Origin of the sequence: Brachybacterium nesterenkovii (assembly GCF_900163655.1) — a bacterium.
Classification (GTDB): domain Bacteria; phylum Actinomycetota; class Actinomycetes; order Actinomycetales; family Dermabacteraceae; genus Brachybacterium; species Brachybacterium nesterenkovii.
Genome location: NZ_FWFG01000061.1, coordinates 1 through 50,997, shown reverse-complemented (window position 1 = coordinate 50,997; position 50,997 = coordinate 1). Strand labels below are relative to the sequence as shown.

Annotated in this window: 45 protein-coding genes; 9 read left to right on the top strand and 36 right to left on the bottom strand. The window is 73.0% G+C overall.

What is annotated here, in order from left to right:
• Positions 1–1,139: histidinol-phosphate transaminase (locus tag FM110_RS07010; RefSeq protein WP_200810189.1), on the bottom strand; the 1,139-nt coding region annotated here is incomplete at its 3' end.
• Between the two features lie 92 nt (positions 1,140–1,231).
• Here FM110_RS07010 and FM110_RS07005 point away from each other — a divergent pair.
• Complete coding sequence (locus tag FM110_RS07005) at positions 1,232–1,732, top strand: DUF3054 domain-containing protein (protein WP_087103945.1); 501 nt, start codon at positions 1,232–1,234, stop codon at positions 1,730–1,732.
• Positions 1,729–2,283 carry a GrpB family protein gene (locus FM110_RS07000; RefSeq protein WP_087103943.1) on the top strand — a complete coding sequence of 185 codons (555 nt, stop codon included), beginning with the start codon at positions 1,729–1,731 and terminating at the stop codon, positions 2,281–2,283. Before FM110_RS07005 ends, FM110_RS07000 begins: the two co-directional genes overlap by 4 nt.
• Positions 2,284–2,443: 160 nt before the next feature.
• Here FM110_RS07000 and FM110_RS06995 read toward each other — a convergent pair whose 3' ends face one another.
• The 3 genes from FM110_RS06995 to dnaE form a co-directional block, all read right to left on the bottom strand.
• Complete coding sequence (locus tag FM110_RS06995) at positions 2,444–2,980, bottom strand: GNAT family N-acetyltransferase (protein ID WP_234992004.1); 537 nt, start codon at positions 2,978–2,980, stop codon at positions 2,444–2,446.
• Positions 2,981–3,027: 47 nt separating this feature from the next.
• Complete coding sequence (hisD, locus tag FM110_RS06990; protein WP_087103941.1) at positions 3,028–4,353, bottom strand: histidinol dehydrogenase; 1,326 nt, start codon at positions 4,351–4,353, stop codon at positions 3,028–3,030.
• A gap of 129 nt (positions 4,354–4,482) precedes the next feature.
• Positions 4,483–8,043, bottom strand: coding sequence for a DNA polymerase III subunit alpha (gene dnaE / locus FM110_RS06985; protein ID WP_087103939.1), 3,561 nt, complete (start codon positions 8,041–8,043; stop codon positions 4,483–4,485).
• Between the two features lie 529 nt (positions 8,044–8,572).
• Here dnaE and FM110_RS06980 point away from each other — a divergent pair.
• Together FM110_RS06980 and FM110_RS06975 are read left to right on the top strand one after the other, a co-directional pair.
• Positions 8,573–8,920, top strand: coding sequence for a hypothetical protein (locus tag FM110_RS06980; protein ID WP_087103937.1), 348 nt, complete (start codon positions 8,573–8,575; stop codon positions 8,918–8,920).
• A gap of 14 nt (positions 8,921–8,934) precedes the next feature.
• On the top strand, positions 8,935–9,678 hold the full coding sequence (locus FM110_RS06975) for a DUF6308 family protein (protein ID WP_143276301.1): 744 nt from the start codon (positions 8,935–8,937) through the stop codon (positions 9,676–9,678).
• Positions 9,679–9,796: 118 nt separating this feature from the next.
• Here FM110_RS06975 and FM110_RS06970 read toward each other — a convergent pair whose 3' ends face one another.
• On the bottom strand, positions 9,797–11,212 hold the full coding sequence (locus FM110_RS06970) for an HNH endonuclease (RefSeq protein WP_159458001.1): 1,416 nt from the start codon (positions 11,210–11,212) through the stop codon (positions 9,797–9,799).
• A 390-nt stretch (positions 11,213–11,602) separates the two neighbouring features.
• Here FM110_RS06970 and FM110_RS06965 point away from each other — a divergent pair, with 390 nt between their 5' ends.
• Entirely contained in the window at positions 11,603–12,262 is a 660-nt protein-coding gene (locus FM110_RS06965; RefSeq protein WP_234992002.1) for a class I SAM-dependent methyltransferase, read from the top strand.
• Here FM110_RS06965 and FM110_RS06960 read toward each other — a convergent pair.
• The 24 genes from FM110_RS06960 to FM110_RS06845 all read right to left on the bottom strand — a co-directional run bounded on the left by FM110_RS06960 (position 12,240) and on the right by FM110_RS06845 (position 37,661).
• Positions 12,240–12,776 carry a GNAT family N-acetyltransferase gene (locus FM110_RS06960; protein ID WP_087103956.1) on the bottom strand — a complete coding sequence of 179 codons (537 nt, stop codon included), beginning with the start codon at positions 12,774–12,776 and terminating at the stop codon, positions 12,240–12,242. The genes FM110_RS06965 and FM110_RS06960 overlap by 23 nt on opposite strands.
• A 169-nt stretch (positions 12,777–12,945) precedes the next feature.
• Positions 12,946–13,629, bottom strand: coding sequence for a hypothetical protein (locus FM110_RS06955; protein ID WP_234992000.1), 684 nt, complete (start codon positions 13,627–13,629; stop codon positions 12,946–12,948).
• 142 nt (positions 13,630–13,771) lie between these two features.
• On the bottom strand, positions 13,772–14,698 hold the full coding sequence (locus FM110_RS06950) for an RluA family pseudouridine synthase (RefSeq protein ID WP_087103928.1): 927 nt from the start codon (positions 14,696–14,698) through the stop codon (positions 13,772–13,774).
• A complete protein-coding gene (gene lspA, locus FM110_RS06945; protein ID WP_087103926.1) occupies positions 14,695–15,204 on the bottom strand; it encodes a signal peptidase II in 510 nt (169 codons plus the stop codon). The genes FM110_RS06950 and lspA overlap by 4 nt, the downstream gene beginning before the upstream one ends.
• A gap of 98 nt (positions 15,205–15,302) precedes the next feature.
• Positions 15,303–15,914, bottom strand: a complete 612-nt coding sequence (locus FM110_RS06940) for a DivIVA domain-containing protein (protein WP_087103925.1) — start codon at positions 15,912–15,914, stop codon at positions 15,303–15,305.
• A gap of 157 nt (positions 15,915–16,071) precedes the next feature.
• Entirely contained in the window at positions 16,072–16,365 is a 294-nt protein-coding gene (locus FM110_RS06935; protein ID WP_087103923.1) for a YggT family protein, read from the bottom strand.
• A gap of 11 nt (positions 16,366–16,376) precedes the next feature.
• The gene (locus FM110_RS06930; RefSeq protein WP_087103955.1) at positions 16,377–16,865 is read right to left on the bottom strand and encodes a cell division protein SepF; all 489 of its coding nucleotides are present in this window, start codon (positions 16,863–16,865) and stop codon (positions 16,377–16,379) included.
• 301 nt (positions 16,866–17,166) lie between these two features.
• Entirely contained in the window at positions 17,167–17,919 is a 753-nt protein-coding gene (pgeF, locus tag FM110_RS06925; RefSeq protein WP_087103921.1) for a peptidoglycan editing factor PgeF, read from the bottom strand.
• A gap of 10 nt (positions 17,920–17,929) precedes the next feature.
• Complete coding sequence (gene ftsZ, locus FM110_RS06920) at positions 17,930–19,336, bottom strand: cell division protein FtsZ (RefSeq protein ID WP_087103919.1); 1,407 nt, start codon at positions 19,334–19,336, stop codon at positions 17,930–17,932.
• 246 nt (positions 19,337–19,582) lie between these two features.
• Positions 19,583–20,740 (bottom strand): cell division protein FtsQ/DivIB, encoded by a 1,158-nt coding sequence (locus FM110_RS06915; protein ID WP_087103917.1) that lies wholly within the window; start codon positions 20,738–20,740, stop codon positions 19,583–19,585.
• Positions 20,740–22,254 (bottom strand): UDP-N-acetylmuramate--L-alanine ligase, encoded by a 1,515-nt coding sequence (gene murC / locus FM110_RS06910; RefSeq protein WP_087103916.1) that lies wholly within the window; start codon positions 22,252–22,254, stop codon positions 20,740–20,742. Before murC ends, FM110_RS06915 begins: the two co-directional genes overlap by 1 nt.
• Positions 22,255–22,289: 35 nt before the next feature.
• On the bottom strand, positions 22,290–23,378 hold the full coding sequence (gene murG, locus FM110_RS06905) for an undecaprenyldiphospho-muramoylpentapeptide beta-N-acetylglucosaminyltransferase (protein ID WP_087103914.1): 1,089 nt from the start codon (positions 23,376–23,378) through the stop codon (positions 22,290–22,292).
• Positions 23,375–24,991 (bottom strand): putative lipid II flippase FtsW, encoded by a 1,617-nt coding sequence (gene ftsW, locus FM110_RS06900; RefSeq protein ID WP_087103912.1) that lies wholly within the window; start codon positions 24,989–24,991, stop codon positions 23,375–23,377. The genes murG and ftsW overlap by 4 nt, the downstream gene beginning before the upstream one ends.
• Positions 24,988–26,508: a UDP-N-acetylmuramoyl-L-alanine--D-glutamate ligase gene (murD, locus tag FM110_RS06895; protein WP_087103910.1), complete on the bottom strand. Its 1,521-nt coding sequence runs from the start codon at positions 26,506–26,508 to the stop codon at positions 24,988–24,990. Before murD ends, ftsW begins: the two co-directional genes overlap by 4 nt.
• Positions 26,505–27,596, bottom strand: a complete 1,092-nt coding sequence (gene mraY, locus FM110_RS06890; protein ID WP_087103908.1) for a phospho-N-acetylmuramoyl-pentapeptide-transferase — start codon at positions 27,594–27,596, stop codon at positions 26,505–26,507. Before mraY ends, murD begins: the two co-directional genes overlap by 4 nt.
• On the bottom strand, positions 27,593–29,038 hold the full coding sequence (locus FM110_RS06885; RefSeq protein WP_087103906.1) for a UDP-N-acetylmuramoyl-tripeptide--D-alanyl-D-alanine ligase: 1,446 nt from the start codon (positions 29,036–29,038) through the stop codon (positions 27,593–27,595). The genes mraY and FM110_RS06885 overlap by 4 nt, the downstream gene beginning before the upstream one ends.
• Positions 29,032–30,621: a UDP-N-acetylmuramoyl-L-alanyl-D-glutamate--2,6-diaminopimelate ligase gene (locus tag FM110_RS06880; protein ID WP_087103953.1), complete on the bottom strand. Its 1,590-nt coding sequence runs from the start codon at positions 30,619–30,621 to the stop codon at positions 29,032–29,034. Before FM110_RS06880 ends, FM110_RS06885 begins: the two co-directional genes overlap by 7 nt.
• A gap of 5 nt (positions 30,622–30,626) precedes the next feature.
• The gene (locus tag FM110_RS06875; RefSeq protein ID WP_234991998.1) at positions 30,627–32,378 is read right to left on the bottom strand and encodes a peptidoglycan D,D-transpeptidase FtsI family protein; all 1,752 of its coding nucleotides are present in this window, start codon (positions 32,376–32,378) and stop codon (positions 30,627–30,629) included.
• 5 nt (positions 32,379–32,383) lie between these two features.
• The gene (locus FM110_RS06870; protein ID WP_087103904.1) at positions 32,384–32,902 is read right to left on the bottom strand and encodes a hypothetical protein; all 519 of its coding nucleotides are present in this window, start codon (positions 32,900–32,902) and stop codon (positions 32,384–32,386) included.
• Positions 32,903–32,916: 14 nt separating this feature from the next.
• Positions 32,917–33,912, bottom strand: a complete 996-nt coding sequence (gene rsmH / locus FM110_RS06865) for a 16S rRNA (cytosine(1402)-N(4))-methyltransferase RsmH (RefSeq protein ID WP_087103902.1) — start codon at positions 33,910–33,912, stop codon at positions 32,917–32,919.
• A gap of 258 nt (positions 33,913–34,170) precedes the next feature.
• Positions 34,171–34,602, bottom strand: a complete 432-nt coding sequence (gene mraZ, locus FM110_RS06860; RefSeq protein WP_087103900.1) for a division/cell wall cluster transcriptional repressor MraZ — start codon at positions 34,600–34,602, stop codon at positions 34,171–34,173.
• A 736-nt stretch (positions 34,603–35,338) separates the two neighbouring features.
• Entirely contained in the window at positions 35,339–35,728 is a 390-nt protein-coding gene (locus FM110_RS06855; protein WP_087103898.1) for a DUF3040 domain-containing protein, read from the bottom strand.
• 98 nt (positions 35,729–35,826) lie between these two features.
• Entirely contained in the window at positions 35,827–37,119 is a 1,293-nt protein-coding gene (dinB, locus tag FM110_RS06850; protein WP_087103896.1) for a DNA polymerase IV, read from the bottom strand.
• A 35-nt stretch (positions 37,120–37,154) separates the two neighbouring features.
• Positions 37,155–37,661 (bottom strand): hypothetical protein, encoded by a 507-nt coding sequence (locus FM110_RS06845; protein ID WP_143276299.1) that lies wholly within the window; start codon positions 37,659–37,661, stop codon positions 37,155–37,157.
• 270 nt (positions 37,662–37,931) lie between these two features.
• Between FM110_RS06845 and FM110_RS06840 the strand changes: the two genes are divergently transcribed.
• Positions 37,932–38,777 carry a spermidine synthase gene (locus FM110_RS06840; protein WP_087103892.1) on the top strand — a complete coding sequence of 282 codons (846 nt, stop codon included), beginning with the start codon at positions 37,932–37,934 and terminating at the stop codon, positions 38,775–38,777.
• Positions 38,778–39,071: 294 nt separating this feature from the next.
• Here the strand turns inward: FM110_RS06840 and FM110_RS06835 are convergent, their stop codons facing one another.
• Positions 39,072–39,275: a cold-shock protein gene (locus FM110_RS06835; protein ID WP_087103891.1), complete on the bottom strand. Its 204-nt coding sequence runs from the start codon at positions 39,273–39,275 to the stop codon at positions 39,072–39,074.
• Positions 39,276–39,670: 395 nt separating this feature from the next.
• Entirely contained in the window at positions 39,671–40,618 is a 948-nt protein-coding gene (locus FM110_RS06830; RefSeq protein ID WP_087103889.1) for a proteasome assembly chaperone family protein, read from the bottom strand.
• Positions 40,619–40,792: 174 nt separating this feature from the next.
• Between FM110_RS06830 and FM110_RS06825 the strand changes: the two genes are divergently transcribed.
• Positions 40,793–43,060: a HelD family protein gene (locus tag FM110_RS06825; protein WP_234991996.1), complete on the top strand. Its 2,268-nt coding sequence runs from the start codon at positions 40,793–40,795 to the stop codon at positions 43,058–43,060.
• A 343-nt stretch (positions 43,061–43,403) separates the two neighbouring features.
• Here the strand turns inward: FM110_RS06825 and nrdR are convergent, their stop codons facing one another.
• Together nrdR and FM110_RS06815 are read right to left on the bottom strand one after the other, a co-directional pair.
• Positions 43,404–43,904, bottom strand: coding sequence for a transcriptional regulator NrdR (gene nrdR, locus FM110_RS06820; protein ID WP_087103887.1), 501 nt, complete (start codon positions 43,902–43,904; stop codon positions 43,404–43,406).
• Between the two features lie 80 nt (positions 43,905–43,984).
• On the bottom strand, positions 43,985–44,368 hold the full coding sequence (locus FM110_RS06815) for a hypothetical protein (RefSeq protein ID WP_087103885.1): 384 nt from the start codon (positions 44,366–44,368) through the stop codon (positions 43,985–43,987).
• Between the two features lie 204 nt (positions 44,369–44,572).
• On the opposite strand from FM110_RS06815, the gene lexA reads away from it, so the two are divergent.
• On the top strand, positions 44,573–45,316 hold the full coding sequence (gene lexA / locus FM110_RS06810; RefSeq protein ID WP_087103883.1) for a transcriptional repressor LexA: 744 nt from the start codon (positions 44,573–44,575) through the stop codon (positions 45,314–45,316).
• Positions 45,317–45,409: 93 nt separating this feature from the next.
• On the opposite strand, the gene FM110_RS06805 is transcribed toward lexA, so the two are convergent.
• Together FM110_RS06805 and hflX are read right to left on the bottom strand one after the other, a co-directional pair.
• Positions 45,410–47,425, bottom strand: a complete 2,016-nt coding sequence (locus FM110_RS06805; protein WP_327230520.1) for an ATP-dependent DNA helicase — start codon at positions 47,423–47,425, stop codon at positions 45,410–45,412.
• A gap of 166 nt (positions 47,426–47,591) precedes the next feature.
• The gene (gene hflX, locus FM110_RS06800) at positions 47,592–49,160 is read right to left on the bottom strand and encodes a GTPase HflX (protein WP_087103881.1); all 1,569 of its coding nucleotides are present in this window, start codon (positions 49,158–49,160) and stop codon (positions 47,592–47,594) included.
• Positions 49,161–49,334: 174 nt separating this feature from the next.
• Between hflX and FM110_RS06795 the strand changes: the two genes are divergently transcribed.
• Complete coding sequence (locus FM110_RS06795) at positions 49,335–49,949, top strand: class I SAM-dependent methyltransferase (protein ID WP_087103879.1); 615 nt, start codon at positions 49,335–49,337, stop codon at positions 49,947–49,949.
• Positions 49,950–49,958: 9 nt separating this feature from the next.
• Here FM110_RS06795 and dapF read toward each other — a convergent pair whose 3' ends face one another.
• Complete coding sequence (gene dapF / locus FM110_RS06790) at positions 49,959–50,849, bottom strand: diaminopimelate epimerase (RefSeq protein WP_087103876.1); 891 nt, start codon at positions 50,847–50,849, stop codon at positions 49,959–49,961.
• Between the last annotated feature and the right edge of the window lie 148 nt (positions 50,850–50,997).

Here is a 50,997-nt window from a genome sequence, read left to right as displayed (position 1 = left end):
GGGTCTGAGGGGGCCGCGGTCGCTGCGGGAACAGGGTCGGCGGTCTCGAGCGCACGGCGGAAGGCGGCATTGTCCTCGGGCGTGCCGACGGAGACGCGCAGCCAGCCGGCGGGGCCGACCTCGCGGATCAGCACCCCCTGGTCCAGCAGGCGCTGCCAGACGTCGTGGCGGTCGGCGAAGGCGCGGTACAGGATGAAGTTCGAGTCCGAGGGGGCGACGTCGTGACCGCGGTCGCGCAGGTGCTCAGCGAGGGCGTCCCGCTCCGTCCGCAGCAGCGCGACCTGCCCGAGCAGCTCGGTGCGATGCGCCAGCGCCGTGCGGGCGACCGCCTGGGTCGCGGCGGACAGGTGGTACGGGAGGCGGACGACGCGGACGGCGTCGACCACGGCCGGATCGGCCGCGAGATAGCCCAGACGGGCGCCGGCGAGCGCGAAGGCCTTGGACATGGTGCGGGTGACGACCAGGTTGGGATGCTCGGCGAGGATCGTGAGGGCGCTCGGGACGCCGTCGCGGCGGAACTCCCCGTAGGCCTCGTCGACGATCAGCAGGCCACGGTGCTCGCCCTGGGCCCGGGCGGCGGCGCGGACGACGTCGAGGTCCAGCGCCGTGCCGGTGGGGTTGTTGGGGCTGGTGAGCAGCACGATCGCGGGCCGGTGCTCGGCGATCGCCGCGGTCGCGGTCGCCGCGTCGAGGGCGAAGTCCGGGGCGGGGCCGCGGTCGGCGGCGATCCACCCGGTGAAGGTGTCGCGCGCGTACTCGGGGTACATGGAGTAGTGGGGCGCGAAGGACAGGGCGCTGCGTCCGGGCCCGCCGTAGGCCTGGAACAGCTGCTGCATGATCTCGTTGGAGCCGTTGGCCGCCCACAGCTGCTCGGGCAGGAGGCCGCGGGCGTCGGACTCCTCGGCGAGGAAGTCCGCGAGGTCACGGCGCAGGTCGAGGAACTCGCGGTCCGGGTAGCGGTTGAGGGCGCCCGCCGCGGCCGAGACCGCGGCGCCGAGGTCCGCGACGAGCGCGGGCGAGGGCGGGAACGGGTTCTCGTTGACGTTCAGCAGATGGGGCACCTCGATCTGCGGCGCCCCGTAGGGCTCGACGCCGACGAGGTCGTCGCGCACGGCGGGCAGGGGCAGGGCTGAGGGCATGGCCCCCATGGTAGTCAGGACGGCAGCGCGAGCGTCCGGCTGTCCGAGCGTCCCGGACGCGCCCGCGGGCGCAGCTGGCCTACCCTGGCGGGATGATGCGTTCCGTCGGCGCCCTGGTGGGCGATGCCCTGGCCGTCCTCCTCTTCGTCGCGATCGGGCTCATGCAGCACGCGACGCCCCTGACCACCTCGACGGTGGGGCTCGTGGCCTGGCCGTTCCTCGTCGGGATGCTGCTGGGGCACCTCACGATCCGCTCCTGGCGCGCCCCCTTCGCGCTGTGGCCGCACGGCGTGTTCATCTGGGCGATCACGATCGCCGCGGCCATGGCGATCCGCACCCTGTTCGGCGCGGGCACCGAGACCTCGTTCATCATCGTGACCGCGACGTTCCTGGCGCTGTTCATGCTGGGCTGGCGCGCGGTCGCCTCGTTCGTCACGCGCCGGGAGCGGCGCGAGGTGATCGACGCCGCGCAGCTGCGGAAGGCGGACGGGACCGCGGGCACCGTCGCGACGGACGAGACGGACGAGGAGAACGCGTCGGTGGATGCGGGCACCGCTGCCGCCGAGGACGCGACCGCGGACGAGTCCCGGTGAGCGCTGCGGGCGACTCCTTCCCCTGGGGCATCATCGGCGGCCCGGAGCATCAGCGGATCGTCATCGCCGCCCCCGATCCCGCCTGGCCCGCACGCTACCGGGAGCACGAGCGCGTGCTCCGGGCCGCGCTGGGAGCGTCGGCCCTGCGGATCGAGCACATCGGCTCGACCTCCGTCCCGGGGCTCGGCGCCAAGCCGATCATCGACGTGCTCGTCACGGTCACCGACATCGACGCCGATGCGGCCTATCTCCCTGCCGTCCTGGACGCGGGCTACGTGCTGCGCGTGCGCGAGGACGGGCACCGGATGGTGCGGCCGCCCGAACGGAATGCGAATATCCACATCCTCGCCGAGGACGACCCCGCGGCCGACGCCTACCTCGTCCTGCGCGACCGCCTGCGCGGCGATGCCGAGGATCGCGCGCTGTACGAGCGGACGAAGCGGATGCTCGCCGAGCAGGAGTGGCCGACGGTCAACGACTACGCCGAGGCCAAGGGCGAGGTGATCGGGCAGATCCTCGCGCGAGCGCGCGCGGCAGGAGACCCGCGTTGAAGCACAGTGCGGCGGCAGGATGCACCTCGCGCTGAGACAGCCACAGGGCTCGGTGCACCTCGCGCGGACATCGCCACGGGACTCGACGCACATCGCGCGGCCACAGCCGCGGGCGGCGGTTGGGCGCACCGCACGGCGGCGCGTGCCTCGCGCGCGCCTCTCAGCGCCCGAAGACCTCGAGGGCCTCGCCCGCGAGACGGTACGTCGTCCAGTCGGACTGCGGGCGCGCGCCGACCGACTCGTAGAAGCGGATCGACGGCTCGTTCCAGTCGAGCACGCACCACTCCAGACGCTTGTAGCCGCGCTCGCGGCAGATGCCCGCGAGGGTCTGCAGGAGGGCGAGGCCCATTCCGCTGCCGCGGTGCTCGGGCAGGACGAAGAGGTCCTCGAGCCAGATCCCGTGGCGCGCCTCCCACGTGGAGTAGGTGAGGAACCACAGGGCGATGCCCGCGATCTCGGTCCCGCCGTCGGGCCCGGTCGTCTCGGCGACATGGCAGAAGACCGCCGGGTCCGCGCCGAACAGGGCACGGCGCAGGTCCTCGGGCGTCCCGGTCGCGGCGTCGGGCTCTCGCTCGTAGACGGCGAGGTCGACGATCCGCTGGCAGATCGCCTCGACGTCCTCGGGGCGGGCCCCGCGGATCACGAAGCTCGCATCGGCTCGCGTTCGATGGTCGGCCTCCGCAGCGCCCGTCGTCACGACGGCTCCGTCCTGTCCTGCGCCCCGCGAGGCGCCCGCTGCGCCCGTCACGCGTCGAAGCGGATGTCGATGGCGCGCCCGTGCGCAGGCAGTCCCTCGGCCTTCGCGAGCGTCGTCGCGGCGACCCGGGAGGCGGCGAGCGCCGGCTCGTCGTACTCGATGACGTGGATGCCGCGCAGGAACGACTGCACGGCCAGGCCGCCGCCGAAGCGCGAGGTGCCGCCGGTGGGCAGCACGTGATTGGACCCGGCGTTGTAGTCGCCCAGGCTGACGGGGCTGTACGAGCCGACGAAGACGGCTCCGGCGTTGGTCACGCGGGCCGCCACGGCGGCGGCATCGGCCGTCTGGATTTCCAGGTGCTCGGCGCCGTAGGCGTTGACAACGGCCAGGCCCTGCTCGAGATCGTCCACGAGGATCGTCCCGCTCTGGCGCCCGGCGAGGGCCTCGCGGATCCGCTCGACGTGCTCGGTCTGCGGGATCTGCACCTCGAGCTCCGCATCGACGGCGCGCGCGAGCTCATCGGAGTCGGTCACGAGCACGGACGCGGCGAGCGGATCGTGCTCGGCCTGGGAGATGAGGTCCGCCGCGACATAGCGCGGATCGGCGGTCTCATCGGCGAGGATCGCGATCTCGGTGGGACCGGCCTCGGCGTCGATGCCGACGGTGCCGCGGACCAGGCGCTTGGCCGCCGTGACGTACACGTTGCCCGGGCCGGTGATCATGTCGACGCCATCCAGCGCCGTGCCGTCGCCGAGGTCCTCGGCGCCGTGGGCCAGCAGCGCGACGGCCTGGGCGCCGCCCGCGGCGATCACGGTCTCGACGCCCAGCAGGGCGCAGGCCGCGAGGATCGTCGGGTGGGGCCAGCCGCCGAAGTCCTTCTGCGGCGGGGAGGCGAGGACGATCTGGCGCACGCCCGCGGTGATCGCGGGCACGGCGTTCATGACGACGGAGCTGGGCAGCACGGCCCTGCCGCCGGGCACGTACAGGCCTACGCGCTCGACGGGCACCCAGCGCTGGCGGACGACGCCGCCGGGGGTCACCTCGACGACCTCGTCCTCGCGGCGCTGCGCCTCATCGACCGCGCGGACGCGCTCGATCGACACCTCGATGGCCGCGCGGATCTCCGGGTCGAGGGTCTCGAGGGCCTCGGCGATGACCTCCGCGGGCACGCGCAGGGACGGCGGGCGCACGCCGTCGAAGCGCTCCCCCGCCTCGAGGACGGCCTCGGCGCCGCGGGTGCGGACGTCCTCGACGACACCTGCTACAGACTGCATGGCCGCATCGACGTCGAGCTCGGGGCGCGGCATCGCCTCCCGCAGCCGGGCCGGGCTGAGGTCGGTCGAACGCAGGTCGGTGACGTTCATCGGAGCCATGGTCCGAGCCTAGCCGCCGCCCGCGCAGGACGATCGGGGCGTCCAGGCCCGCGTCCCCATCACCGCTGCGCCCTGCCGCGCATCGCTCATCACCGCCGGCGACCAGCCGTCACTGCGGACGGCCAGGCGTCACTGCAGGCAGCCGGGCCCCAGCAGCGCCTTGAGCGACGCGTAGAGGGCGGCCGACGGCGTGACCGACAAGCGGTTGTCGAGCCGCATGAGCGTCGAGCGCCCCGGCTCCATGAGCTTCAGGCGCACCTCGCTCATGCCGGGATTGTCCTCGAGCACGCCCCGCAGGTCGGTGATCACGCGCTCGCTCGCGCGCATCGCGGGCAGGGAGATCGTGACGGGCCCGTCGCCCCCGGCGTTGGAGACGTCGGGGATCGTCATCTCCATGACCCGCAGCTCGGGCATGCCCTTGGAGGTGTCGATGCGGCCCTTCATGGACACGACGAGGTCCTCGGCGAGCTCGGTCGCGACGGTCTGGTACGTCGAGGGGAACATCAGGCAGTCGACCGATCCCTCGAGGTCCTCGACCGTGGCGATCGCCCACATGTCGCCCTTCTTGGTGGTCTTGCGCTGGAGGCTCGTGATGAGCCCCGCGATCTGCACCATCGCCCCGTCCTCGACGGCGCCCTCGTCGGCGAGCGCGCTGATGGTCGTGCTCGAGTTCTGGGCGATCACGTGCTCGAGGCCCTGCAGCGGGTGGTCGGAGACGTACAGGCCCAGCATGTTGCGCTCGAAGGCCAGCTTCTCCTTGCGGTCCCACTCGGGCAGCTCGGGGATGGTGATGGTCGCGCTCGACCCGGTCTGGACGTCGTCGTCCCCTCCCCCGCCGAGCAGGTCGGAGAAGAGGTCGTACTGGCCCTGGGCCTCCTTGCGCTTGACATCGACGACGGAGTCGACCGCGTCCTCGTGCACGAGCACAAGGGAGCGGCGGTTGGCACCGAGGGAGTCGAAGGCGCCGCCCTTGATGAGCGACTCGATCGTGCGCTTGTTGCACACCGACAGCGGGACCTTGTCGAGGAAGTCCGTGAAGGACGTGAAGGCGCCCTTCTCCTCGCGGGTCTTCAGGATCGCGTCGACCACGTTGGCGCCGACGTTGCGGATCGCCGACAGCCCGAAGCGGATGTCGTCGCCGACGGCCGAGAAGTACATGTCGGACTCGTTGACGTCCGGCGGCAGCACCGTGATGTGGCGGTGGCGGCAGTCTCCCAGGTACAGGCCCAGACGGTCGCGGTTCTCCTGCGTGGAGGTGAGCAGCGCGGCCATGTACTCGGTCGGGAAGTTCGCCTTGAGGTACCCGGTCCAGTAGGAGACCACGCCGTAGGCCGCGGAGTGCGACTTGTTGAACGCGTAGTCGGCGAACGGCAGCAGGGTGTCCCACAGGGCCTTGACCGCGGCGTCGGAGAAGCCGCGCTCCTTCATCCCGCCCTGGAAGGAGACGTACTGCTTGTCCAGCTCCGCCTTCTTCTTCTTGCCCATCGCGCGGCGCAGGATGTCGGCCTCGCCGAGCGAGTACCCGGCCACCTTCTGCGCGATCTGCATGACCTGCTCCTGATAGACGATCAGGCCGTAGGTCTCCGAGAGGATCTCCGCGAGCGGCTCCTCGAGCTCCGGGTGGATCGGCGTGATCGGCTGCAGGTCGTTCTTGCGCAGCGCGTAGTTGGTGTGGGAGTTCATGCCCATCGGACCCGGGCGGTACAGGGCCGAGACGGCCGAGATGTCGCCGAACTTGTCGGGCTTCATCTGCCGCAGCAGGGTGCGCATGCCGGAGCCGTCCAGCTGGAACACGCCCAGGGTGTCGCCGTGGCCCAGCAGCTCGTAGGTGGCGGGATCGTCGAAGCCGAGCGTCTCGAAGTCCGGCGGCGTCTTGCCGTTGCGCTCGATGTTCTCCAGCGCGTCCGAGATGACGGTGAGGTTGCGCAGGCCCAGGAAGTCCATCTTCAGCAGGCCGAGCGTCTCGCACGTCGGGTAGTCGAACTGCGTGATGATCTGGCCGTCGGAGGGGCGGCGCATCATCGGGATGATGTCGATGAGCGGGGCGCTGGACATGATGACCGCGCAGGCGTGGACGCCCCAGCCGCGGGTCAGGCCCTCGACGCCGCTGGCGATCTCGTAGACCTTCTGGACGTCCGGGTCCTCGTCGTGGATGCGGCGGAACTCGCCGGCCTCCGCGTAGCGCTTGTCCTGCGGGTCGAAGATCCCCTTCAGCGAGATGTCCTTGCCCATCACGGCCGGCGGCAGCGCCTTGGTGAGGCGGTCGCCCATCGCGTACGGGTAGCCGAGCACGCGCGCGGCGTCCTTCAGCGAGTTCTTGGTCTTCATGACCCCGTAGGTGATGACCTGCGCGACGCGGTCGTCGCCGTACTTGCGCGTCACGTACTCGAGGACCTCGCCGCGGCGGCGATCATCGAAGTCGACGTCGAAGTCGGGCATCGAGACGCGGTCCGGGTTGAGGAAGCGCTCGAACAGCAGGCCGTGCTCGAGGGGGTCGAGGTCGGTGATGCGCATGGCGTAGGCGACCATCGAGCCGGCGCCCGAGCCTCGGCCCGGCCCCACGCGGATCCCGTTCTCCTTGGCCCAGCGGATGAAGTCGGAGACGACGAGGAAGTAGCCGGGGAAGCCCATCTGGGTGATGATCCCGACCTCGAAGTTCGCGCGCTCCCGGACGGCGTCGGGGATGCCGCTGGGGTAGCGGTACTCCAGGCCCCGCTCGACCTCCTTGATGAACCACGAGTGCTCGTCCTCCCCCGGCGGGGTCGGGAAGACGGGCATGAAGTTCGCGCCCTCGGCGGTGGTGGTGAAGGAGACGTCGCACATCTCCGCGACCTTGAGCGTGTTGTCGCAGGCCTCGGGGAGGTCGCGGAACAGCTCGCGCATCTCCTGGGCGGACTTGAGGTAGTAGCCGGAGCCGTCGAACTTGAAGCGCCCGGGGGTGTCGAACGTGGAGCCCGAGTTGATGCACAGGAGGGCGTCCTGGATCTTCGCGTCGTCCTTGGTGACGTAGTGCAGGTCGTTGGTGGCCAGCAGCGGCGCGCCGATCTTCTTAGACAGCTCGATGAGCTGCGACGTCACGCGCTTCTCGAGATCCAGCCCATGGTCCATGAGCTCGACGAAGTAGTTCTCCTTGCCGAACATGTCCTGGTACTCGCCGGCGGCCTTGAGCGCCTCGTCCCAGTGGCCCAGGCGGATGCGCGTCTGGATCTCGCCCGAGGGGCAGCCCGTCGACGCGATCAGGCCGTCGGAGTACTTCGAGAGGATCTCGCGGTCCATGCGGGGCCACTTGCCCATCTGCCCGTCGAGGCTCGCGGAGGAGGCGAGGCGGAACAGGTTGTGCATGCCCTCGGTGGTGCGGGACAGCAGGGTCAGGTGGGTGTAGGCGCCGCGGGCGGAGACGTCGTCGCCCGCGTCCTGCTGCGCCTTGGTGCCCCACTGCACGCGGGTGCGGTCGTGGCGGCTGGTCCCCGGCGTCACGTAGGCCTCGACGCCGATGATCGGCTTCACGCCGGCGGCCACCGCGTTCTTGTAGAACTCGTAGGCGCCGAACACGTAGCCGTGGTCCGTGATCGCGACGGCCTTCTGGCCCTGGTCAGCGGCCTCCGCGACGAGCTTGCTGATCTTCGCGGCACCGTCCAGCAGGGAGTAGTCCGTGTGGGAGTGGAGGTGCACGAAGTCCGAATCAGCCATGCCGACCAGGGTAGTCGCGGGGTCCGACGAACGAAGGCCCCAGGGAAGCTCAGTGTGGCGGACGACGGCGGCGCGGACAGTGGGGCCACCCGCGATCGACTCCACGGTGCACGACATGCGATCCAAAAGTCCGTGTCCTCCGACCGCGGCTCCAGCGAGTCAAGTTCACCGACGGCCGCGGCCGGAGTAGAGCAAGAGCGCGGAGTTCCCAGGTGCCACCAGGGCACCAAACCTCCTCTCGATCCTCCCCTGTCGGCCGATGCGACCAATCCGGCTCGAGCGGTCCTCTACCGAACCTGAACAGCCGTCCAGCATCATCCCCGAGTTCGAGATCCCATTCGCTCAGGTCGCGCCACAGCCCCCGCGACCGCCGGCCGCTGAACGCTGCCGTCCCGCAGGACGACAACGAGGATGCAGGGCCGACACGCTCGACCACCGCAGCGAGCAGATCGGCAACGATCTCCGTCTCTCTCCCGCCGGTGCGCTCCCCAGTGGCGATCGACAACGAACTCATCAGAAGCAGAGCCGCATGCCACTCGCCATCTATCGCCCGGGCACGAGCAGCCAGCAGCAGGAGCAGGATCGCGAACTCGGACTCCTCACGATTCGCCGTCGCGTGCAGGACCTGGGCAAAACGCTCTGCGAGGACGATCGGGAAGTCCGGGTGGGACCGATACGTCTCATCGACGGGTCCACAGCGGTCGTCTTCGACCATGGCACGAGCCAGTCCGCGAGCCGCTTCCAGGACGCTCCCCGCGCTAGCTCCGGTGCCGACGGCATTTCGCAGATCCCACATGCCCAGACCCTGCACCCGAGGTGCGACAAACGACGGCTCTCGCCCTTACAGTACCGGAACGAGACGAGAGAAAAAGAATAAGAACCATGGAGCCCATGCCTGTCGTCCCCGACATTCTGACCGCACGGTTCGAGGACGAGGCCATCCTTCGCCTGCGGAATTACTTCGGTACTCACAAGGAGTACAGGCGCTTTGCGTCGATCGGGCCCGAGACGACGAGTCTTCCCGTCTTCAGCGGCTCGCGGTTCGACAGCTTCGGCCGAGTAGACGGCGACCAGGACACGGTCACCCCCGCCGATCTGCTCTCCCTGGCCTTCCTCTCCGTCGAGGTCAGCGCAGAGGCCGTGATCGGCATCCTGGAGCAGAGCGGGCCGCAGATCGAAGCCCTCCTTCGTCAGGTACCCTCCGACCTGGCACTCCACACGATGGACTACGCCGCGTTCGAACAGGTTCTTGGGGCATCGGACAGCCCCGGACGCATGCTCTGGGACATCTTGAGGGCCCATCATCTGCCGGTCTCGTGGGGCATGGGCGAGACCCGGGTCAGCAAGCTGCTCGCCCGGAAGCGTCCGCATCTCATCCCGATCTGGGACAGTCACGTCGGGCAGGCCTTGGATCTTCCGCACTCCGGCGAGCACTGGATCGTGATGCACTCCCTCCTTCAGGATCCAGAGCTCATCGAGAGGCTCGAGAGGCTGCGCCACTCGGCCATTGCTGACCGAGCGAACGTGTCGCTCCTCCGGGTCTTCGATGTCCTCGTCTGGCATGCGCAGAAGTATTCCGGTGGTCCAACGACATGGCCTGCATCGGATTCGGGTGACGCTTCAAGAACCGTCTGAGCCGACCGCCCGACGAACAGCAGGCGCGTGCCCTGAGAGAAGGGCGGAAGGCTCTTCGACCTCCTACGTCACCCGCCGCGGAGCAGGGTGCGGATCCGATGTGCCGTGATCTGCCCGATCACGGAGGCTCGGAGACTGAATCGCCATGCCGCCCCTCGACCGGTGTCCCCGTCCGTCGCGCCCGCCGGCCGAGGACCGACCGCCACGTGACCACCCGTGCCCCGTCCTCGACGGCCGGAGTCACCGCGGCGACCTGCTCCTTGACGAGGTTGCAGCGGGCGCAGAGCCCCTGACCGTTGGAGACCGCGGTCGCGCCGCCGTCGGCGACGGCCCGGATGTGGTCGAGATGTCGGATCGGCGCGCCGCAGTACGGGCCGGCGCATCCGACCTGCCCCATGCGGATCATCCGGGCCAGCGCCCGCGGGAACGCGCGGGCACGGGACTCCACGGCGACGAGCTCCCCGGAGCTCGGGTGCGTGTAGAGACGACGGAGCGTCGCGAGGCTGTCGCGGGCGGCGTTCTCGGGACTGCGGAGGCGCGGCTCCCCTGCCCCTGTCGCCCTTACGCCCTCGGGAAGCGCTCCGGCCCCCTCCCGCGGGACGCGCTCCCCGACGGCCTCGCGGATCGCCTCGGCAGGGACGGTTCCGTAGCCCTCGATGGTGGCGCCGCCCTCGTCGGATCCCAGCAGCACCCGGTCGGTGATGATCACGCCGACGTCCAGCCGCACCGGCTCGAGCGCTTCGTCCCGGCCCAGCAGGGTGTCGGCCAGGAGGTCCGCCATGATCTGGCCGTGGCCTCGGCGGTCCCCCTCGGCGCGGAGCCGCTCGGCCTCGAGCGACAGGCGCTTGCGGATCGCCGCTGCGTCGAGGCCGGGGAGCGTCGCGTGCAGGTGGGCCATGCCGTGCGGAGCGCGCCCGATGCTCACCGAGCGCTCCCGCTTCGCCTGCGCATGGCGGGACGCGAAGCCGTCGGGCGCCAGACGGTGGGCGAGCAGATCGACCTCCTGGGTCCATTGGGCGGCCGAGGCGTCCTCGAGGTGTCCGAGGTGCTGATCGAGCACGGCATCGGCCTCGCGGCGGAGAGCGGGGCCCAGCGGCCCGCTCACCGTGCCGATCGCGAGTGCGGAGGCTTCGGGAAGGCGCCCTGTGGCGAGCGCCGCGTGCATGCGAGGCATGTCCCGGACGAGCCGACGGGCGGCGGCGAGCCGACGCGACGACTGCGCGGGCGAGATGCGAAGCGCCATGGAGATGTGGTGGGCGCAGGTGCGACCGCGTCGGCTCTCGGGCACCCCGCGCTCTGCCTCCTCCTCGCGCAACCGAACGTCGAGGGCGACCATGGCGCGATCCTCGAGGGCGGCGAGCGCCGAGCGCACCGCACTGGCGGCCGCGAGGAGCTCCGAGGCCTCGCGGGCATCGAGATCGCGCACGACGTCCGCATCGATGCCCGACAGCGACTGCGCGATGGCGGCCAGATCGACCACACCTACCAGATCGGCCACACCTGCCAGATCGACCACGCCTGCCAGATCGACCACGCCTGCCAGGGCATCGCCCCGGCGGTCCCCGCTCGGCGCGGTCGCCCGACCGCGCGCCTCATCATCCCCGGATGCCCAGGAGGCATCGGGTCGATCAGCGTGCGGTGTCGTCGTCATGCCCCTATTCCATCGCAGGGGTCCGACGAACGAAGCGCCCCCTGACCTGCGAGGACATCCTGTGGATAACTCTGATTGGGGAGGAAACGCGAGGGCGGTTCAGAGCGGGTTCTCGCGGTGTGCGTGGCCGCTGCGCAGCGCAGCAGTCCGCAGTGCGCGTGGCCGCTGCGCAGCGCAGCAGTCCGCAGTGCGCGACGCCGCTGCGCAGCGTGACAGTCCACGGCACGCGGGCCGCTGCACCCGCATCGCTCCGCGCACCGGCAGACTGAGACCGTGCCTCCGACCGACGCCCCCTCCCCCGCCGCCACCGCCGCCCGCCGCTTCTACGACGAGGTCGCCGACACCTATGCCGCACGGTTGCCCGGCACCGACGCGGAACTGCCCATCGACCTCGCGATGATCCACCATCTGCTCGACCTCGTCCCCGCGGGCGGACGGATCCTCGATGCGGGCTGCGGCGCAGGTCGCCTCCTCCCGCTGCTGGCCTCCCGCGGGGCACAGGTCGACGGCATCGACATCTCCTGCGACATGGTGCGGCGAGCGCGCGAGGACCACCCGGCTCACCCCGTCGTGGTCGCGGAGCTCACCGCCCTCCCGCACGATGCCGGAGCCCTCGATGCGGTCGTCTCCTGGTACTCGACCATCCACATCCCCGACGACGAGCTCGCCTGCGCCCTCGTCGAGATCCGACGGGTCCTGCAACCCGGCGGGCATGTGCTCCTCGCCTTCCAGACGGGGGATGCCCCGCGCACCGTCGGACACGGCTTCGCCGCCTTCGGGCACCAGGTCTCGATCACCCGCTGGCATCGTTCCCTTACGGCGATGACCGCGCTGCTGGAGCGCTCATCGTTCGAGATCGCGGCGCGTCTCGAGCGCGCCGCCCACGGGGCAGAGCCCGATGGGCAGGGATTCATGATCGGCCGGGCGGTCTGATCGCGCCGCACTCGCGCCGCATCACCACCCGCGGCCAGCGGGCAAGCCCCAGCGACGCCTCGTGCGCGACGACAGCCGCAAGGTCCTCCGGAAGCCCGTCCGCGCCCATCTCCGAGAACCCGAGCCTCCGGTAGTACGGCGCGTTCCACGGCACCCGGGCGAACGTCGTCAGCGTCAGCGCCCCGGTCCCCTCGGCCTCGGCGCAGGCGTCCGCGGCCGATATCAGTCGCCGCCCGATGCCCCGGCGCGCCGCATCGGGGTGCACCGTCACCTGGTCGACGTGCAGGCTCCCCTGCAGTCGGGAGGCGACCAGATACCCGACGGGGCGGTCAGCGGCGTCGACCGCCGCCCACGCACCACGACTCTCGATCGCCCGGGCGATCTCCCCGCGAGTCGGCGGATCATCATCTGCGATCTCGTCCATGCCGATCCCGCGGAACATCTCCCCCGCGGCGACCTCGATCCGGCGGATCGCCTCGATGTCACCGGATGCGGCGGGTCGGACCCGGAACATGTCGCAGGGCGGGATCGGTTCCGCGGCCGAGAGCGTCTCGGAGGACAGCGATGCCTCCGCAGCCAGGGGCGCAGCGCTCGGAGCCGTCTCCGGCCCACTCCCTGCCGTCCCGTGCGTCGCACCGGTCCCCGCGGCATGGGCGCGGGGTGAGATCGGCCGTCCGCCGCCGTCACGCGCTCGGCGCATCCCCATCCTCCTCCGCCTCGGCCTCCCGCAGCATCTCGGTCATGAGGCGCTGGAGGTGCTCCTCCGCGCTCTCGACCGAGAGCGCGCGGTCATCCCGCCGCGGCGGCATGCCCTCGACAAGCGCCCCGCCGTGCCAGTCCATCGACTCCTCGGGGAGGTGCGGCGCGGCATCCCGCCACAGGTCGATCGGCACCGCGTGCGCGGCGAGGTCCCGCGCCAGGGCGTCGGCCGCGGCCGGATCCCCCGAGCGCTGCAGCACCGCCACCAGCAGCGACTGCACGCTCCACGCCTCGGCATCATCGCGACCGGGCTCGGCCGTCTGCTGCACGAGGGCGATGAAGCTGGCCGCGAGCTCGTCGTCGCCGTCCTCGTAGTGGTCCTTGGCCATCCGCAGGGCGATCGCCGGCACGTGCGCGGTCTGCCCCCACAGGACGCCCGCACCGACCAGGCTCATGCCCACGCCCGTCGGGAAGTCGGGGTGCGCGGCGATCGGGCTCGAGGGTGTGCGGCCGGCCCGCCGGTCGTCGTCGGCCTCGAGGAACGCGCGGCTCGCCGCGGCCACCGCCTCCCGGGCGCGCTCGGCATCGCGCAGCGCGACGGGGGCATCAGCGGGGTCGACGCCCAGCAGGCCGGACACGCGGCCCCAGGGGAAGTCGGAGCGGTCCACGGCGCGATTCGTCGGTGCAGGCACATCCGACGACACTGGCCCATCCGACGGCTGACGTCGGCCTACCGGATCGGATTCGTCCTCGGCTCCGGAGCCGACAGGCGGTGCGCTGCTCATGCCCCGACGCTATCGCGCCGCGCGCTCAGCCCTCCCGCAGCGCCTCGAGCGCCCGGTGCAGGTCCGCGGGGTGGTGCGAGGTGAAGCTCACGCGCTCCCCTCGTGTCGGATGCTCGAACGACAGCTCCATCGCGTGCAGCCACTGGCGCGCGAGGCCGAGCCTCTCGGCGAGCGTCGGGTCCGCCCCGTACAGCGGATCCCCGACGAGCGGGTGGCGCATCGCCGACATATGCACGCGGATCTGGTGCGTGCGACCGGTCTCGAGCTTGATCCGCAGCAGGTCCGCGCCATGCAGCTGCTCGGTGACCGTGTACCGCGTGACCGCGTGCTTCCCGGTCGACATGACGGCGTACTTGTAGTCGTAGTGCGGGGAGCGGCCGATGGGCGCCTCGATGGTCCCCTCTGCGGGGTCCAGGTGCCCCTGGGCCACGGCGTGGTAGATCTTGTCGACGCGGCGCTCGCTGAATGCCGCCTTCAGCACCGGATAGGCGCGCTCGGACTTCGCGATCACCATCAGACCGCTCGTCCCGACATCCAGGCGCGAGACGATGCCGCGCCGCTCGGGCGGGCCGCCCGCGGTGATCGAGACGCCGGCGGCCGCCAGGTGCCCCAGCACCGTCGGCCCGTCCCAGCCCGCGCTCGGATGCGCGGCGACGCCGACGGGCTTGTCGACCACCACGATGTCGGCGTCCTCGTGCACGAGCTCCATGCCCGGCGCGATCATCGGCCGCACCTCGACGGCCGGACGCTCGGTGGGGATCTCGACGGTCAGCATCATCCCGGGCTCGAGGCGGGTCGAGCGGGCGGGCGCCGCACCGTCGAGGTCCACGCCGCCGGCCATCACGATCTCGGCCGCGCGCGTGCGCGAGATGCCGAACAGCCGAGCGATGCCGACGTCGACGCGCTCGCCCGCGAGGCCGTCGGGGACGGGCACCGTGCGCACGTCGTTCACGCCGACGGCTCCTCGTGCTCCGCAGCGCCGTCCGCCGGCTCCGCGCCGGCGGCGCTCGGGTCCGGCGCCGTCCCCAGCACGCCGAGCAGCACGATGAGGATCGCCCCGGTCGTCACGCCGATGTCGGCGATGTTGAAGATCGGCCAGTGCGGCAGCTGCAGGAAGTCGACCACCTCGCCGCGGAACGGGGCGGGCTCCCGCAGCAGGCGGTCGTGGATGTTGCCGAGCGCGCCGCCGATGATCAGGCCGAGCGCCACGACCCAGATGCGCGAGCGCACGCCGCGGACCACGAAGAGGATCGCGGCCACGCAGATGAGGATCTGCACGCACGTGATGACCGGCGTGATGCCCTCGCCCATGCCCCAGGCCGCGCCGGAGTTGTAGATGAGGCGCAGCTGCAGCAGGTCGCCGAGCAACGGGCGCGACTCCACGTCCATGAGGGCGTCCTCCGCCCAGTTCTTGGACACCAGGTCGAGGACGAGCACGACGAGCGCGAGGGCGGACATGAGCGCGATGGCCCCGCCGCGGCTGAGTCCGGCGGCCCGGACGCGGCGAACGCCGGACGCTGAGCGCCCGGCGTTCGCCGACTGGGAAGGACTCCGGTTCACAGGCCGAAGTTCACCTGCTTGTCCTGCGTGTCGCTGGTGTCGAGCTCACGCAGCTGGTTCTCGAGGTAGTTGCGCAGACGGTTGCGGTAGTCGCGCTCGAAGGTCCGCAGGCCCTCGATCGACTTCTCCAGCTCCGCCTTCTGGGTCTCGAGGTTCTCGAGCGTGGTGCGCGAGTGCTCCTCGGCCTCGCCGATGATGCGGCGCGACTCGTTCTCGGCGTCGGAGATGAGCTGGTCGCGCTTGTCCTCGCCGTTCTTGACGTGCTCGTCGTGCAGGCGGTTGGCCAGGGCGATGATGCCGGCGGCGTCCTGGGGGGCGGCCGCGGCGGGCGCGGGCTCCTCGACGGCGGCGGCGAGGGCGACGGGCTCATCGGCCGCATCGGCGTCCTCGGCGACCGTGTCGTCACCGGCACCGGCCTCGAGCTGGGCGATGCGGTTGTGCGCCTCCTCGAGCTCCTTGGTCAGGCGGCTGTTCTCGTCGAGCAGCTCCTGCAGGCGCGGCATGACGTCGTTGTCGAGGTAGTTGTCCACCTCGTCCATGTCATAGCCTTCGGAGAACCGCACCGGAGTGAACCGCTTGTTCTGCAGATCCTCGGGCATGAGTGCCATGGGTCACCTTTTCAGTCGGAGTTTCCCGGGCGGCGCCGTCGCAGACCTCGCCTGGGGAGCCGTCACCGGCTCGGGTTTCGAGTACAGCCAGGGTATCCGATGACCCGGCCGTTCCGCCCGTCGGGACGGGAAGCATCCGCGCCGGATGCGCCGGAAGTCACGACCGGACGATACCCCCGAGGACCGAGAGCAGGACCCAGCCGGCGACCAGCAGGATCATCAGGCTGAGGTCGAGCATGATCCCGCCGATCCGCAGCGGAGGGATCCAGCGGCGCAGCAGGCGCACCGGAGGGTCGGTCAGGGTGTAGACCGCCTCGAAGAGCACGAGCACGATGCCGCGCGGCCGGTAGACGGGCGCGTACGCCTGGATCCAGTCGATCACCAGGCGCGCGAGCAGTACCAGGATGTACAGGAGGACGACCAGATGGGCCACCCCGGCGATGATCTGCACGGGCGGGCGCCTCAGCTCTGGTTGTAGAAGCTGCCCTCGTCGGTCGAGGCCTCCCCGTCGACCTCGACGAACTCCGGGCTCAGCAGGAAGACCTTCGAGGTCACGCGCTCGATGGTGCCGCGGAGGCCGAAGACCAGGCCGGCGGAGAAGTCGACCATGCGCTTGGCGTCGCCGTCCTGCATGTCCGAGAGGTTCACGATGACCGGCACGCCGTCGCGGAAGGACTCCCCGATCGCCTTGGCGTCGTTGTAGGAGCGCGGGTGGATCGTGGTGATGCGGTGCATCGACGCCTCCGCGGGTCGAGTGGCCGGGACGACGCTGGGTCGCTGACGGATCGGGGTCACCTGGGCCTCGCGCTCTCGCGTCTCGGCGAGCTCCGCACGGCGCGAGCCGTGCGAAGAGGGCGCGCTCTCGCGAGCTTCGAGCTCGTCCTCGTAGTACTCGTCGTCGACCTCGTTGGCGAGGCCGAGCGCCACCATCGCGTTGTGCCAAGCACCCATGGTCATCTCCCAGCGTGAAGTGTTCGTGGCCCTCGCGCGCGGCACGCGGGGGACTGTGCAGAGGCCTCGGGGAAGCACGGGGAGTGCGCGGAGGCCACGCATCGAACGTACCCGGTCCACCCGAGAGGGCGCCGCAATGACACGGCGTGTCGCGCGCCTCTCACCATCTCGCCGGCGCGGTAGGCGTCAGTGCACGTGGGCGCTGAGCATCAGAGCACCGCGGCGCTGCGCGTCGGGAGATGGTGACGCTGAGTGTCAGGGCAGCGCGGCACTGCGAGTCAGGGCACCGCGATGCCGCGCGTCAGGGCAGGGCGACCGCGCCCGCGAAGCGTCCCGTCGTCGCCGCGCGCCGGTAGGAGAAGAAGGCCTCGTCCTCGACCGTGCACGGCGCATCGGCCAGCACGTTCGCGGCATCGAGCCCGGCTGAGACGAGGGAGGACACGGCTCCAGCGCGCAGATCGAGCGACGGGGTGCCCCACGACGTCTCGGCGCCGATGCCGCCGATCAGCGCCTCGGACTCGTCGCGCATCGCCGCGGGGACCTCGTAGCAGCGCCCGCAGACGCTCGGCCCGATCTCCGCGGCGATCGCCTCCGCGCGCGCTCCGAGCCCCTCCATGGCCTCGACCGTCGCCGGGAGGATCCCGTCGAGCAGGCCCCGGCGCCCCGCATGGGCGGCGCCGACGACGCCCGCCTCCGCATCCACGAGGAGCACGGGCAGGCAGTCGGCCACCATGATCGCGAGGGCCACGTCGGACCGCGCCGTGACCAGGGCGTCGGCGCGCCGCGGGTGGGCGGCGAGGTCGTCGACGCCCGTCTCGGCGTCCACGGTCACGACGTCGGCCGAGTGCACCTGCTCGACGTAGACGACGCGGCGCGCCAGGGCCGTCTCGAGGCGTGCTCGGTTGGCCTCGACGCGGGCGGGCTCATCGCCCACGTGGCGCGCGAGGTTCAGCGAGGACCAATGGCCCTCGGAGACGCCGCCGGACCGGGCGGTAAACAGGGCACGGGCCCCGCGAAGACGCGAGGCCCGTGCACCGGGAAGAAACGAGGTCACCGTCAGCGGCTCACTTCAGGAACGACGGGAGGTCCAGGTCGTCGTCGCCGGCCGGGCCCTCCTCGATGCGCGGCGGGCGCACCGGCTCCATGCGCTGGGTCTCCTGCGGGTCCTCCTGCTGCGGGGCCTGCTGACCGTACTGGCCGCCCTGCTGCGGGGCCGCGGCCTGCTGGGGCGCCTGCTGCTGGCCGAAGGACGGCTGGCCCTGCGCGGACGAGGGCTGCTCCGACTCCGCGGGGTCCTCGCGCCGGTCCTCCTCGACGACGGGGCGCGAGGGCGTGAACTGCTGCTGGGGAGCGCCCCAGCCGCCCGAGAACGCGCCGGCGCCGCGGCCCTGATCGCCCGCGGGGCGGGCGGAGGACTGCGAGGCGGGACGCTGCACGGCGGCCGGGCGGGGCTCCGCGGCGGGCCGCGAGGGGCTCTGCTGGACCGACGGGCGGGCCTGCTGGGCGTCGTGGCGCGGGGTCGGGCCGCCGGCCTCGAAGCCCGCGGCGATGACGGTCACGCGGACCTCGTCGCCCAGGGCGTCGTCGATGATGGCGCCGAAAATGAGGTTCGCGTCCGGGTGCGCGGCCTCCTGCACCAGGCGGGCCGCCTCGGAGACCTCGTAGAGGCCGAGGTCGCTGCCGCCCTGGATGGACAGCAGGACGCCGTAGGCGCCGTCGATGGAGGCCTCGAGCAGCGGGCTGGACACGGCGAGCTCCGCGGCCTGCAGCGCGCGGTCGTCGCCGCGGGAGGAGCCGATGCCCATGAGGGCCGAGCCCGCGCCCTGCATGACGGACTTGACGTCCGCGAAGTCGAGGTTGATGAGGCCCGGGGTGGTGATGAGGTCGGTGATGCCCTGGACGCCCGACAGCAGCACCTGATCGGCCGACTTGAAGGCGTCCAGCATCGACACCTGCTTGTCGGCGATCGACAGGAGGCGATCGTTGGGGATCACGATGAGGGTGTCGACCTCGGACTGCAGCGCGGCGATGCCGGACTCCGCCTGGGTCGAGCGGCGGCGGCCCTCGAAGGTGAACGGGCGGGTGACCACGCCGATGGTCAGCGCGCCGAGGCTGCGGGCGATCTTGGCCACGACGGGCGCGCCGCCGGTGCCGGTGCCGCCGCCCTCGCCGGCGGTGACGAAGACCATGTCGGCCCCGCGCAGGACCTCCTCGATCTCCTCGGCGTGGTCCTCGGCGGCCTTGCGGCCGACCTCGGGGTCCGCGCCGGCGCCGAGGCCGCGCGTGAGCTCCTTGCCCACATCGAGCTTGACGTCCGCATCGGACATGAGGAGCGCCTGCGCGTCGGTGTTGATCGCGATGAACTCGACGCCCTTGAGACCCGACTCGATCATGCGGTTGACGGCGTTCACGCCGCCGCCGCCGACACCGACGACCTTGATGACTGCGAGGTAGTTCTGAGATCCGGCCACGGGGGTACGTCCTTGCTCTTGGGTGCGCTGCTGCTGGTCAGAGGCTGATTCCGCGCCCGCCTCGAACCCTCGACCTCGACTTGAGGTTCAGACTCGGGGGCGGTCATCGCCTACCTCGACGCTAGGGACGGCCCCGCCCCGGCGCAACGACCGGGCCTGGCGTGTCGGGCGCGGCGTGAGGGCCGTCGCCGCCGGTCGCCCTCGGCCTGTCGCGGCGGCGGCCGTCCGAGGCACCGGGCCCGCGCCTCAGCGGGTGACGGGGGCCACCGGGGAGGACACGTCGATGACGGTGCCCGGCGTCTCCAGGAGCGCCGCGGTCACCTGCCCCTTGAGCTTCGAGTCCTTCGCGTCGCCCCACACGAGCGTCTTGTCCCCGTGGGAGTCGGTCCGCACCGCCAGCGTCACGTCCGTGGGGGTCGTGGCCGTGATCGCGGTGACCCTCCCGCGCAGGTCGTCGGGCAGAGCGGCGAGGACGTCGAGCATCGCGTGCGTGGCCCCGGCGTCGTCCACGGATCCCTCCCCCACCTGCAGCGGGACCAGGTGGCGGTCCTGCGCGGCCGCATCGGGCAGCGGCACGCCCTCGGCGTCCACGATCACGGTGGAGCCGCCCGCCTCCGTCACCGTCGCCAGCGGCTCGCGCTCGACGATCGTCACCGCCACGCCGTGGGGCCAGGAGCGGCTGACCTCCGCCGTGCGCACCCCGGGGACCGAGGCGGCCGAGCGGGCGAGATCCCCGGTCGGGAGCGTGAGGATGCTCGTGCCCTTGCCGGAGGCGACGGCCTCCTCGACCGCCGCGGGATCGACGTAGCTCGTGCCGCGCACGCTCACCTGCTGGACCCTGAAGTACGGGGCGTACAGCAGCGTGAGGATCGCCGCGACGAGCGCGAGCACCAGCACCGCGGCGGTGACGATGATCGCGCTCCGACGCCGCCGCCACGGACGCGGCCGGACGAGGTCGCGGAACCGGTCGGCGGCCGGGACGAGGACGCCGCCGCGCGCGCCATCGGTCGTCGACGCATCACGTGCGGAAGCAGGCGCAGGCGCGGTCTTGCGCTCGGGAGCAGACACGGTCTTGCGCGAGGCGGCAGGCGCGGACCTGCGCTCGGGGGCCGGCGCCGTGCGCCCCTCGGCGCCTCGACGCCCCGACGGCTCAGGCGCCTCGGTCGCCTCGGGCGAACGGCGCCCGGTCCGCGAGCGCCCGCGCCGGGCGCCGCCATCGCCGTGGACCCGGGTGCGCCCCGGGGACGCGGCCTCCTCACGGCGGGACTCCGCGCCGCCGCGGGAGGACGGCGCGTCCGTGCGCTCCTCGGGCGCCGCGGGGGCGTCCGTCCGCTTCTGCTCCGGGGGGCGCAGGTGCGCGCCTCCGGGCCCGGGGCGCCGCGGCGCCGGGGGGCGGCGGGCCATCAGGCGCGCTCCTCCGCATCCGCGAGCGCGGCCAGGACGACGGGCGTCTCCTCGACCACATCGCCCGCACCGAGCATGAGCACGACGTCCCCGGGACGCGCCGCACCGGCCACGAGTCCGGCGACCTCCGCGCGGTCGTCGAGGGGGCGCACCGAGGCCCCGGCGGGCGCCAGGTCGGTGATCGTGCGGGCCGTGGTGGCGGGGTCCGGATCCTCGCGGGCGGCGTAGACGGGCATCACGAGCGCCTCGTCGGCCCCGGCCAGCGCCGCGGCGAAGTCGCTCGCGAAATCGCGCGTGCGGGAGAACAGATGCGGCTGGAACACCGCGATCACGCGGCCCTCGCCGACGATCCCGCGGGCCGCGGCGATCGTCGCGGCCACCTCGCGCGGATGGTGCGCGTAGTCGTCGTAGACGGTGACGCCCGCACGCGTGCCCTTCTTCTCGAAGCGCCGCGACGCCCCCGTGAACGGGGCGATGCCGCCGAGCAGGTCCTGCACGGCGGCCTCGGGCAGCGCGGCGTGGGCGGCGGCGAGGGCGCCGAGGGCGTTGAGGACGTTGTGGTGGCCGTGGACGGCCAGCGTCGCGCTCGCCTCCCCGGCGGGCGTCGCGTACGCGACCGCGGTGCCGTCCGCACGCGCCTCCTCCGAGACCACCCGCCAATCGACGTCGTCGCCCGTGCCGTAGCGCTCGACGCGCACGCCGCGCACCGCGGCCCGCTCCCCGAGCGCCGCGGCGCCCGGATCGTCGGCGCACACGATCAGCGCCCCGCCGTCGACGATCCGCTCCGTGAGCGCGTCGAAGGCCGCCGTCAGGTTCTCGAGCGTGCCGTGGAAGTCCAGGTGATCGGGCTCGAGGTTCGTGACCACCACGGCGCGCGGCGCGAAGGCCAGGAAGGAGCCGTCGGACTCGTCGGCCTCGACCACGGCGCTGGTCCCCGTGCCGAACCCGGCGTTGCGGCCCAGGTCCGGGACCGCGGCGCCCAGCGCCCACGCGGGATCGTCCCCGCCGCCGCGCAGCGCGACGGTCGCCATGGCGGTCGTGGACGTCTTGCCGTGGGTGCCGGCCACCGCGATCGTGCGGCGCTCCCCCAGCAGCCCGGCGAGCGCCGCCGCCCGGTGGATCACCGCGATGCCGCGCTCATGCGCCGCGATCACCTCGGGGTTGTCGGGCCGGACGGCGGTCGAGACCGCCACCAGGTCGCAGTCCTCGGCCAGGAGCTCCGCGTCGAATCCGATGCCGATGCGGGCGCCGGCCTCGCGCAGCGGCGCGATGAACTGGCCGTCCTGGGAGTCCGAGCCGCTGACCGCGAGCCCCGCCTCGAGCGCGAGGCGGGCGACGGCCGACATGCCCGCGCCGCCGATGCGGATCACGTGCAGCGAGCGCACCGGGGTCTCGGGCCAGTCGGCGCGCGTGACCACGGGGCCGGGGCGGAGCATCGTGCGGACCTCGGGCGCCGGCGCCCCCGGGTCGGGGCGGGAGGCGTCGGGGGTCACGGGGGAAGCGTCGCGGGTCATGGAGCCACGCTAGCGCCAGGGGTGCGGGGCCGCGCTCAGGCGCGGCGTGCGGCGCTGATCACCCGCTGCGCGAGCTGCTCGGCCGCGTCCGGGATCCCGAAGGCGCGGGCGGCCTGCGACATGGCCGCGAGGCGCTCGGGATCCAGCAGCAGCGGCAGCGCGGTCCGCGTGAGGGTCTGCGCCGTGAAGTCGGCGTCGTCGATCATGAGGGCGCCGCCCGCGGCGACGACCTCCTGGCCGTTGAGGGCCTGCTCCCCGTTGCCGATGGGCAGCGGCACGAAGACGGCGGGCAGGCCGACGGCCGTGACCTCGCTGACCGTGCCCGAGCCCGAGCGCGTCACGGCGAGGTCGGCGGCGGCGTACGCCTCCTCCATCGCGCTCACGTACTCGAGCACCCGGTATCCCTCGCGCTCGGCGCTCGCGGGCGCCCCCTTGCCCTTGCCCGTCACGTGGAGGATCTGCGCCCCCGCGGCGAGCATCTCGTCGGCCGCGCCCGCGACCGCCTCGTTCAGGCGCTGGGCGCCGAGCGATCCGCCCGTCACGAGCAGCACGGGGCGCGCCGGGTCCAGGCCGAGGCCCCGCACCGCCTCGTCGCGCCGGGCGGCGCGGTCCAGGTGCGCGATCCCGCGGCGCATCGGCATGCCCACGCGCTCGGCGCGCGGCAGCGGGGTGTCGGAGAAGGCCGTCGCGACGACGGCGGCGCGGCGGGCGCCCAGGCGGTTGGCCAGCCCGGGGCGCCGGTTGGCCTCGTGGACGACGAGCGGGACGCGCGCAGCGGCGGCCGCGAGGTACGCCGGCGGGCAGACGTAGCCGCCGAAGCCCACGACGGCGTCGATGCGGCGCTCGCGCAGCAGGGCGCGGACGCGGCGCAGGGTGCCGGCGAAGCGCGCGGGGAAGCGCAGGGCCGCGCCGTCGGGGCGGCGCGGGAAGGGGACCTTGTCGATCGTCACGAGCTCGAGGCCCGCGGCGGGGACGAGGTCGGCCTCCAGACCGTCCTTCGTCCCGAGGACGACGAGCTCGGCCTCGGGCTCGAGCTCGCGCAGCGCCGCGGCGGTCGCCAGCAGCGGGGAGACATGCCCGGCGGTGCCGCCGCCGGCCAGGAGGATGCGCGGTGCGGTGGTCATCGGGTGCCTCGCGTGCGTCGGGTGCGGGAGGGTGCAGGGGATGCGGGCTGCGCCGCTCCGGTCCGTGAGCCGCCCCCGGCCCGGGCCCGGGAGCCGCCGCCCGCCCGAGACGCGGTGCTGCCGCTCCGGGAGGAGGTGCCGCCGCGCGCACCGGTGCCGCCGCGCGTGCCGGCGCCCCGTCGCGGCGAGGAGCCCCGGGTGCCGGCGGTGGTGGTGCGGCCGCGGGAGGAGGCGCCGGACGCGGAGCTCCGGCTCGCGGCGCGCGCGGCCTTGGCGGCCGAGCGGCGGCGGGCGCGGGCGCTGCGCGGCGCGGCCTGCGCCCCGGCCGGGGCGGGCACGACGGTGGCGCCGCGGCGGACGCGCCCCACGCGCGCCCGGATCGCATCGGCGGCGCCCGGCTCGTGCCGGGCGAAGGACAGCAGCACCCCGAGAGCGGTCATCGAGGTGACGAGCGCCGAGCCGCCGGCCGAGATGAACGGCAGCGGGACGCCGAGGACGGGCAGCAGCCCGGTCACGACCATCATGTTCGTGAAGGCCTGGCCCAGCAGCCAGGCGCTGATGCCCGCGACCGCGACCTGGACGAACAGGTCGTCGATCCGGGTGATCATGCGCAGGAGGACGAGGGCGAGGGCCGCGAACAGCGCGAGCACGCCCAGCGTCCCGAACAGGCCCATCTCCTCCCCCAGGACGGCGAAGATGTAGTCGTTGTCCGCCGCGGGCAGCAGGCCCCACTTCTGGCGGGACTCGCCGAGCCCCACGCCCCACCAGCCGCCCTCCGCGAGCGCCATGAGGCCGTGATCGGCCTGGTAGCAGGAGGAGCCGACGCATTCGCCGTGCAGCCAGGTGGTGATGCGGGCCATGCGGTTGGCGCTCGTGAGGACCATGCCGGTCACGCTGACGACGCCGACGGCCGCGGCGAGCGCGAACCAGCGGCGCGGGACGCCCGCCACCCACAGGCTGCCGGCGATGAGCATGCACATGACCATCGCGGTGCCCAGGTCGTGCCCGTACAGCACGAGGCCGAGCGCGATCACGATCACGGGCGCGATCGGGAACAGCAGGTGCTTGGGCTGGTTCATCAGCGGGCGCTTCATCGCGACGATCGACGCGATCCACACCGCGAGGGCGAGCTTGAGCAGCTCCGAGGGCTGCAGCGTCATCGAGCCGATGCGGATCCAGTTGCGGTTGCCGCCCGCGCCGAAGCCCAGGGGGGTGAACACGAGCATCTGCAGCGCGAATCCCACCAGCAGCAGCGGCCAGGCCATCCGCCGGTAGAACCCGGGACGCAGGAGGGCCGCGAGCACCAGGAGCGGCAGCCCGATGAGCGCGAAGCGGCCCTGGCTGATGAGGCCCGCGTACGGGGACTCCCCGCGGCCCAGCGAGATGATCATGGAGCTCGAGAGCACCATCACCAGCCCGATGCCCAGCAGCAGCCCGCCGATGACGAGGAGCGCATAGAAATCGAGGGCCGGCGAGCGCAGCCAGGTGGCGATGCCCTCGCGGACCCTCCCGCCGACGTCGCCCAGGGGGTTCTCGTCGCTCGTGCGCAGGACCGTGGTGCTGCGCTCGGGTCGGTAGCGCTGGGGGCGCCGCCGCGTCTGCTCCGCCGTCATGCCGCGCCCTCCCCCGCGATCGCCCGGGCGGCCGCGGCGAACAGGTCGCCGCGCTCCGCGTAGTCCTCGAACTGGTCCATCGACGCGGCCGCCGGGGCCATCAGCACCGCGTCGCCGTCCTCGGCGAGCGCCGCGGCCGCTGCGACCGCCTGCTCCATGACCTCGCGCGCGCTGAGCGTCGAGCCATCAGTGTGGCCCGGCTCGATCCGACGGACGGGGACGTCGGCGGCGTGTCGGGCGAGCGCCTCGAGGAAGGGCGTGCCGTCCGCGCCGATCACGACGGCGCCGCGCAGGCGCGCGGCCGCGCTCGCGACGAGGCCGTCGACGTCGGCGCCCTTGGTCAGCCCGCCGACGATCCAGACGACGGAGTCGGTGGAGGCGAGGGAGGCGGCGGCCGCGTCCGGGTTCGTGGCCTTGGAGTCGTCCACCCAGGCGACGCCGCCGGCACGGGCGACGACCTCGGCGCGGTGGGCGCCGGCGCGGAAGGCGCGCAGGCCCTCGCGCACGTGCAGCGGGTCGACGCCGTGGGCGCGGGCGAGGGCGGCGGCGGCGAGGGCGTCGAAGACGACGTGCGGCGGCGCGCCGTGCGGCCCCAGGTGGGCGAGGTCCTCGAGGTGCGCGAGCTCGAGGGCGCGGTGCGCGCGGTCGTCGAGGAACGCGCGGTCGACGAGGATGCCGTCGACGACGCCGAGCTCGGAGAGGCCGGGGGCGCCGAGGGTCACGCCGATGGCGCGGCAGCCCTCGAGCACGTCCGCGTCCTCGACGAGGCGCCGCGTGCGCTCGTCGGCGACGGAGTACACGCAGGCGATCTCGCAGTCGGCGTAGATGCGGCCCTTGTCGGCGGCATAGGCGTCGATGCCGCCGTGCCAGTCGAGGTGGTCCTCGGTGATGCCCAGGATCACGGCGGCCTCGCAGGCCACGTGCTCGGTGCGGTGCAGCTGGAAGGAGGAGAGCTCGACGGCGAGGACGTCGAAGCCCTCCGGGTCCAGCGCCGCCTCGATGACGGGCAGCCCGACGTTGCCGCAGGCGACGGCGCGCAGCCCCGCCGTACGCAGGATCGTCTCGAGCATCGTGACCACGGTGGTCTTGCCGTTGGTGCCGGTGACGCCGAGCCAGGCGGGGCCGTCGGGCGCCTGCATGCGGCGCGCCAGCTCGACCTCGCTCCACACGGGGATCCCGGCGTCGGCGGCGGCGAGGAGCAGGGGCTGGTCGAGGCGCCAGCCCGGGGAGGTGACGACGAGGTCGAAGGGCGCGCCGTCGGCGGTCTCGGGCAGGGCGCTCGTGTGCTCGGGACCGAGGCGCACGTCGACCCCGAGGACCTCGAGGATCCGGGCCCGCTCGAGGTTCCTCTCGCTGCGGGCGCCGTCGACGACGGTCACGCGGGCGCCGCGCTGCATGGTCTGGTCGGCCACCGCGTAGCCGGAGACGCCGAAGCCCGTCACGAGGATGCGCAGGCCCGAGACGTCGAGCCCGGGCCAGGGCAGCTCGTCGACGCGCACCGCGGGCGCGGCGGTCACGACACCACCCGCGGGATCGCGTCGATGTAGAACAGGCCCAGTCCGCTCACGCCGAGGATGCCGGCGACGATCCAGAAGCGGACGACGATGGTCACCTCGTTCCAGCCCTTGAGCTCGAAGTGGTGCTGCAGCGGGGCCATGCGGAACACGCGCTTGCGGGTGAGCTTGTAGCTCGTCACCTGGATGATGACCGACAGCGAGATGATGACGAAGAGGCCGCCGATGATCGCGCCCAGCAGCTCGGTGCGCGAGACGATGGTGATGCCCGCGAGCGCTCCGCCGAGGGCCAGCGAGCCCGTGTCGCCCATGAAGATCTTGGCCGGCGAGGTGTTCCACCACAGGAAGCCCACGCAGGCGCCGACGATCGCCGAGCAGACCACGGCGGTGTCCAGCGGCGCGGCCGCCGTGTAGCAGTTGGGGTAGACGAGGTCCTCCGGGCAGGACTGGCGCCACTGCCAGAAGGAGATCAGCACGTAGACGCCCGCGAAGATGATCGTGGCGCCGGTGGCGAGCCCGTCGAGCCCGTCGGTGAGGTTCACGCCGTTGGACCAGGCGGCGACGAGGAAGTTGGCCCACAGGGCGAACAGCACGAGGCCCACGGCGGTCCCCGCGAAGGCGAGGTCCAGCCACGGGATGTCCCGCAGGAACGAGATGTGGCCGGTGGTGATGGGGCGGCCGTCGGGGCCGGGCAGCAGGATCGCGCCGATCGCGAAGAGCGTCGCGACGAGCACCTGGCCGATGAGCTTGTCGCGCGCCCGCAGGCCCAGGCTCCGCTGGCGGGAGATCTTCAGGAAGTCGTCGAGGAAGCCGACGACGCCCAGTCCCGTCATGAGGAACAGGACCAGCAACGCCGAGGTCGAGGGGACCTGGCCCAGCAGCAGGTGCGTCAGGCCGTAGGCGATCAGGGTCGCGAGGATGATCGCGACGCCGCCCATGGTGGGGGTGCCGCGCTTGGTCGCATGCGAGGTGGGGCCGTCGTCGCGGACGAACTGGCCGTAGCTCTTGCGCACGAGGAGCCGGATGTACAGCGGCGTGCCGAGGATGGACAGCACGAGCGCGATCGCGCCGGCGATGATGAGCGCCTTCATCCGTGGGCCTTCCCGTGGCTCAGCTCGACGAGTCGGGGCCCGAGGTCGCGGACGCCGGCGTCCCGGGACGACTTCAGCAGGATCACGTCCCCGGGGCGCATCGTCGTTTCTAGCACAGCGAGCGCCTCGTCGATCGTGCCGACGTGCTCGGACTCCCCGTCGAAGCTGCCCTCCAGGCAGGCGCCGTTGTGGATCGCACGTGCGCCCTCGCCGACGACGATGAGCTTGCCCACGTTCAGCCGCACGGCGAGCCGCCCGACCTCGTCGTGGAGGCGGATGGTGTCCTCGCCCAGCTCGAGCATCTCGCCGAGGACGGCGATCGTGCGGCGTCCCCGTCCCAGGTGGGCGAGGGTGCGCAGCGCCAGGCGCATCGAGTCCGGGTTGGCGTTGTAGGCGTCGTTGACGAGCGTGATGCCGTCTGGCAGCTCGATCGTCTCCATGCGCTGGCCCGAGACGGCGCGCGCGGTCGCGAGGGCGGCCACGACGTCATCGAGCCGGGCGCCCGCGAGCAGCGCGGCGGTGGTCGCGGCCAGGGCGTTCATCGCCTGGTGCTCGCCGACGAGCCCGAGGACCGCATCGCGCGTCCCCGCCTCGACGGGGTCGCCCGTCACCGTAGTCAGCCCCGCGGGGACGACGAGCTCGAAGGCCGCGTGCGCGCCCTCGTCCAGGCGCAGGTCCCGGCCCTGGACGTCGCCGCCGGCGAGGCCCCAGGTCACGACGGGGGCCTGGCTGCGGGAGGCCATGGCGGCCACGCGCGGGTCCTCGGCGTTCAGGACGGCGCGGCCCGCGGGCGCGAGGGCCTCGACGATCTCGCCCTTGGCCTGCGCGATGGCCTCGACGGAGCCGAACTCGCCCAGGTGGGCCGAGCCCACGTTCAGCACGAGGGAGATGTCGGGCCGGGCGATGGCGGTGAGGTGGGCGATGTGGCCGATGCCGCGCGCGCCCATCTCGAGCACCAGGAAGCGGGTGGAGTCGTCGATGCCGAGCACGGTGAGCGGCAGGCCCAGCTCGTTGTTGTGGCTGCCGGCCGGGGCGACCGTCGGGCCCGCCGTCGCGAGCAGGGCGCCCAGCAGATCCTTGGTGCCGGTCTTGCCGGCCGATCCCGTGACCGCGAGGACCACGAGGTCGTCGCGCTCCGAGCGGGCCCGCTCGAGCTGCGCGTGCGCGAGGGCCGACAGGGCCGCCTCGACGTCCTCGACGAGCACCGCCGGGTGATCGACCTCGCGGGAGACGAGGCTCAGCGCGGCGCCCGCCGTCGCGGCGGTCGCGAGGTAGTCGTGCCCGTCGGCCCGCTCGCCGACGAAGGCGGCGAAGAGGTCGCCGGGCTCGACGGCGCGCGAGTCGATGCGGGCGCTTCCGGTGACGCGCTCGTCGCCCGTGGCGCCGCCGACGAGGCGTCCCCCGGTGATCTCGGCGATCTCGGTCGCGGTGGTGGTCAGCATGCGGATCCTTCCTGGGCCGCGCGGGCGAGGGCCTCGCGCAGCTGGTCACGGTCGTCGAAGGGGTGCACGACCCCTCCGATGTCCTGTCCCGTCTCCGCGCCCTTGCCGGCCACGAGCACGGTGTCGCCGGGGCGGGCGATCCGGGCGGCCAGGGCGATGGCCGCGCCGCGGCCGTCGACCTCGTGGACCTCGGCGGGGGCGTCCGCCGCGATCCCGGCCAGGACGGCGGCGCGGATGCTCGCGGGCTCCTCGGAGCGGGGGTTGTCATCGGTCACGATCACGACGTCGGCCTCGGCGGCGGCCACGGCGCCCATGCGGGGGCGCTTGGCGCGGTCGCGGTCCCCTCCGGCGCCCATCACGACGATCAGGCGCGCGGTGCCGGGCACGGCGCGCAGCGTGGTCAGCGCCTGGTGCAGGGAGTCCTCGGTGTGGGAGTAGTCGACGATGCCGCGGACGGGGCTCGCGGCGACCTGCTCCATGCGTCCGGGGACGACGGCGGCGCGGGCGATCGCCTCGGCGGTCTGCTCCACCGGGAGCCCGAGGGCCTCGAGGATCAGGGCCACTGCCATCGTGTTGGCGATGTAGTGGCGGCCCGGGAGCGGGCTGGTGATCTCGTGGCGCGTGCCGTCGCGGCGGGCCATCGTGAAGACGGAGCCGATCCCGGCGGCGGCCTCGGTGCCGCTGCGCACGTCCTCGGCGCGGATGTCGGCGTCGACGCCCGCGAGCGTCGCGTAGGTGACGTGCTCGAGCTCGGTGGTCTCGGCGAGGCGGCGTCCCCACTGGTCGTCGACGCAGATCACGGCGCGCCGCGCGTGCTCGGGGGCGAACAGCGAGGCCTTGGCCCGGAAGTAGGACTCCATATCGCCGTGGAAATCGAGGTGGTCCTGCGTGAGGTTGGTGAAGCAGACGACCTCGTGGACGATCTCGTCGGCGCGGTGGAGCACCATCGCGTGGCTGGAGACCTCCATCGAGCACACCTCGACGCCGTCCTCGCGCATGCGCGCGAGGATCCCGTGGACCTCGGGGGCCTCCGGTGTGGTGCGGACCGTCGCGATCGCGTGATCGCGTCCGGCCGCGTCCCGGTAGGAGGTGCCGGAGGTGCCGATCACGCCGCTCGCACGCCCGAGGTCCAGGAGGGTGCCGTGGACCATGCTCGTGATGGACGTCTTGCCGTTGGTGCCGGTGACGCCGACGGTCCGGGGCCTGCCCGCGGCCGTGCCGAGGATCGCGGCCGCGGCCCGGGCGGTGTCCGCACGGGGGTCGGCGACGACGAGCACGGCCAGTCCCGCGGCGGCGCAGCGCTCCCGACCGGCCTCGTCGGTCAGGGCCGCGACCGCGCCGCGCTCGGCGGCCTGGGCGGCGAAGTCGGCGCCGTGGGCGCGCGCCCCCTGCAGGGCGCAGTAGAGGTCGCCCGGGCGCACCGCGCGCGAGTCGAGCGTGATCCCGGTGACGCGCGCGTCGGCGTCGCCGTCGAGCCGGGCGTCGAGCACGCGCGCGAGCGCCGCGCACGCGAGCGCCGGGGAGGTCGCGGGGCGGGGCTCGTGCACGACGGGCGCCTGCTGCTGGCCGTCGGATCCGGTCATGGCCGTCACCACGCGTTCTCGAGCTCGACGCCCGGCTTCCCGGTCGGGGCGATGCGCTGGTTCTGCAGGGCGAACTCCATGAAGCGCGCCCAGGTCGGGGAGGCCGCCGTGTTGCCGGAGATGAAGGTGTCCAGGCCGTAGACGAACACGCCGACCACGATCTCGGGATCGTCCGCGGGGGCGAAGCCGATGAACGACGAGGTGTACTGGCCGTCGGCGGTCTGGGCGGTGCCGGTCTTGCCGGCGACCGCGTACTGCGGGATGTTCGCGTTCTGCGTCCCGTCATCGGGCACGTCGTTGTCCATCAGCTGGACCATCGTCGCGGCCGTCTGCGAGGAGACCACGCGGGTCTGCTCCGAAGCCTTGGACGGGCGGATCGAGCCGTCGTCCTGGCGCACGCCGCGGACGATCGTCGGCTCGACGCGCACGCCGTCGTTGGCGAAGGTCGAGATGGCCGAGACCACCTGCAGCGCCGTCACCGAGTAGCCCTGCCCGAAGGCGGTCGTGTACCGGGTGCGTCCGTTCCAGTCCTCGGGCTTGGGCAGCATGCCCGCGGACTCCGCCGGCAGCTCGATCCCCGTCTTCTGCCCCAGTCCGAAGGCGCGCAGGTAGTCGTAGCGCACCTGCGGCGTGAGCGTCTCGGCGATCTGCACGGTGCCCGTGTTCGAGCTGTCGTGCAGCACGCCCGCGGTGGTCAGCTGCTTGGTGTCGTGCGGATGCGAGTCCTTGATCCGGTGGCCGCGGAAGTCCATCGTGTACGGCGCCGTGTACTGGCTGGCCGGGGTCACGGTCCCCTGGTCGATGGCCGAGGCGACGGTGAGCAGCTTGCCTGTCGAGCCCGGGTCGAAGATGCTCTGGATCGACGGGTTGCCGCGATGCTCCGCATCCGTCGCACCCACGTCGTTGGGGTCGAAGGTCGGGTAGTCCGCCAGCGCGAGCACCTCGCCCGTCTTCGCGTTCAGCGCGACGATCGAGCCGCCGTCGGCCCCGTACTGCTGCACGGTCGCGGCGATCTGCTCCTGCGCCTTCCACTGCAGGTCGCGGTCGAGCGTGAGCACGACGTCCTGGCCGTCGACGGCCTCGGTCGTGTCCTGGATGCCGGTGGGGATGATCTGCCCGTTGGCGCCGCGCTCGTAAGTGGTCTTCCCGTCGCGGCCCTGCAGCTCCTCGTTGGCGGACAGCTCGATGCCGGCCTGCGGCTCGCCCGCGCCGTTGACGAAGCCGATCACGTTGCCCGCGACCTGGCCGCTCGGGTAGATGCGATCGGCCACGCGGTCCGCCCCGATGCCCGGGATCCTCAGGTCCAGGATCGCGTCGCGCACGGTCGGGTCCACGCCCTTGGACAGGAACATGAACTGCCGGTCGCCCGTGAGCTTGGCCTGGGTGTCCTCGACGGTCCAGCCCAGGATCGGGGCCAGCAGCTTCGCCGCCGCCGGCACGCCCTTCTCCGTCGCGCTGGAGTCGCCCTCGAGGTACTCGGCCACCTGGCGCTGGTTGACGAACACGTCGTAGCGCTCGACCGAGGTCGCGAGCACGGTGCCGTCGCGGTCGAGCACATCGCCGCGCAGCGCCGGGATCGTGCGCGTGGTGGTGCGCTCCTTCTGCGCCTGGGCGGCCAGGCCCTCGGCGTTCAGGCCCTGGACCCAGATGAGGCGGCCTGCGAGCAGGAGGATCGCGATCATGATCGCCGCGACCAGCAGCCGGTGGCGGCTGGTGGGGCGTCCGAGGCGCGGGGGCGGGAGCGTCGGCATCATCATCGCGGTCAGCGTCCCTCGTTGCCCATGCCCCAGTAGGTGTCGTCGTCGTAGATCTGCGCGGCCGGGACCGGCGCCAGCTCGGCGGGCGCGGCCTGGCCGCCGGCCGGGAGGGGCTCGCCAATGATCGTGCCCTGGCCCAGGTCGATGTAGGCCGGCGTGCCGGCCGGGACCATGCCGAGCTCGGTCGCGCGCTTCTGCAGCTCCTGCGGCGTGGACAGCCGCTCGCTCTCCTCCGCGAGGGTCTGCTCCTGCACCGTCAGGCGGTGGGACTCCTTCTGGAGCTCTGCGAGGCGGAAGCTCGTGTCCGACATGGAGATGTTGAGCATGAGCACGGCGAACAGGGTGACCGCGATGATCGCCGTGCACAGCAGCGTGAAGGGGACCGAGCTCGACGACGGGTTCGGTCGGGTCACGACGGTCAGGCGGGGGCGCGGGGCGGTCGCGGACCCCGAGGAACGGCCCTCCGTCGAGCGACGGGGGGCCGCGGGAGCGGTGGCGCGGTGGGCGAGGGCGGTGCGGGCCATGGCGGGCTTCCTCCTCAGGATCCGGGGCGCACGCGCTCGAGCGCCCGCAGGCGCACCGAGGCGGATCGGGTGTTCACGGACTGCTCGCGCTCGTCGGCGCGCACGGCCCCGCGCACCAGCGGGGCGAAGGTGGGGCGGTGCTCCTCGAGCTCGACGGGCAGCCCGGCGGGGGCGCTCGAGCGGGTGCGGCGGGCGAAGGCCGTCTTGACCAGGCGGTCCTCCCCCGAGTGGTAGGACTCGACGACGATGCGACCGCCGACCGCGACCGCGTCCAGGGCCCCCTCGAGGGCGCGGGAGAGGATCTCGAGCTCGCGGTTCACCGCGATGCGCAGGGCCTGGAAGGTCCGCTTGGCGGGGTGGCCGCCGCTCGCCTTCGAGGCGGCGGGGATGGCCCGGTCCAGCAGCGCGACCAGCTGGCCGCTGCGCTCGATGGGAGCATCCGCGCGGGTCTCGACGATGCGGCGGGCGATGCGGCGCGAGAAGCGCTCGTCGCCGTACTCGTGCAGGATCCGCGCGATCTCCGCCTCATCGGCCGCGGCGAGGATGTCCGCGGCGGTCGGGCCCTCGTCGGTGTCCATCCGCATGTCGAGCGGGGCGTCCTCGCTGTAGGAGAAGCCGCGCTCGGCCGTGTCGATCTGGAAGCTCGAGAGCCCGAGGTCGAGCATCACCGCGTCGGCGGAGGGCAGGCCCAGGGAGGCGAGGGCCTCGGGGATCTCGTCGTAGGTCGCGTGGATCAGGTCGATGCGGTCTCCGTGGCCGGCGCGCTCGAGGCGCTCACGGGCGAGCTCGAGCGCCTGGGCGTCGCGGTCGATGCCGACGAGCCGCGCCGTCGGGGCGGCGTCGAGGACCGCGCTCGCGTGGCCCGCCATCCCGAGGGTGCCGTCGACGTAGACGGCGCCGGGACGGGTCAGGGCGGGGGCGAGGAGGTCGACGCAGGTGTCCAAGAGCACGGGGATGTGCCGGTCCTCGGTCGCCCGCTGCTCGGGCGTCCGCTGCTGCGCGCTGTCCATGCCACCTCCCCGTTCCTGCGCCGTGCTGGTCATCGGTCGTCGTGCATCCATCGGCTCTCGTGCGTCGTGCTCGTCGTCCGCCGGGCGGACGGGTCCTGCCGCCGTCGCCGTGCCCCGCAGGGCGTGCGACGTGCGAGGACGGCCGCGGAGGTCCGCGGCCGTCCTGTCCGTCTCGCGGGATTCCCCGTCGCTCCCGACCCGCCACCGGGGAAGTTGCGTCGGGGCGGAAGCGACGAGAAATCTCGCGATACGGCCGTGTCAGAGCATCCCGGGGACCACTTCCTCGGCGGTCGCCGCGAAGCCCTCCTCGTTCTGCGCCAGGTAGGTCTCCCAGGCCGGGGTGGACCAGATCTCGAGCCAGTCCCCGGCGCCGATCACGGTGCAGTCCCGATCCAGGTTCGCGTAGGTGCGCAGATGGCTCGGGACCGTGATGCGGCCCTGCTTGTCGGGGACCACGTCCTCGGCGCCGGACAGGAGCACGCGCAGGTAGTCGCGCGTGCGCTTGTCGGTCGCCGGGGCCGTGCGCAGCTTCTGGTGCAGCTCCTCGAAGGCGCGGAGCGGGTACACCGAGATGCAGTGCTCCTGGCCGCGGGTCATCACCAGACCCGAGGCCAGCTGGTCCCGGAACTTCGCGGGGAAGATCAGGCGCCCCTTCTCGTCGAGACGGGGCGTGAAGGTTCCGAGGAACATCCGACCCCCCTCTCATCGAGAACGGAGGCCCATTCCTCCCCCGTGCGCTCCACTTTACCCCACCACCCTCCACCACTGGCTACCCCTGCCCCACGATTCAGCCGATGTGATCTCGAAAGCGCTGGTCAGAGAGGTGGAGTGAAGTGGAGTGGATTCTCCTGCCACGCGGGCCCGAGAGGCGCTGGCCCGCCCGCTGATCACCTCATCCGGCCCGATGACACCGCGGCGACCTGCCCTGCGGCCCGTCGAGGGCGCGAGCGAATCCCCTGGTCATCCGCGGTTTCCGCGCTCGATCGTCATGTGGGTGCCAGCACCGACGACCGCACGGTGGTGCGCGGTGGAGAAGGTGGTGGAGCGGAGTGGATGAGCCTGGGAGACGTCTGGGGAGCGCAGCGGGTAGCGATGCGGAGGCCCCCGCGAGACGTCCGGGGAGCGCAGCGGGGAGCGATGTGGAGACCCGTCTGGGGTCAGCGGGCCGAACGGGACCGGGCGCGCTCGTGCGGCCGCCGGCTCAGAGCACGGCAGCGCCCCGCCGGATGGGCGGGGCGCTGCGATGCGGTGGCGTCACGTGCTGCGAGCAGGCGCGGTCAGGCGCAGCGATATGGCGCTCTCAGGTGATGCGAGCACGCGCTGTCGGGCGCTGCGGACGCGATGCCAGGGGACCGGGCGGGAGGCTGGCGCCCGTCGCCACCATCGACACCGTCAGCGCGAGGGCCTTCACCGGCGGCGGGCGCTGTCAGCCGAGGCGGTCATCGCCCCTGCGGTCCCAGCGCTCCTCCATGCGACGCATGAACGAGCCCGACTGCTGCTCGGCGGTCGGCGCGGGGCGTCCATCGGTTCCGGGTCGCGGGCCGTCGGCGGTCTGCGCGGGTGCCGTGACGGTCCAGACCCCCGCGGCGACCATGAGCGCGAAGGCGAGGACGCCGAGCCAGACGGCCGGGAGGGCCACGGCCAGGACCAGCAGCGCGAGCCCGGCGACGACGCCGAGGATCCCCAGGCCCACGCGCCGACGATCGCGGCGCGGACGGGTCGCGTTCTCGAAGGTGCGGGCCAGGCGCGGGTCCTCGGCGAAGAGCTGACGCTCGAGCTCCTCGAGCATCTTCTGTTCGTGATCGGAAAGCGGCATCGTCGCGACTCCTCGGCTCATGGCGGGGACCGGCCCTGCGGTGTCGGTGAGGGCCCGGTCGCTCGTCCCGTCGGCAGCACCCGCAGGCGTTCGACGAGTCAGCGGCGATCGCGCTCCCCAACTGTCCCTCCAGGATAGTGCCGAGCCGACGGCGGGGGAACCTCGACCTGTGCCTGGGGCGGCTGCGACGACGGGGCGTCCGGCCCCACCTCCCCCGGCGGCGCCCCCGGCAGGGTGGAGCCGCGGGCGAGCGTCTCCGCACCGAAGCGCTCCCGTGCCCGGTCCATGGCGGCCTCGAGCTCCTGCCAGGTGGCCGTCCGGCCCTGCAGCTCCGCCGGCGCCGCCTGCTCGGCCGCCGGCCGCAGGTGCTCCGCGCGCACTCCGGCCAGGCGCACGCGGGGCATCTGCGGTGCGGCCCGCTCCCAGAGCTCGACGACGTGCTCGCGGAGGCGCTCTCCGCTCGCGGTCGGCTGGTCGAAGGTCGCCGATCTGGTGATCGTCGTGCCGTCCGGCGCTCGCAGCTTCAGGGCCACCGTCCGTGCGGTCAGCCCCTTGCGCCTCAGCGAGGCGGCGACAGCATCGGCCATGACGGTGAGGCGCCGCCGCACCTCTGCCGGATCCTCGATATCGATGTCGTATGTGCGCTCCATGCCGACCGAGCGGTCGCGGACGCGGGTCCCGATCCCGGTGCGGTCCTCGCCGCGGGCGATGCGCAGCACCTGCTCGGCCTGCACGCCGAGCGCTTTGCGGAGCGCGGGCAGCGGCGTCTCGGCGATCTGCCCGATGCGACGGATCCCCAGGCGCTCGAGCCCGGCGACCGCGGCGGGACCGATGCCGGAGACGGCCCCGACGGGCAGCGGCGCGAGGAACTCGGCGGTCCGCTCCGGTTCCACGACCAGCAGGCCGTCCGGCTTGGCGCGCGCCGAGGCGATCTTCGCGACCGGGCGCGAGACAGCGGCTCCGACGCTGCAGGGCAGATCGAGCTCGGCGCGGATCCGCGACCTCAGGAGCTGCCCGATCTGCGCCGGGGTCCCGAACTGGCGCCGCGCGCCCCGCACGTCGAGGAACGCCTCGTCGATGCTGATCTGCTCGATCTCGGCGCATACCGAGGCGAGCAGCTCCATCACCTTGCGGGAGGCCTCGCGGTAACGGTCTCCGCGGGGCGGGATGATCACGAGATCGGGGCACAGGCGGCGGGCGGCGCCGATCGGCATGGCCGAGCGGACGCCGAATGCTCGCGCCGGATAGCTCGCCGCCGCGACCACGCCGCGCGGACCGGCCCCGCCCACCACGACCGGCAGACCGCGCAGCGCGGGATCGTCGCGGATCTCCACGGACGCGAAGAAGGAGTCCATGTCGAGGTGGAGGATCGACGCATCGTCCCGGCTCATCGGCTCCGCTCCCCTCTCCCGCGCGCCAGGACATGCTAGTCGCGCCCCCTCTCGACGGCCGCGGGCAGCTCGGGCAGCAGGGCGAGCGTGATCTCGGCCCGGACGCCCTCGATCCGCTCACGGGTCCGCCGGCAGTGCTCCTCGAGCAGGGCGAGGTCCGGGGAGGCCGTCTCATCGCGGTCGAGGCGGGCGCGCTCGGCCACCATCGGCGCGACCTCCTGCGCCCAGGCGCGGTGATGGGCGCCGCAGCGCGAGAGCGCGTCCCAGGCGTTGAGCGGGAGGCGTCGGCGGCGTGCCCGGTTGGCCTCGTCGATGACCACGCCCGCGGCGCGCAGGGCGCTGCGGTGCGCGAGCTCGAACGCCGCGCGTGCGTCGACGGTGCGCAGGCGCTCGGCCTGGTCGACGAGAGCGCGCGCCCGCTCGAGCTCCCCGAGCGCGCGGTCGAGGCGGACCAGATGCGGCGCCGTCCGCAGTCCGGATGCGCCGGCGATGCCGCGTGCGCTCTCAGGCCTCCGCGCGATGTCGATGGCGATGCTGTTCATGGCGATGATCATGTTGGGACCTCCTCCCCGACCCCCTGCGGGTCGTGTCCCCGACGCTACGGCGACCCCCCGACGAACGAAGCGGGCGGTGGATGAGCCTGCTCTGGGGAGGAATCGGGATGCCATCGATCCCCGCGCCAGCCGCCCGTTGCGACGGGCCGGCTCTGCCCTGCTCCTGCGCCCTGCGCCGCGGACCCCAGACCCCAGACCCCGGACCCCGGACCTCGGACCTCGGACCTCGGACCCCACCGTTCGCCCTAGAGTTGCGCCATGGTCAGACGACGCGGGAGCGGCCCTCCCTCTTCCGCCCCGTTCCCGCACCTGGGCCCGACGAACGTGCCCATCCCGATCGCCACGGGCACGGCCCGGCTCGTGCCGGAGACCGACGGCGGCGTCCTCATCGAGGTCAACGGCGTGCCCAGCTCGTACCAGCACCCCGACCCTCGCCACCTCGTCTTCGAATACATGCGCTGGATGCAGACCGCGCTGCGGGTCCACCTCGCCGCGACGGCTCCGGGCGCCGGACGCCTCGAGATCGCGCACCTGGGCGGCGGCGGCTGCTCCCTCCCCCGCGCGCTGGCCGCGGAGCATCCCGCAGCGCGGCAGATCGTCGTCGAGCTCGACGCCGATCTCGCCGAGCACGCGCGCACCTGGTTCGACCTGCCCCGCTCCCCTGCCCTGCGGATCCGCGCCGAGGACGCCGCCGTCGCGCTCGCCTCCTGGCGGGAGGCGCGCTTCGGCGTCCTGATCCGGGACGTCTTCGCCGGGGCCGAGACCCCCCTGCCGCTGCGCGGGACCGCTGCGGCGGCCCACGCCGCTCGGGTGCTGCGGGACGACGGCGTCTACCTGGTCAACAGCGCGGGGAGGCCGTCATCCCGGGCGGTGCTCGCCGACGAGCTCGTCACCCTGCGCACGGCGTTCGCGCACATCGGCGTCATCGCCGAGAACGCGGTGCTGGCGGGCAAGCGGCGGGGCAACAGCGTGCTCGTGGCCTCGCAGCAGCCGCTCGCGGACGGCATCGACCGGGCTCTGCGCTCCGACGCCGTCGCCGTGCGTCTCGTCGGGGAGGCGGACCTCGCCCGCCTCGCGGCGTCCGGGCGCGTCCTCGCGGACTGATCAGGGCCCCGCTGATCAGGGCCCAGTGCACAGGAGGACCCCGTGATCGGGCCCCGTGAAGATGGCACCGCTGCTCAGGGCCGCACAGATCTGGGCTGCACAGAGCAGAACCGCGGACAGAGCATCGGGTGCCGCGGTCCGGTCCGCAGCGGCAACGGGACTGGTCCGCACCGGATGACGTGGCCCGGTCCGCACCGGCAACGCTCCGAGCTGCTGCCCTGACATGCCGCGAGGGGCGGCAGAGGATCTCTCCTCTGCCGCCCCTCGTGGAAGAATCGGGGGTCGCGCCCTCGATCAGAGGGGGCGGACGTTCTCCGCCTGCGGGCCCTTGTCGCCCTGAGCGACGTCGAACTCCACGCGCTGGCCCTCATCGAGAGCGCGGTAGCCGTCCATGTCGATCTTGGAGTGGTGGACGAACACGTCCGCGCCACCGCCGTCGATCTCGATGAAGCCGAAGCCCTTCTCAGCGTTGAACCACTTGACAGCACCCTGTGCCATGTTGAAACCACTTTCGGTCGGTATCAGTCGATCGCGAACTGCGATCTTGAAGCCGCTCGTGAAGCCACCACTCCTGAGAGAAGCGGGTCGTGCACCAGGTGCCGTGGGTCCCCCGCTCGGATGAGGCGGGACGTCGGGCCGTACTGCTGGACGTACTCATTCACTGCAACGACGCTCATCATTGCACGCATCACGCGAGGTGTACACCGTTCACGGGATCCGGGTGGAGAACAGACGGTGAACGCCAGCCGAGGCGGACCTCGGTCGCCCGGCGTGCACGGCGCACCTGAGGGGCGCGAGAGATGAGCACGGGAGATGAGCGGACAGGAGCGCGAGAGGCGTGCGGACGACACGCACCGGTGCGCCCGACCGCTCGGTCGGCCCGGTGCACTGCATCATCCCTGCTCGGGACCGGCAGACCCCTCGTCGTCGCGGCGCGCGAGGAAGCGCTCGAAGTGGTCGGCGATCTCATCGGCCGTGGGCATGTCGATCGACGTCGCCAGACCCGCCGGACCCATGCCCTCGCCGTCGTGCATCGCGTCGTAGGTCTCCTCGAGCGAGGCGACGACCCCCTGCACCTCCTCGATGCCGGCGAGCGTCTCCCCGAGGGCGATGCCGGCGGCATCGGTGAGGTCCCCCAGATCCACCAGCGGCAGCTCCAGGCCCGTCGCGGTGCTCACGCGCCGCAGCAGCGCGAGCGCACCGGCCGGGAAGTCCGAGCGGGTCAGATAGTGAGGGATCTGCGCCACGAAGCCCATCGCCGGGTGGTCCGCGCGCCCCAGCTCCTGCTCGAGGTAGGCGCCGAACGACGCCGGGACGATCATCTCCGGGGAGTCCCCCGGGAGCTGATCCGTCGGATCCAGCAGCGATTCGTCGTTGGCGTGCGAGATGAGGGAGATCGGGCGGGTATGCGGGACCGCCATCGGCACCGCGTTCATCGACACCACGCGCTCGACATCGAAGAACTCGACCAGGTCGATCAGCGCCTGGGCGAAGCGCCGCCACTGCAGATCGGGCTCGGGGCCGTCGAGCAGGAGGAAGGGACGGTCCGCATCGTCGTACATGAGGTAGAGAGCCACCTCGGGGACGTCGATCTCGGTGAAGCGCCGCCCGTCGAACGTCGCCTGCGGGCGCGAGCCGCGGTAGTCCAGCAGCTCATCGGCGTCGAAGGTCACCAGGCGCACATGCCGCAGGCTGTCGCGCAGATAAGCCGCCGCGATGCGCGAGGCGCTGCCCGCGTCCACGATGCCCGGCAGCGCATGGACGAGGGTGAGGCTGCCGCGCGGAACCGCCGCGACGACATCGGCGGACTCGAAGGCGTACAGCTCCCGCGGATCGCGCACGGCCCCACCTCCTCGCATCGACGCCGGGCCCGCCCGGCTCGGACAGGACCGGCCGATTCCCGGGGCGCCCTGCCGATCCACCATAATGGATCACCGCGTGCAGCCAGACACGCCGTCAGGAAGCGCCCCGCCCCGGGCGGCGCTCCTGTTCCAGCAGGGCACCAGGAGGCCGCAGTGGACCCCTCCGTCGAGCAGATCGGCCAGGAGCAGGCGTACGCCGACAGGCTCTACGCGCGCGTGGACGAGCTCATCGGGCAGATGTCGCGGAACCTCGACGAGGCGCAGCAGTCCCAGAACGCATCCACGCACCAGAACCGCTCCGAGCGCGACGCCTTCGTGGCCCTGTACGAGGACCGCCTCGCACTGCTGCGCACGGCCTCCCAGAACGTGGTGTTCGGGCGCCTCGACACCGATGACGACGCCCGCCACTACATCGGGCGCATCGGCCTGTTCACCCCCGAGCGCGAGCAACTGCTGGTCGACTGGCGCGCCCCCGCGGCCGCCGCGTTCTACCAGGCCACGAGCCTCGACCGGCAGGGCGTGCGCCTGCGCCGCCACCTCATCACCCGCGGCCGCACCGTGATCGGACTCGAGGACGACCTGCTGGACTCCTCCGTGCTCGAGGACGAGGGCGCCGCCGAGTCCCTCGCGCTGCAGGGCGAGGGCGCCCTCCTCGCCGCCGTCTCCACCCAGCGCACAGGCCGCATGGGCGACATCGTCGCCACCATCCAGGCCGAGCAGGACCGCATCATCCGCTCCGACAACCGCGGCGTGCTGGTCGTGCAGGGCGGGCCCGGCACCGGCAAGACCGCCGTCGCCCTCCACCGCGCCGCCTACCTGCTCTACACCCACCGCCGCCGGCTCGAGCACTCCGGCGTGCTGATCGTCGCGCCGACCCGCGGGTTCCTCCGCTACATCGAGCGCGTCCTCCCCAGCCTCGGCGAGTCCGGCGTGGTCATGCTGACCCCCGGCGAGCTCGTCCCCGGCATCGAGACCACGCTGCACGACGACGACGCGATCGCCGCCGTCAAGGGCGACGCCGCGATGGCCGCCCTCCTCGCGCGCGCCGTCAAGCAGCGTCAGATCGTCCCGTCGAAGGATCAGCGCATCTCGATCGACGGCGTCCCGGTGGTGCTCGCGAGCGACGACATCCGGGCCGCCCGCCGCGAGGCCCGGGCCACCCACCGTCCCCACAACGAGGCCCGCACCGTGTTCGTGCGCGCCGCGCTCGACCGTCTCGTCGTCCGCTACGAGCAGGCGCTCCGCTCCCGCGGGCACACGATCGTGCCCGAGGACCGCCCCGGGCACCTCTCCGATCTGCGCGAGCATCCCGAGGTGCGCCGCGCCCTGAACCTCGCCTGGCTGCCGTACACGCCGGAGTCCTTCCTGCGGATCCTGCTGTCGCGGCCCGAGCGTCTGCGCGCGGCCGCGCCGGCCTCGCTGCCGCGCGAGAGCCTCGCCCTGCTGCACCGCCCCAAGGACTCCCCGTGGACGGTCGAGGACATCCCTCTGCTCGACGAGGTCGCCGAGCTCCTGGGCGGCGACGGCGAGCTCCAGCGCACCGCTGCGGCCCGCGCCCAGTCCCAGCGCGAGGGCGACGTCGCCTACGCGCGCGAGGTGCTCGAGAGCTTCGACACCTCCGGCATGGTCCGCGCGGAGGACCTCGCCGACCACGTCGGCCGCACGCGGGACGGCCGCACGCTGGCCGAACGGGCCAGCACCGAGCGCGCCTGGACGTACGGGCACGTGGTCGTCGACGAGGCGCAGGAGAACTCCGCGATGATGTGGCGCGCCCTCATGCGGCGCTGCCCCACGAAGTCCTTCACCATCGTCGGCGACGTCGCCCAGACCTCCTCGGCGGCGGGCTACGCCTCCTGGAGCGCGGCGCTCGGCCCCTTCGTGGAGGATCGCCTCGAGATCGAGGAGCTCACCGTCAACTACCGCACGCCCCGGCGCATCATGGACGTGGCCGTCGCGACGGCCGAGGAGCTCGAGCTGCCCGTGGCCGCCGTGTCCTCCGTCCGTGACGGCGAGCATCCCGTGACCGCATCTGCAGAAGAGGCCGACGCGATGGCTGCGCGGACCCTCGAACTGTGCCGCGAGCAGCTGGATTCGGGCGCCGGGCGCATCGCGGTGATCACCGCCGAGGACCGCGTCGCCGACCTCGCCGCCGAGCTGCGCCGAGCCCAGGATCTGCCCCGGGTGGGACAGGGCAGCGCAGGGATCGACGACGTCATCGCCGTGATGAGCGCGCAGGACGCCAAGGGGCTCGAGTTCGACGGCGTCGTGCTGGTCGAGCCCGCGGATCTCCTGACGGGCCACACGCGCGGCGCCGGGGACCTCTATGTCGCGATGACGCGGTCGACCCAGCGCCTGGACATCGTCCACGCGCGGCCGCTGCCGCAGGCTCTCGCGTCGGCGCTGGTGACCGCGGAGTCCTGAGGGATCGTCTCCGCGGGCATGAGGATCCGCCGGGGATGAGACGCGAGAGCACAGGGCTCGCGCCGAGCATGCGACGCCTCCCGGCATGAGAAGACCGGCGGCCGAGGCTTCCCCTCCACGACCGCCGGTCAGGTGCGCGCGAGGCGCACGCGGACCATCATACGGGACGGGCGCGGGTGCTCGGGACCGGAATCAGCCCGACCCGGAAGCGGACTCAGAAGCAGGACCGAAAGTAGGTGAGCGACCAGGACCAGGCCCAGAAGCAGACCCGGGCCCGGCCGAGCGGCTCATCCCCGGCCGCACCGATCACCTCCGCCGGGGCGGACTCGGCCCGGGGTCGGGGTCAGGAAGCGGGCGATGCGTCCGCCGATGCCTCCGCGCCGCCTGAGGGAGCGTCGCCCTCTTCCGCTCGCAGCTGCGCGATCGCGGCCTCGAAGTCGTCGAGGGAGTCGAAGTTCTGGTAGACGCTCGCGAAGCGCAGGTACGCGACGAGGTCGAGCTCGCGCAGCGGCTGGAGGATGGCGAGCCCGACGTCGTGCGCCTCGACCTCCGCCTGACCGCTCTGACGGATCGCCTCCTCGACCTTCTGCGCGAGGAGGGCCAGCTGGTCGTCGGTCACGGGACGCCCCTGGCACGCCTTCCGGGCACCCGAGACGACCTTGGCGCGGCTGAACGGCTCACTGGCGCCCGAGCGCTTGACCACGGCGAGTGAGGCGGACTCAATCGTCGAGAAACGACGGGAGCACTGCGGGCACTGCCGACGCCGACGGATCGAGGCGCCGTCGTCAGCGGTCCGCGAGTCGACGACGCGCGAATCCGGGTGGCGGCAGAAAGGACAGTGCACGTGCTCAGAGTACCGTGCGCCGCCAGGTCCTCCGCGGAGCGGTCGGATCGCCGACGGCGCTTCCGCGCCGACAGCGGCGGTCACGCGCCGACGGGGACCTCGATCTGCGTGCCCGCGGTGAGCTCGACGCTCGGCAGGCCATTAGCGCGCTGGACGTCGAGCACCCAGTCGCGCAGGTCCGCGCCCTCGGAGGCGTAGGTCTGGCCGTACTCCCACAGGGTGTCCCCGGGCTGCACCGTCACGGACACGGTCTCGGGACCGCGCGCGAGGTCGGCGAGTGCGCCCGTCGCACCGACCTCGGTCAGGGCGGCGAAGAGCACGGCGGCCGCGAGGAGGACGAGCACGAGAGCGCGCACGATCCGGCCGCGGCGGGTGATCTCGAGTCGAACACCCTTTCGGGATGCGCGCGCACTCGTGCGCGAGGACGGGGCGGCGGGGGCCTGGACGGCGGCGATTGTGATCATCAGTCCGAACTCCTGTTCGATCGAATATGTGTACGACTGTAGGGCTCCGAGGCTGTCGGCGCAAGACACGCTCGAACACATGTTTGGAACGCGCGTGCGAGCGCCCTACTCTGGGTGACGTGATCACTCCACCAGGGGGGTGTGACGAACGAAGGCGGGCCCGTGCTCCGAGCGGGCCGTCGCCGCGGAAGAGAGGCCGGCACGATGCCCAGCAGCACGACGGACGGCGGCACCACCGACAGCACGGCGGCGGAGACCGCCACGACGAGCGGCGCCGCACCGGCTCTCGGCAGCGCCGACGCCGCCGAGAGCGCGTCGCTGTCGCCGCGCCAGCGGACCATCCTCGAGACCATCGCCCGCGCGATCGCCGACCGCGGCTATCCGCCCACGATGCGCGAGATCGGGGACGCCGTCGGCCTCACCTCGCCCTCCTCGGTCTCCCACCAGCTCCACGCGCTCGAGCGCAAGGGCTACCTGCGTCGCGACCCCAAGCGCCCGCGCGCGATGGAGATTGTCCTGCCCGATGAGAGCGGCGACCCGGGGGCGGGGAGCGGCACCGAGGTGCAGGCATCGCCGTCGGTCGCGGTCCCGCTCGTCGGCCGCATCGCCGCGGGCGTCCCGATCACCGCCGAGGAGCAGATCGAGGACGTCTTCACCCTCCCCCAGCAGCTCGTCGGCTCCGGCGAGCTCTTCCTGCTGCAGGTCGTCGGGGACTCCATGGTCGACGCCGCGATCTGCGACGGGGACTGGGTGGTCGTCCGCTCCCAGAACGTGGCGGAGAAGGGCGAGATCGTCGCGGCCATGATCGACGGGGAGGCGACGGTCAAGACGTTCGTCCAGCGCGACGGGCACATCTGGCTCATGCCCCACAACCCCTCGTTCGCCCCGATCCTGGGCGACGACGCCCAGATCCTGGGCAAGGTCGTGGCGGTCCTCCGCGCCGTCTGATCACGGCCGGCACCCGCGGCCGGCACCCGCGGTCGGCACCCGCGGCCGGTGTGCGCGGCCGGTGTCAACGGCCGGTGCCCGCGGCCGCGGAGCCTAGGCCCGCGCCAGCCGATCCAGCGCCGCGAGCGCGGTGGCGGGGTCATCGGTCCGCCACATCGGCGGCATGGCGGTGGTGAGGAAGGCCCCGTAGCGCTTGGTCGCCAGGCGCGGGTCCAGCACTGCGACCATGCCGCGATCCTCCCCCGAGCGGATCAGGCGCCCGGCGCCCTGGGCCATGAGCAGCGCCGCATGCTGCGCCGAGATCGCCATGAACCCGTTGCCTCCGCGCTGGGACCAGCGCTCCTGGCGCGCCGCCGTGAGCGGGTCATCGGGTCGGGGGAAGGGGATGCGATCGATCGTGACGAGGCGGCAGGCGCGCCCCTGGACGTCCACGCCCTGCCACAGCGAGAGCGTCCCGAACAGGCTCGTCGCCTCGTCGGCGCTGAAGTCCCGCACCAGGGAGCTCAGGGAGTCCTCGCCCTGCAGGCCGATGGGCAGCGCCGTGCGCGCGCGGACGTGCTCGGCGGCGAGCTCGGCGCCGCGGCGCGAGGAGAACAGGCACAGCGCACCGCCGCGCGAGGCCTCGAGGAGCTCCGTCAGGTGGTCGAGCATCGCGAGCGAGGGCCCCTCGCGGCCGGGCGGCGGCAGATGGCGGGCGACGTACAGGATCCCCTGGCGCCGGTAGTCGAAGGGGCTGCCCACATCCAGGCCGCGCCACGCGCTGCGGTCGTCGCCGCGGGCTGCCGCGAGGGCGTCCTCGCGATCGTCCGCGCGGAGGCCGACGCTTCCGGCCGGCGGCTCGAAGCGGCCTCCGAGGGCGAGCGTCGCGGAGGTCATCACGACCGTGCGGTCCTCGAGCACGGTGCCGCGCATGGGCGAGGCGACGCTGAGCGGCGCGACCTGCAGGCTCGAGCGCCCGGTCGCCTCCGAGTGCGCGACCGAGACGACGTCGTCGTCCGCGGGGGCGGCGAGGCGCTCGCACACGTCGATGATCGCCTGCAGGTTCGCGCGCACGGCCTTGCGGGCACCGGCGGTCGTCGAGGCATGGGGGTCACCGGCGTCCTTGGCATCGGCATGGGCCTCATGGGCCTGGGCCCGCAGCAGCACGAGTGCATCGAGCATGAGTGGCGGCAGCGGGCCGATCACCCGCCCGTCGGGCATCTGCTCGAGCGCGGCGCGCAGCTGCTCGCCGGCGTCGTCGAGCGCCGTCGCCGCCACACCGAGGCCACGCAGGTCGCGGACCGCGCCGCGGACCATCCCGTGCGTGAGCACCTCGGTGACCGCACCGGTCACGCGGTCCACGAGGTCGTGGGCCTCGTCGACGACGAGCACGTCGTGCTCGGGCAGGATCGCGTGCCCGTTGAAGGCGTCGACGGCCATGAGCGCATGGTTGGTGATGACGAGGTCCACGTCCCGGGCGATCGCCCGGCTGCGCTCGGCGAAGCAGGACTCGACCATCGGGCAGGTCGAGCCCAGGCACTGCGGACCGGTCACGGACACCTGGCGCCAGGCGCGGTCGGACACGGCCGTCGCGAGGTCGTCGCGGTCGCCGGTGTCGGTGGTCTCGGCCCACTCCCGCAGGCGCCGGACCTGGTCGCCGAGGCGCTCGGAGGAACCGAGCGCGGGATCGACCGCGGCCTCGGTGAACAGGGCCTGCGGGTCGAGATCATCGGGGTAGCCGCCGGAGGCCTTGTGCTGGCACACGTAGTTCGCGCGGCCCTTGAGCAGGCTGTAGGTGGGGGTGCGCGGCAGCAGCGGGGCGAGGGCCTCAACCAGGCGGGGCAGGTCCTTGCGGACTATCTGGGACTGCAGGGCGATCGTCGCCGTGGACACCACGACGGTGCGACCGGTGACGACCGCGTGCCGCAGGGCGGGGACGAGGTAGGCCAGGGACTTGCCGGTGCCGGTGCCGGCCTGGACGAGCAGGTGGCGCTGCCCGTCCATCGCGAGGTCCACGGCCTCGGCCATCGCCGTCTGCCCTTCGCGTCGGGAACCGCCGACGGCCGCGACCGCGGCGTCCATCAGGACGTCGAGATGGGGGACGTCCACGACGGGATCGGAGGCGGGCACCGGTCCACCCTAGTGGCGGGTGCGGGCGACGTCGGGCAGGCGCGACGTGAGCCGCGCCGCGCTGCGCGCCCGGCTCGCCGCGGCGCACCCGGCCCGCCACTGCGCACCCGGCCTGCCGCTGAGCACCCGACCCGCCGCGGCGGCACGAAGACACCGTCAGACGCCGTCAGACGGCGGCGGGCTCCGCGGCGCTCTCGAGCTCAGCGGCGAGCGCCCGGTCCACGCGCGCGCGCAGATGCGTGCCGTGCTCGAGGTGCTCCTCGGCGAGGATCTCCCCCGTCGTGTGGGCGCGCGAGACGAGATCGCCGCGCGTGTACGGCACGACGAGGTCGATCTCGACGGCCGGGCGCGGCAGGTGCTCGGCGATCAGCTCGCGCAGCTCCTCGATGCCCTCGCCCGTGCGGGCGGAGACCACGGCCGACAGCTCGACCTGGCTGCGCAGGCGCGCGATCGTCTCCGGCTCCGCGAGATCGGCCTTGTTCAGCACCACGATCTCGGGGACCTCGAAGCCGTCGATCTCGCCCAGCACGGTGCGGACGGCGCGGATCTGGCCCTCGGGGTCCGGGTGGGAGGCGTCGACGACGTGGAGCAGGAGGTCCGCGTCGGCGACCTCCTCGAGCGTGGAGCGGAAGGCCTCCACCAGCTCCGTGGGCAGGTGGCGCACGAAGCCGACGGTGTCGGCGAAGGTGAACTCGCGTCCGTCGGGCGTCTCGGCGCGGCGCACCGTCGGGTCCAGCGTGGCGAACAGCGCGTTCTCGACGAGCACTCCGGCCCCGGTGAGCCGGTTCAGCAGCGAGGACTTGCCCGCGTTGGTGTAGCCGGCGATCGCGACGGCCGGGACCTCACGGCGGGTGCGGTCGGCGCGCTTGGCCTCGCGGGCGGGCGCCATCTCCTTGATCTCGCGCCGCAGCTTGGCCATGCGGGTGCGGATGCGGCGGCGATCGAGCTCGATCTTCGTCTCGCCCGGGCCGCGGGAGCCGATCCCGGCACCGCCGGCGACGCGGCCGCCGGCCTGGCGGGACATCGACTCGCCCCAGCCGCGCAGGCGCGGCAGCAGGTACTCGAGCTGGGCGAGCTCCACCTGCGCCTTGCCCTCGCGGGACTTGGCGTGCTGGGCGAAGATGTCGAGGATCAGCGCGGTGCGGTCGATGACCTTGACCTTGACGATGTCCTCGAGGGCGCGACGCTGGCTGGGCGCGAGCTCGCCGTCGGCCACGACCGTGTCGGCGCCGGTCTCGGCGACGATCTCGGCGAGTTCGGCGGCCTTGCCCTTGCCCAGGAAGGTGGCCGGGTCCGGATGGGCACGACGCTGCATGATCCCGTCGAGCACCTCGGAGCCCGCGGTCTCGGCGAGCGCGGCGAGCTCGCGCAGGCTGTTCTCCGCGTCCTCGAGACCGCCGGTCGTGTAGATCCCGGCGAGCACCACCTTCTCGAGGCGCAGCTGGCGGTACTCGACCTCGGTGATGTCCTCGAGCTCGGTGGACAGCCCGCTGACGCGGCGCAGCGCGTGGCGGTCGGCGAGGTCGAGCTGCTCGCCGTCGGTCTCGGAGGTGTAGGTGGTCGCGGAGATCGAGGCGTCGCCGCGGGCGAGGATCCGCGCGGTCAGGGCGTCCGTCGCATCCGCAGGAGCATCGTCCACCGCTGACGGGCCGGGGCTCGTCGTCTCGGGTCCTCCGCCGGCGTCGACTGCGGTGTCGGCGTCTGTCTGGGGGTCCGGGTGGAAGGAGATGGGCACGCGGTGTCGCTTCCTGTCGTGGATTCGGTGCCAGAAGGGTCCCACGGCTCGCCGGGAGCAGGCCAGGACTTTTCGCGCAGGGCACATCCGCGCGGTCGGCAGCCCGCCGCCCGCTCGCCCCGACTCCGCAGCGCAGGGCCTGGGGCCGCAGAGCGCGCCCGTATCCTGGCAGGCGTGTCCGAGCACTACTTCTCCCCCACGAGCGCGACCGACGATGCCCGCCACCCGCTGTGCGTGCAGCTCGCCGGCGCCGAGCGCGACCTCGTCTCCTCTGCCTCCGTGTTCAGCGGGCGCGGGCTCGACAAGGCGACCTCCGTGCTGCTCGGGCGCCTGGACGCGCTGCCCGCCGTTCCCCCGGAGGCGACGATCGTGGATCTCGGCTGCGGCTGGGGTCCGATCGCGCTGACCGCCGCCCTCGAGCACCCGGATGCGCAGGTGTGGGCCGTGGACGTCTCCGAGCGGGCCCGGGCCCTGACGCGCGAGAACGCCGAGCGCCTGGGGCTTACGAACGTGCACGTCACCGCGCCGGAGGAGGTTCCCGCGGATCTGGCGATCGACGTGCTGTGGTCCAACCCGCCGATCCGCATCGGCAAGGAGGCGCTGCACGAGCTCCTGCTGACGTGGTGCGCGCGCCTCGCACCCTCCGGCTGGGGCGCTCTCGTGGTGGGCCGCAATCTGGGCGCCGACCCGCTCGCAGCCTGGCTGGATCAGCATCTGAAGGGGCGCACGGTCACCAAGGCGGCGAGCGCCAAGGGGTTCCGGATCCTGGAGATCTCGCCGCAGAGCTGAGGGCCGCGCTCAGACGAGCAGCGTGCCCTCGGCGACGATCTGGGCCGGACCGGCGAGCGTGACGTCCCCCTCGGGCGTCCAGCCGATCGTGAGCGTGCCGCCGGGCAGATCGACCCGCCACGGCCGGCGGCTCTCATCGCCCGCCCGCAGCGCCGCGGCGACGGCGACGGCGCATGCGCCCGTCCCGCAGGCGAGGGTCTCCCCCACGCCCCGCTCGTGCACCCGCATCGCCACGTGGCGCTCACCCCGAGCGACGACGAGCTCGACGTTCGTGCCGTGCGGCGGCTCCGGGGCCAGAGCGGGGCGGCGCGTGAGATCGACGTCCTCGAGCGCGGCGTCCTCGGGCAGGAACGCGACCGTGTGGGGGTTGCCCATGTCGACCTCGGTCGCAGCGAGCTCGCGCCCGGCGACCGTGACCGTCCGGGCCTCGCCGGTCAGGCGCCCGGGGCCCATGCCCACGCGGACCTGCCAGGTGCCGTCCCCGGCCTCCGGGGGGCTGAGGATCTCGACGGTCCGCACTCCCGCGCGGGTCCAGATGTCGAAGCGGTCGGCGCCGACGAGGCCGGTGCGGCGCAGCTCGGCCGCGAACACGCGCACGCCGTTGCCGCACATCTCCGCGATCGAGCCGTCGGCGTTGCGGTAGTCCATGAACCACTCAGGGGCATCGGCGGGTGCGTCGACGCCGGCGGCGCGGGTGCGCACGACGCGGATCAGGCCGTCGGCCCCCAGTCCCGCGGTGCGCTCGGTCAGGCGCTGCACGAGCTCGGGCGTGATGTCCGCCGCCCCGTCGGGATCCTGGAGGATCACGAAGTCGTTGCGGGCGCCGTGCCCCTTGGCGAAGCGCAGAGGAGAACCGGGCGCGGGAGCCGGGGGCGTCGGGGCGGAGTCGAGCGGAGCCATGACCCCGAGCCTAGCGACGCGGGCGCGGCGCGTGCGCGACACAGGCGCGGCGCATCCATCAACAGGTGAGGCGAGCGACGTCCGACACGGCCGCAGCCCCAGCCCCAGCCCCAGCCCCAGTCCCTGCAGCGAGCGCACGCCGCTGCGG

Bases quoted from the DNA above. Each gene is read 5' to 3' on its own strand.
- FM110_RS07005 (WP_087103945.1), top strand. From the start codon at position 1,232: ATGATGCGTTCCGTCGGCGCCCTGGTGGGCGATGCCCTGGCCGTCCTC.
- hisD (WP_087103941.1), bottom strand. From the start codon at position 4,353: ATGGCTCCGATGAACGTCACCGACCTGCGTTCGACCGACCTCAGCCCG.
- dnaE (WP_087103939.1), bottom strand. From the start codon at position 8,043: ATGGCTGATTCGGACTTCGTGCACCTCCACTCCCACACGGACTACTCC.
- FM110_RS06980 (WP_087103937.1), top strand. From the start codon at position 8,573: ATGCCACTCGCCATCTATCGCCCGGGCACGAGCAGCCAGCAGCAGGAG.
- FM110_RS06975 (WP_143276301.1), top strand. From the start codon at position 8,935: ATGCCTGTCGTCCCCGACATTCTGACCGCACGGTTCGAGGACGAGGCC.
- FM110_RS06960 (WP_087103956.1), bottom strand. From the start codon at position 12,776: ATGTTCCGGGTCCGACCCGCCGCATCCGGTGACATCGAGGCGATCCGC.
- lspA (WP_087103926.1), bottom strand. From the start codon at position 15,204: ATGTCCGCCCTCGCGCTCGTCGTGCTCGTCCTCGACCTGGTGTCCAAG.
- FM110_RS06940 (WP_087103925.1), bottom strand. From the start codon at position 15,914: ATGGCACTCATGCCCGAGGATCTGCAGAACAAGCGGTTCACTCCGGTG.
- FM110_RS06930 (WP_087103955.1), bottom strand. From the start codon at position 16,865: ATGGGTGCTTGGCACAACGCGATGGTGGCGCTCGGCCTCGCCAACGAG.
- FM110_RS06915 (WP_087103917.1), bottom strand. From the start codon at position 20,740: ATGGCCCGCCGCCCCCCGGCGCCGCGGCGCCCCGGGCCCGGAGGCGCG.
- murC (WP_087103916.1), bottom strand. From the start codon at position 22,254: ATGACCCGCGACGCTTCCCCCGTGACCCCCGACGCCTCCCGCCCCGAC.
- murG (WP_087103914.1), bottom strand. From the start codon at position 23,378: ATGACCACCGCACCGCGCATCCTCCTGGCCGGCGGCGGCACCGCCGGG.
- ftsW (WP_087103912.1), bottom strand. From the start codon at position 24,991: ATGACGGCGGAGCAGACGCGGCGGCGCCCCCAGCGCTACCGACCCGAG.
- mraY (WP_087103908.1), bottom strand. From the start codon at position 27,596: ATGAAGGCGCTCATCATCGCCGGCGCGATCGCGCTCGTGCTGTCCATC.
- FM110_RS06885 (WP_087103906.1), bottom strand. From the start codon at position 29,038: ATGCTGACCACCACCGCGACCGAGATCGCCGAGATCACCGGGGGACGC.
- FM110_RS06880 (WP_087103953.1), bottom strand. From the start codon at position 30,621: ATGACCGGATCCGACGGCCAGCAGCAGGCGCCCGTCGTGCACGAGCCC.
- FM110_RS06875 (WP_234991998.1), bottom strand. From the start codon at position 32,378: ATGATGATGCCGACGCTCCCGCCCCCGCGCCTCGGACGCCCCACCAGC.
- FM110_RS06870 (WP_087103904.1), bottom strand. From the start codon at position 32,902: ATGGCCCGCACCGCCCTCGCCCACCGCGCCACCGCTCCCGCGGCCCCC.
- rsmH (WP_087103902.1), bottom strand. From the start codon at position 33,912: ATGGACAGCGCGCAGCAGCGGACGCCCGAGCAGCGGGCGACCGAGGAC.
- mraZ (WP_087103900.1), bottom strand. From the start codon at position 34,602: ATGTTCCTCGGAACCTTCACGCCCCGTCTCGACGAGAAGGGGCGCCTG.
- FM110_RS06855 (WP_087103898.1), bottom strand. From the start codon at position 35,728: ATGCCGCTTTCCGATCACGAACAGAAGATGCTCGAGGAGCTCGAGCGT.
- dinB (WP_087103896.1), bottom strand. From the start codon at position 37,119: ATGAGCCGGGACGATGCGTCGATCCTCCACCTCGACATGGACTCCTTC.
- FM110_RS06845 (WP_143276299.1), bottom strand. From the start codon at position 37,661: ATGAACAGCATCGCCATCGACATCGCGCGGAGGCCTGAGAGCGCACGC.
- FM110_RS06840 (WP_087103892.1), top strand. From the start codon at position 37,932: ATGGTCAGACGACGCGGGAGCGGCCCTCCCTCTTCCGCCCCGTTCCCG.
- FM110_RS06835 (WP_087103891.1), bottom strand. From the start codon at position 39,275: ATGGCACAGGGTGCTGTCAAGTGGTTCAACGCTGAGAAGGGCTTCGGC.
- FM110_RS06815 (WP_087103885.1), bottom strand. From the start codon at position 44,368: ATGATCACAATCGCCGCCGTCCAGGCCCCCGCCGCCCCGTCCTCGCGC.
- lexA (WP_087103883.1), top strand. From the start codon at position 44,573: ATGCCCAGCAGCACGACGGACGGCGGCACCACCGACAGCACGGCGGCG.
- dapF (WP_087103876.1), bottom strand. From the start codon at position 50,849: ATGGCTCCGCTCGACTCCGCCCCGACGCCCCCGGCTCCCGCGCCCGGT.